Here is a 48,535-nt window from a genome sequence, read left to right on the forward strand (position 1 = left end):
AAGGGCACCTGCTGCCGATGCTCGCAGTGCTCGGCGGGGCGATCAGCTACGCCGTCTCCTCGATCCTGGCGCGGCTTCGCCCGGCGAGCGACGCGCTTTTCAGCGCGGCGTCCACCATCTCGCTGGCATCGCTGATGATGGTGCCGATCCTTTTCATGACCGGGGATGTCGCCGGGCGTGGCGGATTACAGATCGTCCCGGACACACCGCACCTGATCGCCGTCGCGCTCCTCGGCATCTTTGCGACCGCAATCGCGACCATCGTCTATTTCAGACTGGTGAAGTCCGCCGGACCGTCGTTCGTCTCTCAGCTGAACTACCTGATCCCGTTGTGGGCGGTCGGCGTCGGGATGCTCTTCCTCGGCGAGGAGCCCGAGCCGAACCACCTCTACGCGCTCGGTCTCATCCTCTGCGGCATCCTGGTCACCCAGCTGGAGCGCCGCGGTACCCCGCACGCTCGAATCACGGCCCCGCGTAGGTCGCGGTAGTTCGGGTTAGCGCCCGTAACCCGACATTCGACCTCGCGCCGAACCGCCGAGGTGGGTTACGGCGCGAAAGACCTTTGAATCTAAAGGGAGTCTTAAAGGGGGTCTAAAGTCCGGGTCTTGCCGCGCGCCTCTTCCGACCTACGCCAGGCTCACTCGAACAGGTCGCGGAATGCCTTGGAGAAGCGCTTGTAAGCATCCCATCCGTCCTTGTCCATGACCTGATCGATCACCCAGCGGTTCTCCTCGCTCGGGCCCATCAGGGATTGGATCTCGAAGCCGAGATGGCGCAGGAACGCGTAGCTCGGACCCTCGCCGTCGAATTGGTAGTCGGCATACTCGCCCGAGCGCGCGTTGAGCCGGGCGATGAAGGGTCCGCCGTAGTCGCCCGGTCCGAGCAGATCCTGCGTATTGTCCTGCACATGCTCGAAGACCTTCTTCGCGAAGGCGGTGATCAGCGTGCGGCGTTCCTCGTCCTTCAAGACGCCGTGCGACATGCGATCCGCGATCTGGATCAGAAAGACCAGGTACTCCTCGATCACATCCAGGCGCTGACGATCGCTCTCGTAGACAAAGCGCTCACAGTGCAGATTGATCGCCTTGTCCAGGGCGATGCGCCAGGCGATGAAGGCCAGCGCGCTCGCGATCTCCGGGAGCGAGCGCTCCTGATCGTCGTTCCACCAATGACTTTTGATACGTAATGCCACGTTCGACTCCTGTTTCGCGACTTGTTTGGACCGACACCGCCCCGAGATTGGCAGGGCGGAGCGAAGCTGTTAGCTTGATGTCCTATTATTCTACTCAGAAAAAAGACCCTTCCGGCTCGAGGTGTACAGATGCCGAATCCTGCAATCAGCGTGCTGGCCAAGGCCGTGCAGTACAACTGTCACGTCTCGGATGCACGCCACGGCGCCGATGACTCGCTCTGCATCTACCTAATGAAGATGCGGGAATACTTTCGCTGGGAAAAGCACCTCCCTTATGGTGCGTCCTTGGAGCGCGAGCAAGTCGGCGAATGGCTCCAAGCGCGCGAGCAGCTCTGGGAGGAGCTCGAAGAGGCGCAGTTGCGGCCCATCGAGATCGACGGCCAGCGCTACGACCCCTTCGACGCGGAGGCGATCAACAGCCGACTCGCCCCGCTCGGTCTGGTCTACAGCGGCGGGCTCGGCAACCGGGCCAAGCCGCACTTCGTCCTCGGTGCACTCGAGCAACGCCGCTCGAGCGAAGGCTATTCGGTCTTCGTGGTCGCCGACGAGTATGCCCGTGATCTGACCGCGCCGCCGGCGATGATCCTGGGTCGAACCATCTTCGTACGGCGCGAGTCTCTGCGACGCTACCTCTGGGAAAAGCTCGAAGGCTGGCGCTGGCATCGCCCGGACAACGCGCTCGGACGCGCCTTCGCCTGCTACGACTTCGAGGGTGCACTCGAACCGTCACTCGACGCCATGACCGAGCGCGAGATCAAGGTGCTGCTGCTGCACGAGCAAGGCGAGTACGAGGCCGGAGAACGGCTTGGAGAGGATTGGAACGCAATGTTGTCGTCGCTCGCCAATACGCCGGCCGAGCTGATGGCCCGTGCGGTGCGCGATCACCTCGCCGATTGTCTCGTGACCCTTCCGGCGCTGGCCGAGGCGGGCGAGCCGGCCTCGCTCCACTTCTACATCGGCACCTTGACCGGCATGCGTCTGCATCTCTTCCCGGCGCTGAACGGAGCCTATGCGACGTGGTTGGAGACCGACGCGACAGACGCATTCGCGCGAATTGCGGTTCAAGGCCGCGCCCATTGGGAGCGAGTCGCCGAGGCGATGCTCACGCTCTACCGACGACACGGCGCCGAGACCGCTCACGAGATCCGCGATGCGAGCCCTGGTGCAAGCCCTGGTGGGAGCCGGGCCGAGAGACCCGATGGTGTCCCGGATGCGATCAGGCATCTGGTCGAAGCCAATCGACTCTAACACCCGCGCAAGGAACCCATGGGACAGGAACCCGCAGTGATCGATGTCCATTGCCACATCCTCCCCGGCCTCGACGACGGGGCCCACACCTTCGAGACCGCGATCGACATGGCCAGGGCAGCCGTCGTCGGTGGAGCCAGCGGCATCGTTTGCACCCCTCATCACCTGAACGGGGTCTACAAGAATCCCGGCAGCCTTGTCCTGCACGCCTTGGCTGACCTGAGGCAACGCCTGGCCGACGCGGACATCCCGCTTGGTCTTTTTCCGGGCGCGGAGATACATCTCGTCCCGGAGTTGCCGAGTCGCGTGCTCGACGGCAGTGCCCTGACCTACAACGATCGTGGCAAGGCCGCACTCGTCGAACTTCCGAAGAACACTGTTCCGCGGGGTTCCGAAGTCATCCTCGGGCAACTCCTGAGGCACGGCATCACACCTGTCATCGCCCACCCCGAGCGTAATCTCGTGCTCGCGCGACACCCGAATCGTCTGGCTGAATGGATTGATTGGGGCTGCAAGATCCAGCTCACCGCGCAAAGCTGCAGCGGTGATTTCGGCGAGCGCCTGCAACGTCTCAGTCGGCGCTGGCTGGAGCTGGGATGGGTGCATCTGGTTGCCTCGGACGCCCATCGCCCGACGGGGCGCAGTCCGGATACGCTATCCGTGGCCCGTGCCTGCGTCGCAGAGTGGCTGGGAGAGGACGCGGCGACCCTATTGACACTGGACAATCCGCGACGCCTGCTCGAAGGCACGGATCTGCTGGCGCTGCCGCCGTGCATGCGCGCCGACACGACGCCGCTCGGAGGCGACTGGCTGCGCTTTTTGCCCTGGCAGCGTCGAGCGCGGTGAGCTTGCGCTGCGCAACGGTCGTCCACGCAAGCGCAGCCGACGCACCGACTCGCCCGGCCGCAGGGGTCTTCCGGGACACCGGGACTGCGCCCGGGCGGTTGTGGAATTCCGACCTAGCGTATATGGTTGCTCGCCGGCCTCGGCCTGCGACCGATAACGAGCGGATTTCGACAAGATCCGCGAAGCGATCGCGCGACCTGCGCGTTCGGATTCTTCCAGGGAACCCCTTCGTTTCTATGTTAGAGGTGACACAGCTCGAATGCCGGCGGGGCGACCGCATGCTGTTCTCCGGCTTGGACTTCGCCGTTGCGGGGGGGACACTTCTGCACGTGCGAGGCGCGAACGGCAGCGGCAAAACGACGCTCCTGCGCTCCCTGTGTGGGCTGTTCACGCCGGACTCCGGCGAGATCCGCTGGAACGGCGAGTCGACACGTCGGCTCGGCGAGGATTATCGGCGCGATCTGCTCTACTTCGGCCATTTGAACGGCATCAAGGCCGACCTGACGGGTATCGAGAATCTCCGTGTGGCCGCAACCTTGGACGGTGATCGCGTGGACGAGTCCGCGATCTGGGCTGCGCTGGCACGGATCGGTCTTGTCGGTTTCGAGGATCTACCCACGCGCATGCTCTCGCAGGGGCAGAAGAAGCGCGTGGCCTTGGCGCGGCTGATCCTCAGCAACGCGCCGCTCTGGGTCCTCGACGAACCCTTCACCGCATTGGACGTCGGCGCCGTGGATCTGCTGGAGACCCTGATCGCCGAGCATGTGGCGCATGGGGGCATCGTCGTCCTGACGACTCACCAGGAGGTCGGCCTGACCTCCGGTCAGGTCGAACGCCTTCACCTCGGGAGCTGACCGGCCGTGCTGCGTGTCTTCTGGTGCGTTCTGCTGCGTGATCTCACGCTGGCCCTGCGGCGACGCACGGACGTCTTGACCACCCTCTTCTTCTTCATCATCGTGGTGAGCCTATTTCCCTTGGGTGTGGGCACCGAGCGCCAGATCCTGCAGATCCTCGGCCCCGGGGTGGTTTGGGTGGCGGCCCTGCTGGCCTCGATGTTGGCGTTGGAGCGCCTGTTCGCGGCAGACTACGAGGACGGCACGCTTGAGCAGATGGTCTTGACCGCGCAGCCCTTGTCGTTGCTGGTGTTGGCCAAGATCACGGCACATTGGTTGCTGACCGGGTTGCCGCTGGTCCTCATCGCCCCGCTGGTCGGCATGCAGTACCATCTCTCGGATGACGCGATCCTGATCATGATGGTCGCCCTCTTGCTCGGCACACCCGTGCTGAGTCTGATCGGGGCAATCGGTGCGGCTCTGACCCTGGGCCTGCGCGGCGGCGGGATTCTCTTATCCTTGTTGATCCTGCCGCTCTATATCCCGGTGTTGGTCTACGGGGCCGGGGCGGTGACCGCAAGCGGCATCGATATGGCGGACACGCGGCCCTATCTCGCCCTGCTCGGGGCGTTTTTAGTCGCCGCACTGACGTTCGCGCCGCTGGCATCGTCGGCAGCGCTTAAGATTTCAATCGAATAATCCGAGGGAAGACCCCTTCACCAATGGCTTCGAACTGGTTTAGATTTGCCGCTCCGGCCTCCTTCTATCCGCTTGCGGGACGACTGATTCCGGTATTTTGGATCCTGACCGGGGTCTGTTTGTTGGTCGGCCTCTACTGGGGGTTTTTCCAGACGCCCGACCAGCTCGGCGGAAGTAATGCGCAGAAGGAGTACTACCGCATCATCTTTATCCACGTCCCGGCCGCCTGGATGTCGATGTGGCTCTATGTCGTGATGGTGTGCTGGGCGGCGATCGGGTTGGTGTTCAACACGCGCCTGTCGTTCATGATGGCCAACGCCGTCGCACCGACGGGGGCCATCTTCACCTTCCTGGCGCTCTGGACCGGGGCCTTTTGGGGGCGTCCCAGCTGGGGCACCTACTGGGACTGGGATCCTCGCCTCACGACGGAGCTGATTCTCTTTTTTATGTATATCGGCTATATCGCGCTGCACTCGGCGATCGACGACACGCGCCGTGCCGACCGGGCTGCAGCCCTCCTGGCGATCGTCGGACTGGTGATGGTCCCGCTCATCTTCTGGTCCGTGAACTGTCCGGATCCGAACCAATGTGCCGCGCTCCATCAGAGATCCAACCTCACGCAGATCGAGGGCAACATCCTCTTTTCGATGCTGGCCGTAACCTTCGGGTTCTGGATGTACTCCTTCGCGACTACACTGATGCGCCTGCGCAGCATCATCCTGACCCGCGAGGCCGACAACACCTGGGTCCAGGAGCTTCTTGTCAAGGGCGGACGAGCATGAGCGAGTTCTTCTCTCAAGGCGGTTACGCCTTTTTCGTGTGGGGCGCCTACGGCATGGTGCTGGTGCTGCTCGTGGCGGAAATTCTTCAATTGCGCGCTCAACGGCGAACCATTTTGGCCCGTCTTGGTCGATTGATCCGGATGCGCGACTCTGGAGTGAATCAATGAAAGCAAGACAGAAACGTTTGGTGTTCGTCGGCCTCGCCATCGTCGGTGTCGGCGCGGCCTCCGCCTTGGCCTTGAGTGCACTCAACAGCAACATCTCGTACTTTTTCAGTCCGTCTCAGGTGATGGCCAGCGAGGCCCCGGCCGAACACGTCTTCCGGCTCGGGGGCTTGGTGACACCTGGAACCGTGGCACGCCAGGAAGACGGCTTGACGGTCAAATTCGACGTGACCGACAACGCCGAGACGGTGACGGTCGCCTACACCGGGATCCTTCCCGACCTCTTCAGCGAGGGCCAAGGGGTGGTGACCAAGGGTCGACTCGGTGCGGACGGCGTCTTTTACGCCGAAGAAGTCCTCGCCAAGCATGATGAGGAATACATGCCGCCCGAGGTCGCCGACACACTCCAAACCGCCCATGTAGAAGGCATCGTAGAGTCGATGGGCGCCCGCGGAGCCTCCAACTGATGGTCCCCGAGATCGGTCACTTCGCGCTTGTTCTCGCCCTCGTCATCACGATTGCGCAGGCATCCGTCCCGCTGCTCGGCAGCTTCGTCGGAAACCGCCGTTGGATGGAGATGGCTCGACCGCTCGCCCGCGGCCAGCTGACCTTCATCGCGATCGCCTTCGTCGCACTCCTGCATGCCTTTGTAACCGACGATTTCTCGGTCGAATATGTCGCGGGTCACTCCAACACCCTGATGCCGATCATCTACAAGGTCTCGGCGATCTGGGGCGGTCATGAAGGGTCCTTGCTGCTGTGGGCCCTGATGTTGGCCGGATGGGGCGCAGCGGTCGCGGCCTTCAGCAAGAATTTGCCTTTGCCGATGGTGGCTCGCGTCGTCTCGGTGCTCGGCATGGTGGCAATCGGCTTCCTGCTGTTCATGCTGCTGACATCAAATCCCTTCGACAGGCTCTTCCCGGCACCGCTCGAGGGCCGCGACCTGAATCCGCTGCTGCAGGACTTCGGTTTGGCGATCCATCCGCCGATGCTCTACATGGGCTATGTCGGCTTCTCGGTCGCCTTCGCCTTCGCAATCGCGGCACTGATCGGCGGCAAGCTGGACTCGGCCTGGGCGCGCTGGTCGCGGCCCTGGACTACTGCGGCATGGGGCTTTCTAACCATCGGTATCGCCTTGGGCTCCTGGTGGGCCTACTACGAGCTTGGCTGGGGCGGCTGGTGGTTCTGGGATCCGGTCGAGAACGCCTCTTTCATGCCCTGGCTGGTGGGTACGGCGCTGATCCATTCGCTTGCCGTGACCGAGAAACGCGCGGCCTTTAAGAGCTGGACCGTGCTGCTTGCCATCTCGGCCTTCTCCCTGTCTCTGCTCGGAACCTTCCTGGTGCGCTCGGGTGTCTTAACCTCGGTGCATGCCTTCGCGACCGACCCGGCCCGCGGCACTTTCATTCTGATCTTCCTCTGTGTCGTGATCGGCGGCTCGCTGGCGCTCTATGCCTGGCGTGCGCCGACCATCGCCGGCGGCGGTCGCTTTGACGTCCTCTCGCGCGAGAGCTTCCTGCTGGTCAACAACCTGCTCTTCGCGACACTCACCGTCCTGGTCTTGTTCGGCACCCTCGCCCCGCTGATCTACGAGGCCGCCGGCTGGGGCAAGATCTCGGTCGGCTTCCCTTGGTTCAACAAGATGTTCGTGTCGCTCTCGCCCTTCCTCATCGTGGCGATGGGCATCGGACCCCTAACCCGCTGGAAACACGACGATCCGATGCGTCTGGTGCGCTCGCTTTGGATCGCCCTTGCGCTCGGTATCGCTGTCTTCATCGTGGCCCTGCAGCCGATCTTCGAGGACGGCGGTCTCGCGATGGCCTTCGGTCTGAGCATGAGCGCTTGGCTGGTCGGCACGCACCTGATCTCACTCGCCGAGCGGTTGAAGAACAAAGGTGGTTTCCAGGGGTTGGCGGCCGATTTTAGCGCCCGCAACCTCAGCTACTACGGCATGTGGACGGCGCATGTCGGGATTGCGGTATTCATCGTCGGCGTCACGATGGTGTCGATCCACGGCTCCGAGACCGACGTGCGGATGTCGCCGGGCGACGTTCACGAGGACTCGGGCTATCGTTTCCAGTTCAACGGGGTACAGGCGGTCACCGGGCCAAACTACCTGGCGCAGCAGGGTGAATTCATCGTCTCCAAAGACGAACGACAGATCGCCGTGCTCTATCCGGAGAAGCGCTCGTACTTCTCGGGCGGCATGCCGATGACCGAAGCGGCCATCAACGCCGGCTTCCTGCGTGACCTCTACGTTTCGCTCGGCGAGCCCGTGGGAACGGACGGAGACTGGGCGCTGCGGGTCTACTACAAACCCTTCGTGCGCTGGATCTGGCTCGGCGCGATCCTGATGGCACTGGGTGGTCTCTTGGCGATGGCCGATCGGCGTTACCGCACGGTGCGGCAGACGGCGGATGTCCCGGCCGGTGCACTGGCGACACGCTCATGACGGCGACTACCCCCCCAGCGACAACGGCGGCGACCAAGGCGGCGACAAAGGCGAAGAGGCGCGCGCTTATCCCGCTCGTCATCTTTATGGCGCTGGCCGCGCTGCTGTTCTACGGCCTGCAGCTGGATCCCCGCAAGGTCCCCTCGCCGCTCGTGAACAAGCCTGCACCCGTGTTCGAGCTCGAGTCGCTGGAGGACCCGAGCCGAACGGTCACCAACGAGATCCTCATGGGGAAGGTCTCGTTGGTGAATGTCTGGGCCTCTTGGTGCCCGTCATGCCGTCAGGAGCATGGCGAGCTGATGCATATCGCGCGCAACAACGATGTCCAGGTCGTCGGATTCAACTGGAAGGACACGAGACCCGAGGCGCTCGAGATGCTCAGGCGTTACGGTAATCCCTACGTGGTCAGCGCCTACGATCCGGACAACCGCTACGGCCTGCACTGGGGCGTCTACGGCGCTCCCGAGACCTTCGTGGTCGACGGCGAGGGCATCATCCGTTACAAGCACATCGGGCCGGTCGACCGCAACGTCTGGGAAACCACGATCCGCCCGATCGTCGAGCAGTACAGACCTCAGTCATCATGATTCATCGCGTCCGCAAGCTGTCTTTAAGCCTCGCCCTGCTCGCCGGCACCCTGGCGTTCGGGAATCTATCCGCCTATACGCTCGAAGAGTTCAAGTTCGAGCAACCCGGCCAACACGAGGCGTTTCGCGACCTGATCGCCAAGCTGCGCTGCCTGGTCTGCCAAAACGAGTCGCTCGCCGGCTCGCAGGCCGGCGTTGCGCAGGACCTTCGCGAAGAGGTCTATCGCATGATGCTTGAAGGTCAAAGCGACGAGGAGATCGTGACCTTCCTTGTGGATCGCTACGGCGACTTCGTGCTCTACGAGCCTCCGATCAAGCCATCGACCTACATCCTCTGGTTCGGGCCCTTCATCTTCCTCGGCGTGGGCGGCTACCTGCTGTTCCGCACGCTCGGACGCAAGAAGGACGAACCCGAAGAGGACCTCACCGAGGCCGAACGCGCCCGTCTTCAACGACTGCTCGCCGCCGGCGGCGACAAACAAGAACACATCAAATGATCATCTTCTGGATTTTGACCGCCGGGCTCATGGGCCTGGCGTTGTTTTTTGTCGCCCTGCCGCTGCTGCAGCCCGAGAAAGCGACCGAGGCACCCGAGCAGGACGAGCTGAACCTCACGGTCTTCAAGCAGCGTCTACAAGAGCTGGATGCCGACCTTGCCGGTGGCTTTCTGGAACAAGACCAGTACACCGCGGCACGCCGCGATCTGGAACGCGATCTGCTGCGCGACATCCCGGGCGAGCTCGCGGCGTCCGAGCGTCGCGGCGCCTCCGGCGGCCGTTGGATGGCGATCGTGTTGGCGGTGGCGGTGCCGACAGCGGCGGTGCTGATCTACAACGAGATCGGCCATCGCGAGATCATCGACCGCATCGAAGGCGTCGCCCTGAGCGGCGAGACACAGCAGACGCTGGTCGGACCCGACGGAGAGGAGCTCCCGCCGCTCGAGGTCTTGGTCCAGCGTCTGGAGGAGAGGCTGGCCGAAGACCCGAACAACGTCGACGGATGGTTGATGATCGGTCGCACCTATTTCACCATGCGCCGCCCCGAACAGGCACTGGACGCCGTCTCGAAGGCCTATGCCTTGGCACCGGAGCGCCCGGATGTGATGCTGGCCTATGCGGAAGCCTTGGCCGCCAACAGCAACAACAGCCTGGAAGGGGAGCCGGCCGCCCTGATCGACCAGGTCCTGAACGCCGACCCGGACAACATGAGCGCCCGCTGGCTTGCCGGGATGCTCTACTACCAGCGCGGGCAGTACACTGCCGCGGCAACGGCTTGGCAGCGCATCCTCGACGAGATGGACCCCGCGTCTGACGACGCCGCAGACATGCGCGAGATGATCACGGAGGCGCAGACGCGTGCGGGCGCACCCTCGACTGCAGCAGTCGCCCCTCCCGCGCCCGCCGCCACAGAGCCTACCGAACCCGCCGCAGCACAGCAGGCGCAGGCCGAATCGCCCGCTGCGCCTGAGCCCGCCGCCGGGGCATCGGTCACCGCCGACGTCAGCCTCGATCAAGCCGTCTCGGCCGGTGCCGCTCCCGACGATATCGTGTTCGTCTTCGCACGCGCCGTCGCCGGCCCGCCCATGCCGCTCGCCGTTCAGCGCGTCCAGGTCAAGGACCTGCCGACCCGTGTCACGCTCGACGACAGTATGGCGATGATGCCCGAGATGAGGCTCTCCGCCTTTCCGCAGGTGATGATCGGCGCACGCGTGGCCAAGAGCGGCCAAGCGACACCGCAACCCGGCGACCTCGAAGGCGAAAGCGGGCCGATCGACAGCGCCGGAAAGACCCAAGTCGCCGTCGTCATCGACCGTATCAGGCCCTAAACCTAAACCGCGCCCGGCGCGACAAGCGCCGGTCGCGCATTGACTCGACGTCGTATCGACCCAAAGACATCTTAGCAGGCGCGGTTTAGAAAAATAAAAAATTCACTTAAACCGCGTCCGCTGCATCCCTTTGGTGTCGCCGCGACGCATCGCCGACCTGACACCCTCGCGTGTCCCTCCAAGACGCGGTTTAACGTTTAACGCTTCTCGTAGATGCCGACCAGCTCGGTACGGCCGAGGATATGGTCGTCCATGGCGAGCAGGAGCTCGTCCTTGGTCGGGGTCCCCAACTCGCTCGGCAGGCGGACGTCGAGCGCGTAAAGACAATGGAAATAGCGGTGACAGCCGATCGGCGGGCAAGGTCCGCCATAGCCGATCCGACCCCAACTGTTGATCCCTTCACCGGTCCCGGCGGGGAGACGACCGGAAGTCATTCCCTCGGCAAGCATCGCATCGGGCGGCAGGTTATAGAGGATCCAATGATCCCAGACCATCCGCGGAGCCGCGGGATCCGGGGCATCCGGATCATCGACGATCAAGACCAGGCTAGCGGTACCTTCGGGAAGACTCGCCCAAGACAGAGGCGGCGAGATGTCCTCGCCCTCGCAGGTGTAGCGCGCCGGGATGGGCGCTCCGTCGACAAAAGCGTCCGATTTCAGAACCATTGACATCTTTACGTCTCCACAGATGTGCTAACCTATGGGGCATCGACGCCCCGTCGTCTCGTTTCGACAGCGATTCGGGCCATGGCGTTTTAACCGAGCAGAAAGCGCTCGATGACGCAGGTCAACCCCACGCTCTCGGACCCCTTTTTTAGGATAGCGCGAATACAGACACTCGGGCCCAGAGATCGATTCGTCCGGACAAGCGGATACGGTCACCTCGAGATCGCTTTTCCTCCAATAGCTGTGCGTCCTTCGGCGGCCGAACGGCCGCCTTTTTTTGCCTGCGGATCCGGATTGCGAATCGCACCCGCACATCGGGCACGATATGGATCCGCTGGAGCCCCTTCGCCGCTCGCACATCGACCCGACACCACAGCTGCGAATTGATCCGCGACAGGCCGAGACGCGAATTCGGCCCGATCCCCAATCAGGGTGACACCCGAGTTACGGTATAATTTCGCCCCGTCAATACACCTCGACGGGAAGCCGAACAACGCCCCGCACCTCACCCAAACGCCACAACAGGATCACCGATGTCTGATTACAACGCCGAGGACGTCCGCAACATTGCCCTGGTCGGTCACGCCGGATCCGGCAAGACCACGCTGGTCGAAGCGCTGCTCGCCGCGACCGGAGTGATCTCGACACCCGGCAGCGTGACCAAGGGAACCACGGTTTGCGACTTCGATCCGATGGAAAAGGAGCTGCTCCACTCCCTGGACGCCTCTATCACCAGCTTCGACGCACACGATAAACACGTCAACCTCATCGACACCCCCGGTTATCCGGATTTCCTGGGACGCTCCATTTCGGTCCTGCCGGCCGTCGAGACCGCCGCGATCGTCATCAACGCGCAGTCCGGGATCGAGCCGATGACCCTGCGGATGATGAAGGCAGCCGATAACCGAAACCTCTGCCGGATGATCATCGTCAATCAGATCGACGCGCCCGAGGTCGATCTAGCCCAACTGACCGATCAAATCCGCGAGACCTTCGGCGCCGAATGCCTCCCGATCAACCTGCCTGCCGAAGGCGGCAAACGAGTTATCGACTGCTTCTTCCAGCCGAGCGGCGAGGGCGCCGACTTTTCATCCGTCGCCGAAGCCCATAGCCGGATCATCGACCAGGTGGTCGAGGTCGACGAAGCCCTGATGGAGATCTATCTCGAACAGGGTCAAGAGCTCAAGGCCGAGCAACTCCACGACCCTTTCGAGGCGGCGCTGCGCGAGGCCCACCTGATCCCGATCTGTTACGTGTCTGCGGAGACCGGGGCCGGCATCGCTGAACTGGTCGAGATCATCACGCGCCTCATGCCGAATCCCTCGGAAGGCAATCCCCCGCCCTTCCTCAAGGGCGAAGGTGCCGACATGAGTCCGGTCACCGTCGATCCCGATCCCGCCAAGCATGCCATTGCGCATGTCTTCAAGATCATCAACGATCCCTTCCGCGGCAAGCTCGGGATCTTCCGTATCCATCAGGGACGCATCACGGCGCAAAGCCAGCTCTTCATCGGCGACGCGCGCAAGCCGTTCAAGGTCAACCATCTGTATCGACTCCACGGCGCCGAGCAGATCGAGGTCCCCGAAGGTGTTCCCGGCGATATCCTGGCGGTATCGCGCATCGACGACATCCATTTCGACGCCGTGCTGCACGACTCGCACGAGGAAGACAATTTCCACCTCTCGAGCCTGGAGTGCCCGGTTCCGCTGTTCGGTCTCGCGATCCACCCGACCAAACGCGGCGATGAGCAGAAGCTGACCGACGCCCTGCACAAGCTCGAATCCGAAGACCCCTGCTTCCATGTCGAGCACAACGCCGCCGCGAACGAGACGGTCATGCGCGGACTTGGAGAGCTGCATCTGCGCGTGCTCTTGCGCCGGCTCTCGGAGCAGTATCACGTCGAGGTCGAGAGCCATCCGCCGAGCATCCCTTACCGCGAAACCATCACGGCCCCCGCCGAGGGACACCATCGCCACAAGAAACAAACCGGCGGTGCCGGACAGTTCGGCGAGGTCTATCTTCGCGTCGAGCCCATGGAGCGCGGCGCCGGCTTCGAGTTCGTCGATGCCGTCGTCGGCGGCGTGATCCCCAACAACTTCATCCCCTCGATCGAAAAAGGCGTGCGGCAGGTCCTCGAGGAAGGCGCGATTGCCGGATTTCCGATGCACGACATTCGCGTCACGGTCTACGACGGTAAGTTCCACCCCGTCGACTCCAAAGACATCGCCTTCTCGACGGCAGGGCGCAAGGCGTTCATCGAGGCGGTCGAGAAGGCCCGTCCGGCACTGCTTGAGCCCATCGTGAAGATCCGGATTACGGCCCAAGGCACCGCGATGGGCGACCTCGCAGGCGACCTCTCCAGCCGCCGCGGCCGGATCAACGGCAGCGACAGCAAGAGCCGCGGTCGGATCGTCATCGAGGGCGAGGTCCCGCTCGCGGAGCTCAACGGCTACGATGCACGCCTGAAGGCACTAACCGGCGGTGAAGGCACCTACAGCATCGAGCTGAGCCACTACGACACGGTGCCTGCCAACATCCAGAAACAGCTCGCCGACGCCTACCAGCGCGCGGAAGACTGACCCGCCCCGCACGGACCGGCGCTCGACGTCGGTCCGTGTTCCACTGCGAGAATCGAGACTCGGGACCTACCCGCAGTCTCGTCTTGCACTAGAACGACCGACCACTCCAACCTCGAGGAGCTCGTAAAACCCGCTCCGCGGTGTCACGCATGCTCCATGGCGCTCTGCGCCACGTACCACAGCACACGAGCGCCTGGCTGAAGGAGCAGCAATCCTCCTTGGCTCGGCTGGAGCGCGGAGAGATCAAACCGCGCCCAGTGCGGTATGCGACGTTTTTGGGTGGGATCGGCCCCGGCGGATTTCACGACCGCTGGAGCAGGCGCTGTTTAAGAGATTAAAAAATATACTATTTTAAATCGCGTCCCCGCTAAGGGCAGCGGATGCAACAATCGTCGAGCTCATTCGAAAGTGAGCATCTCGCTCTGGACGCGCATTAATCCGCATCTTGGACCTTTGGCGACATCATGGTGACATGGAGCCGACGCAATAAAAAAGGGCTTGCGGCGATTAACCGTAAGCCCTTTTCATTTGGTAGCGGGGGCAGGATTTGAACCTACGACCTTCGGGTTATGAGCCCGACGAGCTGCCTGACTGCTCCACCCCGCAACTGAGTCGACAAGATTACAGGAGAGGGGCTGAAAGCGCAAGCCCTTTTGATCGTCGATCCGAATCGAACCTCCACTATTTGCCCGCAACCCGCCGGCTCGATGAGTGAGCCGGCTGCGGCTCACTCGGCCGCGGGCGAGGCTACCGCTCGGCTCGGCTTGAAGCGTTGCATGTAGGGATTGTCGTGACGTCGCTCGACGATGAGATAGGGACGGTTGGCTTTCTCGTGGCACTGGTTGCAGGCACCGAGCAGCCGATTGTAATCGGCATCGACACGCAACTCGTCGCCTGACTCGAAGGACGCCTCAAGGCTCTCGACGGTCGGCTCGAGGATCTCTTTGACGAGCTCGCCGATCGGTACGCCGTCGGCTTCGTCGATGTCCTCGATCGCCTCGATGACCTCTTCCACCTCATGAATGTAGTAGGCGATAAGCGGCTTATTTCCGGCGTCGACGGAGAGGCCGAGCTTGTGCGTGTAATACTGGAGGCGCCCCATCCACGTCACCAGTCCGAGATCATGCTCGTCGTCGCCGGCAAGGACCGGCAGCGGGCCGGTCAGGAGGGCGGCAACCAAGATCACGGGGACGCTTGTCGTTCGAATCATCTGCGTTGTCCTCTTTCTATTGTGGTGAAAGTGTTCCGATGGGCTAAACCGCATCCAGAGCGAGATGCTCGTTTTCGAGTGCGCTCGACGTTTGGTGCATCCACGACCCTTAGCGGAGACGCAGTTTAAAATAATATATTTTCTAATATCTTAAACCGCGCCGACTCCAACGGTCGTCAAGTCTGCCGGGACCGATCCCACCCAAAAACATCCCATACAGCGCGGGGCGCGGTTTAAAGGGTCTTGAGATACTCGAGCAGGGCCAGACGCTCGGGGTCGGTCAGATCGTCGCCGAAGGTGTGGCCCTGATTGCCGTAGCCGGGAAGACTGGTGTCGTAGATGTGGTTGCGCTCATCCCAACTCATGGCACCGGCTTTGCCGCTGTCCAACGCCCGATAGGTCCAGCCGAGGGCGAGTTCATCATATACGGGCCGGTCATCCCCTTCCCTCTCAAACCGCCAGAAGGTCGGGCGCGATCGGCTGTCAAGCAGGGCTGCAATCGTCGGCACCGAACCGTTGTGCAGGTATGGCGCGGTCGCCCAGACCCCGTCAAGCGGCGGCGCGACATAGCCCAGCGCCGGTGCGGCCTGAGACAGTTCGCCGTAGAAGGACCGTCCGAACCACTTCAGGAAGCGGTCCGCATCGCTGAAACCCTTGCGCGCGAGCTCGGGGTCGGTCTCGACCTTGCCGAGCGCGATGACGCGATTCGGATAGGTCGGTGTCTCGCCGTAGGTCCCGTGACACTCCTTGCAGGTCTTCTCGAAGACCGCCCCACCGCGTTCGGCGAGCGCCCGATCAACCGCGAAGGGGTACTCGGGGGGCTGCAGGCTTGCCAGAAAGGCACGCACATCGACGAACCAGGCATCGATCTCCGCGGCCTCCTCGACCGAATCAGTGCAGGTGGTCGAGGCGAGGATCATGTAGCGGACATGGTCGCCGCGTCCTTCGCCGTTGTAGAACATCGCGTGCTTTTTGCCCATGTTCCACCAAGGCGGAACACTCACCGGGAGCGGTGTCTGCGGCGGCGGCTCGATCAGAGGCGAGTCGGACCATGCAAGCGTCTCCGGGTCGCGGTGGGCCATTAAGGCCAGGGTCAGGTTATTCGCGGAATTCACGCCGACAGTGTCCGTCATCATGTAGTCGGCGATCGCACCGATCCGATCGGCCCAGCGCCGCCACTCCGTCGCCTCGGGTCCATCCTCGACCAGCGCGGCGGCAGCCTCGATCCCAATCAAGGGATCGACGGTCAGATCGAGAAATGCGTTCCCCAGGCCCATGACCAACTCGCCGTTGAAGGTCGACGCATGGCAAGCCAGACAATTCGAAGTCACGATCTCGACACCGGAAGCCGCCACATAAGAGGTCAACATGTAGGGTAGCTCGGCGTTGCGTCCCGTGCGGCCCGGGAACTGCGGACCCGCATCCTGTGCGGCACCTCGGGTCTTGAGATAGGCACCGTAAGGTAGACCGCAGGTGACGACCGAGCGGTTGAGGAGCGCGTCGTAACCCGTGTCGGGATCACCCGGACGCTGGGGCGATGCCGGGATCTCCCCGACCTCGGCCTTGAAGACGCCGTCTTTCCCGGTCGGATCTCGATCGCAGCCGAACAAGACCAGCGTCGGCAGGATCAGAAGGGCGTGAAACAACGGATAACGGATGTCGAATACCATAATGACCCGGTTGGGATGACCCGCCTGTGAAGATCGGGTTGGTTTGAAAGGGCGACGCGCTCAGATCCCGGACGGCGCAGCCAACTCGGCCGTGGTCTCGATCCGCCCGTTTCCGGCGATAGCCTCTCCGCCTAGACGACCCTTGGCGTGAACCGCGCCGCTCCAGAGTCGGACCGCGTCGTCGGCCTCTTGATCCCGCGCCAGCGGCACGATCTCCAGCTCGAGCTCCAAGAACGGGATGCTCAACCGCCAGGCCACCGGGTAACGTACCCCGGTGCGGGGGCTGAGCCAGCGCTCGAACGGCTCGAGCCGGATCTCGCGGCGCCGGAAGCTCTCCACGCGCCCGTCGGCAAGGATCAAGGCGCAGGCGGGGATGGGCGTCCCCGTGCCGTCTTCGCGACGCAGTTGCAGACACACCAGCTCGCGGTCCCGGTCGAGCTGGATGGCGAATCGGTTCAAACCGATCTGCCCCCCTCCGGTCGGAAGCGTACCCCAAGCATGATCGAGCCAGACCTGACCCTCCACAGACCGGGTCTCGCCGTCCAGTGTCAGGGTGCCGGCGGCCGCCATGCGCGGGAGTAGATACGCCTGAAACCCCGGCCCGCCGACATCCCCGCCCAGGAGCCCCAAATCGGAAAATGGGATGGGTGGCTTGCCCGCATCCAGATCCAAGGCGAGCGCCGGCCCGTCGCCGCCCGCGACCAGACGCATTCGCGGCCGTTCCGGCACGCCGTCGGGGTTCGACAGAGACCAATCCTCGATCCAAACCGATATGGGCTGCGAGCCGGATCCGGCGAGGCCCAGCGCAGCACGCGTCAACCGCTCGGCCGATCGCACCCCGGTCTCGCCCGACCGGATGAGTGTGAGTCGGCCGCGGTAGATCGCGTTGGCCGCCCACTCGGACGCACGGCTGGACGGATTCGCAGCCAGCGCCACGCGTGTCAGGCTGAATTGGAAGTCATAACGTCCGCCCTGCGCGTCGTTGAGCTGCCCGAACAGATTCCAAAGCTCCCCGCGATACTCCGGATGGGCGCCATGATCCGCCGGGAAGCGCACTGGCCTGTCCGCGGCAACTTCGGTAAAGCCCTCTGCGCCGAAATCGAGATCGAGCAGGGCGTCCACCGAAGGCCCCGGAATCGCGTCGGGCGCCCGCGAGCCGAGGGTCCACAGGGAGACCAGACCCGCGAGCAGAACCAACAGACTGACGAGGATCAGAAGCGGCTTCATGACCGCATCAACGCCGTGCCGCTTCATATTCGGCGATCGCCTGCGGGAGGAACCGCTGGATCTGTGCGATTCGGGCATCGTCGAGCGGATGCGTGCTCAGAAACTCCGGGTTACGGGTTCCGGTGCCCCGATTCTCGGCCTGAAAGCGCTCCCAGAATCCGACCGCTTCGGTCGGGTCGAAACCGGCTCGCGCCATATAGAGCAGCCCGACACGGTCGGCCTCGAGCTCCTGGGTGCGTGAATAGGGAAGCATGACGCCAACCTCCGTGCCGATACCGTAGGCCTGCATGGCCAGATCTCGGGTGACCGACGACTGGCTGCCGAGCGCCGCGGTCAGTGCGGTTCCACCCACCTGCACGAGCATGTCCTGGGACATCCGTTCCGCCCCGTGGCGGGCGGTCACATGGGCGATCTCGTGTGCGATGACGGTGGCGAGTCCGGCCTCCGTCTGGGTGATCGCCAGGATGCCGGTGTTGACGCCGATCTTGCCGCCGGGCAGCGCGAAGGCGTTGGGCTCGTCCGACTCGAACAGGACGAACTCCCAGTCGGCATGCGGGATGTTCACGACGCTCGCGATGCGCCTGCCGACGGATTGGAGCTGGGCATTGGCTTGGCGGTCTCGCGACACGGGCGTGTCCCGCTTGATCTTTTGAAACGATTGAAGACCCAGTTGGGCCTCTTGAGCGCTGTCGATCAGCAGGACTTGGCGTCGGCCGGTCTCGGGTGCCGTGGCGCAACCTGCAACCGTCAAGAGAACGCCGGACACGGCCAGCAGGCGCCGCCACCGCGACGTCTCGCGCGGCGGTGCCACCGCGAGCGCAGATGCACGGGGGCTCCGGCGAGGTCTCGGGCAAACAAACCAACCGAGGATCGAGCAGGGTTGATGATAGGCTTGGGTACGGCTTTGTCTTTGCATGACGGCGAACGTGGGGGCATGCCGCTCGGCACACCAGAGGCTTCGACCGAACTAAACCGCGTCCGGAGCGAGATGCGTCGTTTTCATTTTGCGTTTGGCTTCGGAGATGTCCTCGACCCCGGTGAGACGCGGTTTAGAATTTAATATTTTTTAAGACTTTAAACCGCGCCAGCTCCGACAGTCGTCGAGGCTGGCGCGGCCAAGCCATTCCACCAAATGACGCATATCGCACCGGGCGCGGTTTAGGTGCTTGTACCGGCGCCCCGTCAGGTCTCGGGCGCGTCGTAGTAGCTCAGGTCGAGCCAGCCGGCGGCATCGCCGCGGTTCCCGACATTCCAGCGGTTGATCCAATCGTAGAAGGGCCAGAAACGCGCGCTGTCGCGCAGGATCCCATAGCGCGCGGCGAACCGATTCCAGTCGTCTTTGCTCTGAACGGCGCGCAGATCCGTCAGAAAACGGCTCGCATCAGCAATATCCAGATCAATGAAGAGGTTCGGGAAGCCGTTGACCAGGGTCGGATAGACACTCAGGGTGTCCTCGTCCGGGAGCGCCTGTCCGTTCTGGAACATCAGAGTGTACTGGGACTTGTAAACCCGGTTCGCCACCAACGAATAGACCCGATGGCGATCCTGCGGCGGACCCTCTGCGCGATTCAATCTGAGCACCAAGACGCTCGGCATCTCCCTCACGAAGCCCTGCCCCTGAATGGCTGTCAGCGTGGAGACGGCCACTTCCCAGTCATCGAAGTCCCTGATGGGGGCATCGGCAGCGAGCTCGGGCTTGACGCGCGGATTCAGCCGATCCGGAAGACCGCTGATGCGCGGCCCGAGGCGTTGCGCGATCTGCTCGACCAAGTCGAGGAGCGGATCCGGCCCGCGGACATCGACCCGCGTGGGCTGGTCCGCAGTCTCGAACGGGATCAGGCTCAGGGCGACGGAGCCGATGCCGCGCGTCCATTGGTGGCGGATCCGCTCGCGCTCATCGCGCGGCAGCAGCCCGAGGAACCCGTCCTCGAATTCTTGGCGCAGCATGTTGAAGAACAGCAGCGTCTCGAGCTTCGGTCCGTCGCCGGCCCAATATTCGAAGCTGGCCACGGTGTCGTAGTAGAGACGCTCCATCCCGCTGTAGCCCATCAACCAGAAGGTCTGCGGCATGCCGCCCTGCGCACCCTGGAGTACCGAGACATTGGTCTCGTGGCGCAGCACGGTCAACCAGGCGTTGCGGTTCTCGCCCTCGCCGTCCCAGATCGCGTCGAGAGACCAGCCGTCCGGATCGAGCCGTGCCCGGGTCTTGGCGTAGGCATCCAGATATTCGGCGTTTCCGACGAGCGAACGGTCCATGAAGAGATCCCAACCGTCGAGACCCAGGCTCGGATCCCGCACCGAGATGTCGTAAGCCGGATCCAGGAAGAAGACCCAGAACTGATCCTTGACCGCGTAGGTTGCGATCTGACCGTTGCAGACCGGCCCGTAGGTGATCCCGCCAACGATGACCTCGGAGTTCTCGAGCAAGAAGCGATAGCGGGATTCGGCCGGAATCGCCGCAAAGACGCGAAAGGGATTGCCGATGTCCCAAGGTGGATCGAGATCTCCATCCGAGGCCCAATCCGGCGCCAGAAAGAGCGTGCTCAGATGCGCGATGTCGGTCGGGGCGAGGCGCCAGACGAAGAGGCTCTTCTGCACCGGCGCCGCGGTCAGCTTCTCCAGCCTGTACCAGAAGCGCTCGACGCCGGGATCGCCGTACGGGAGTGCCGTGGAGATGAGATCGATCGGCGTGATCTCCACCCGGCGACCGCCTTGAGCGTCGTCCAAAACCCCTGCGGGCGGGGTGCGGGAGCGCACCAAGCGGAAGCGATCCCCCGGACTGTCCTCGAGAACGATGGTGGCCAGAAAGACATGCTCGAAGATGAAGCGACTGACCAGCGCTTGGCGGGGATCCGAGCCGTTGAAGAAGGACTCCCACGCGGCGACGGCCGTCGGGTTGGCGACCTTTTTCGCTTGCGCCTCCTCCGTCTCGGTCGGACCGGGCGAGCCCCGTGCGATCCAGTCTCGCAAGATCGCAAAGTCATCCTCCGCGAGCGCCGGCAGGCCGAAGGGCATCCCCAGACCGGGGTGCTCCTGCAGCCTGGCCGCGAGCGACTCGGCCGTCGACGGACAGGTCGCCGCGAAACGTTGCAGCCGAAACGGATCCACGGACTCCCGCGAGAAGCCGGGGCCGTTGTGCCTCCTGCCGGCGTCGATCATCCGGTAGAGGATGGAGTCGTCGAGATTGTCCTGCACCGACTCGGTGCGCGCCAGGATGGGGTAGAAGCCGCGATCCCGCCATTCTGCCGTGGAATCGGCGGCGTCCATATCGGTGCGCGGATCCGCGCTCAGGCGCGTCGAGTAGGGGTTTCGGCCGAAACCGCCGCGGTCGACCCCGCGGAAGGAATCCAGCTTGACGTTGCAGGGCGAGCCCAGACAGCCATGACAGGCGATGCAACGTCGGTCGAGAATGGGTTGGACTTGCCTGCTGTAGTGCGGCGTCTCGGAGCCGACGGATTCCAACGAAGCATCGGCATTCGGCGCGTGGGCGGTTGCCTGCGGGTCCGCGGCATGCAGCGGCACGGCAAGGACGATCGCTGCGAGGCCGACGGTGACGACACCCGAACAACGTTGTATGAAGGCGCGGATTCCTAGGTCGAAATGCATCCGACATGCCTCCGAAGCGAAATGACTTAGAGCTCCCGCAGCCCGAGGACATCCTGCATGTCGAACAGCCCGGGCCCACGCCCGCCGATCCAGCTTGAGGCCCGAACGGCCCCCCGCGCGAAGTTCATCCGGCTCGATGCCTTGTGGGCGATCTCGACCCGCTCGCCGTCGGCGACGAACCAAACACTGTGCTCGCCGACGATGTCCCCGGCCCGAACGGTCTCGAATCCGATGGTGCGGCGCTCGCGCGGCCCGGTTTGCCCTTCACGCCCGTAAACGGCGACCTCGTCGAGATCCCGACCCAAGGCCGTGGCGATGACCTCGCCCATGCGCAATGCAGTCCCGGAGGGCGCGTCGACCTTGTGACGGTGGTGCGCCTCGATGATCTCGATGTCGACCTCGTCACCCAGAACACGTGCGGCGATGTCCAGCAGCTTGAAGCAAAGATTCACGCCGACGCTCATGTTGGGCGCGAAGACGATGCCGATCTCCCGAGCAGCCGCGGCGATCATGTCGCGCTGCGCTTGGTCGAGCCCGGTCGTTCCGATCACCATGCATTTGCCGGCGGCGCGGCAGATCTCAAGATGCGCGAGCGTCGCCGCAGGCGAGGTAAAGTCGATCAGGACATCGAAGTCGTCCAAGCACCCCGCCAAATCAGGCGCAACCGACACGTCCAGACGCCCGACCCCCGCAAGCTCGCCGGCATCCGCCCCGAGCAACGAGCTACCCGGCCGCTCGGTTGCAGCGCCCAAAACAAGTCCCTCGGTCTCGTTCACCGCCTGCACCAGGGTGCGGCCCATTCGCCCACCCGCACCGGCCACGGCGATCCTGATGAGTTGCATCATGTCTCCTGAAGTGTTCGTCACCGATCGCGGAAACGGCGATCAATCAGAATGAGTGCCCGCTCGCCGCAGCGCCTTCTCAGCTCGGACCAACGAGCGCATCGCAGCGCAATTCCCGAGGCCATTCGCGCTTGTATCAACGGCGGACTGAAGTCCGCCTCCCCGGATGCCGACTGAAGTCGGCGTACCCGGGAGGCGGCATCGAGACTTCCGCGGTGCTGCACTAGACGCGCGGACCCCGAGGAGTTTCGGCAAATAGCCCCGAAAAAAAATTCCTGAACCGCGTCGACTGGAACGCCGATCGATGCGAAAACGACCGACACGAGACTCGACTCGACCAAGGAAGCTCCGGACGCGGTTCAGAGCCCGATCTTGTCGATAAAGCTCTTCACGCTATCGAGCCAAGAATGCGACTGAGGACTGTGCCGCGATCCGCCCTCCTGCATGCTCGCCTCGAACTCGCGCAGCAGCTCCTTCTGGCGCTCGGTGAGATTCACCGGCGTCTCGACCGTCACGCGACAAATGAGATCGCCGATCACGCCGCCGCGGACCGGCTTGACGCCCTTGCCGCGCACGCGAAACATCTTGCCGGTCTGCGTACCGGCCGGGATCTTGAGCATCACCTTACCGTCGAGCGTCGGGACCTCGAGCTCGCCGCCGAGCGCTGCAGTCACGAAGCCGATCGGCACCTCGCAGTGCAGGTGACTGTCCTCGCGGGTGAAGATCGGGTGCGCCTTGACCTGAATCTGCACATACAGATCGCCGGGCGGTCCCCCGTGCTCGCCGCGCTCGCCTTCGCCGGCAAGACGAATCCGGTCGCCGGTGTCCACGCCCGCAGGCACTCGCACCGAGAGGGTCTTCTCCTCTTGGATCCGGCCCCGACCCCGGCAATGGCTGCAGGCCTCTTCAATGACGCTGCCCGTCCCGCGACAGGTCGGACAGGTCTGCTGGATGGAGAAGAAGCCCTGCTGCATCCGCACCTGGCCGCTGCCCCCGCAGGTCGAGCAGGTCTTGGGCTTGGTGCCCGGCTTGGCGCCGGTCCCTCCGCAGAACTGACAGTCCACCTGAACCGGGATGCGGAACTTAACCTCTTTGCCGCTGACCGCGTCCTCGAGACTGAGTGACAGGTCATAGCGCAGATCGACACCGCGCTGCGTGCGTCGAGCGCCCGCGCGCCCGCCGAAGATGTCCCCGAAGACGTCCCCGAAAATGTCGGAGAAGGCCCCGCCGTCCCCGCCGGGACCGCCGAACCCGCCCGCGCCGGCATCCACGCCGGCATGGCCGAACTGGTCGTAGGCCGAGCGCTTCTTCGGATCGCTCAGGACGTCGTACGCCAGCTTGGCCTCTTTGAATTTAGCCTCGGTATCCGCATCCCCGCTGTTGCGATCCGGGTGATACTTCATCGCCAGACGGCGGAAAGCCTTCTTGAGGTCGGCCTCGCTCGCGTTGCGCGAGACGCCCAAGACCTCGTAATAATCGCGTTTTGCCATTGAATCCTAAACCGCGTCCAGAGTCATAACCGCGAGAGTCATAACCGATGGTGTTCCAGGAACGGCCTCTCCCGGCGGAAGAGGTCGTGATGCATGGCGCGGCATGGATCGGAATCACATCCGGATCTCAGACCACGCCATCGCTAAACCGCGTCCAGAGCCAGATGCTCGGTTGCGAGTGAGCCCAACCCCGAGGGCAACCCCGCTCATCGGCGGCGACGCGGTTTAGATACCGGCCGATTCATGCAAAGCCGAGCCGACTCGCAAACAGCGTTTGCACCCTCGACACGGCGATACCGCATCGAGGGCGCTGCAGCCTGACCGGTGACAGAGCCGAACATCGTCTCGAAACCACCGAGCGCCGATCGAGCCGAGCGCGTATCGAGGGAGGTTTCGAGCCGTCGGCCGCTTGACTTACTTCTTGTCGTCTTTGACCTCTTCGAACTCCGCGTCGACGACATCGTCGCGCGCCGGTCCCGCCGAATCCTCGGGCTCGCCGCCGGCCGCCGGGCCTGCACCCGGACCGCCGCTGTTCTGTGCGTAGAGCCGCTCCGCCATCTTCGCCGAGGCGTCGCCGAGTGACTTGGTCAGGGCCTCGATGCGGTCTTTGTCCTCGCCCTTCATGACCTCCTCGAGCTCCTTGATCGCAGCCTCGATCGAGTCCTTCTCGCCCGACTCCATCTTGTCGCCGAGCTGCTCCATCGACTTGCGCGTCGCGTGGATCATGGTGTCGGCGTGGTTGCGCGCGGCAACCAAGGCGTGGAACTGGCGGTCTTCCTCGGCATGAGCCTCGGCATCCTTGACCATCTGCGCGATCTCGGCATCCGACAGACCCGAAGACGCCTTGATGATGATCGACTGCTCCTTGCCGGTCGCTTTGTCTTTGGCCGAAACGTTGAGGATGCCGTTGGCGTCGATGTCGAACTTGACCTCGATCTGCGGCACGCCGCGCGGTGCCAACGGGATATCGCTGAGGTCGAAGCGCCCGAGCGATTTGTTGTGGATCGCCCGCTCGCGCTCGCCCTGCAGGACATGCACGGTCACCGCAGTCTGGTTGTCGTCGGCCGTCGAGAAGACCTGCTGCGCCGAGGTCGGGATGGTGGTGTTTTTCTCGATCAGCTTGGTCATGACGCCGCCGAGGGTCTCGATACCGAGCGAGAGCGGGGTGACATCGAGCAGCAGCACATCCTTGACCTCGCCGCCGAGCACACCGCCCTGTATGGCGGCGCCGATCGCGACCGCCTCGTCGGGGTTCACGTCGCGACGCGGGCTCTTGCCGAAGAACTCTTCGACCTTGGCCTGAACCTTCGGCATGCGGGTCTGACCGCCGACGAGAATGACCTCGTCGACCTCGCCCGCCGTGAGCCCCGCATCCTTCAACGCGATCCGGCACGGCTCGATCGTGCGGTCCACGAGATCCTCGACCAAGGATTCGAGCTTCGCCCGTGTCAGCTTGACGTTGAGATGCTTAGGACCGGTCTGATCCGCCGTGATGTAGGGCAGATTGATGTCGGTCTGCTGGCTCGTGGACAGCTCGATCTTGGCCTTCTCGGCGGCCTCCTTCAAGCGCTGCAGGGCCAGCGGATCGTTGCGAAGATCCACCGCCTGACTCTTTTTGAACTCGGCCACCAGGAAGTCGATGACGCGCATGTCGAAGTCTTCACCGCCGAGGAACGTGTCCCCGTTGGTGGAGAGGACCTCGAATTGGTGCTCGCCCTCGATCTCGGCGATCTCGATGATGGAGACGTCGAAGGTGCCGCCGCCGAGGTCGTAGACCGCGATCTTCTGGTCACCGCGCTTCTTGTCCATCCCGTAGGCGAGTGCCGCCGCGGTCGGCTCGTTGATGATGCGCTTGACCTCGAGACCGGCGATCCGGCCCGCATCCTTGGTGGCTTGCCGCTGCGAGTCGTTGAAGTAGGCCGGGACCGTGATGACCGCCTCGGTGACCGTGTGGCCCAGATAGTCCTCGGCGGTCTTCTTCATCTTCTGAAGGACCTTCGCCGAGATTTCCGGCGGCGCCATCTTCTTGCCGTTGACCTCGACCCAGGCGTCGCCGTTGTCGGCCTTCACGATCTTGTAGGCGACCATGTCCTTGTCTTTGCTGACGACACTGTCCTCGTAACGGCGCCCGATCAGGCGTTTGATCGCGAACAGTGTATGCGCCGGGTTGGTCACCGACTGACGCTTGGCGGACTGTCCGACCAGCACCTCCCCGTCACCCGTGTAGGCCACGATGGACGGTGTGGTGCGATCGCCTTCGGCGTTCTCGATGACCTTGACGTTGTCGCCTTCCATCACGGCGACACACGAGTTGGTTGTCCCGAGGTCGATACCGATGATTTTTCCCATGAGCGTATTCTCCAAAAAGGTGTCTTGTGTCGCTGAACGGCCCCGAAGCTGCCTCTGAGGTTGGGGGAAACCCCTATCCGTTCAAGCCGATATCAGGAGGCCTCCTGAGAGACCATAACCAGTGCCGGACGCACCAAGCGCCCGTTGAGCGTGTAGCCTTTCTGCATGACGGCCACGACGGTGTTCGGCGGCAGATCCGAGCGCGGCTGCATCGTCATCGCTTGATGAAACTCCGGATCGAAGGGTTGCTCGACGGGATCCACCGGGGTGACGCCGAAGCGATCCATCACGTCACCCATCAGCTTCAATGTCAGCTCCATGCCTTCGCGAAGCTTGCCGATATCCGCCCCCTCCGCCAGGGCTGCATCGTGACCGAGCTCCAGGCTGTCGCGCACCTGCAGGAGCTCGCGGACAAAGCTATCCAGCGCGTACTTGTGGGCCTTCTCCAACTCGGCGGCATGGCGGCGCCGAAGGTTCTCCATCTCGGCACGAACCCGCAGTGCCTGGTCGCGAAGCGATTCGGCATCCGCGCGCGCGGATGCCAGTTGCGCCTGGAGCTCCTCGGACGTCGGCGCCGCCGCAGCGCGCGCACGATCGCCTTCGGCGTCACCCGCACGGGATGCCGAGGCGTCCTCGAGAAGGGCCTCTTCCTCTGCCGTCGACGACGCGTTCGATTCGGTCTGTTTCTCTGATTCCGTACTCATTAACTACGATCTCCCGTATCCGGTCCGTCGCCCCGCCGCGCCACGATTCGGCGTCGCGGCCGCACGACCGATCCCAAGCCTGAAACTATTGTCTGAGCGCCGCCGCCAGCAGTCGAGCGGTGACGTCCACGATCGGGATGACACGCTGATAGTCCATGCGTGTCGGGCCGATCACGCCCAGCACCCCGACGACCTCGTCGTCCACCCGGTAGGTCTGGGTCACCACGCTGCAGTCGTCGAGGAGGGAATAACCCGACTCCTCGCCGATGAAGATCTGGACCCCGTCCGCGGCGATACAACGATCGAGGATGTGTAAAATCTCGCGCTTTTCGTTGAAGGCATCGAAAAGCTGCCTGAGCCGCTCCATGCTGGCCAGCTCGCCGAACTCCATCAAATTGGTCTGACCCGCGATGAAGCAGTCATCCTTGCGCTCGGCCGACTCGACGACCTCATGGGCCAGCATCACCGCGCGCATCATGAGCCGATCCATATTGCGATGGGTGCTCTTGAGATCTTCGACGAGGCGCTTGCGCACGTCCTTGATGTCTTGGCCGGTAAAGATCTCGTTCAGGTAGTTCGACGCCTGCTCCAACTGCGAGGCGTTGAAACGGCGCTCGGTCGCAATGATGCGGTTATGGACCTCGCCTTCGCTGGTCACGAGGATGGCCAGCACCCGTGTCCCCGACAAGGGTAACAGCTCGATTTGGCGAAACACATTGCGCTCGTGACGCGGCAGCATCACAACTCCGGCCAGGTGCGTAATGCCCGACAGCAGCGTCGAGGCCGTCTCGACAAGCGATTTGGCGTCGGACCGAGTATCGAACCGGGTGCGCAGACTCGCGATATCGTCCTCGGACGGCGGACGCACGGTCAGCAGCGTATCGACAAACAAACGATACCCTGCAACCGTCGGAACCCGTCCCGCGGAGGTATGCGGCGAGACCACGAGACCCAGATCCTCGAGATCCGCCATGACATTGCGCACCGTGGCCGGACTCAGATCCAACCCGGTGTCTTTCGCCAAGGTCCGCGAGCCGACGGGCTGACCTTCCCGAATGTAACGCTCCACGAGCGCCTTCAGGAAATGGAGCGCACGTTCGCTGACCTGACCCTCGGTATTACGTGTCTCGCTTGACAAGGTGCGTCTGCCATAAAACCGGCGATAAAAAGGATCCCGACCACGGCGAGCGACGTCGTTGGGGCACGCTCGGATGGACCGGAGGTGTCTGCTTCCGCAGAACACGCGCTCGACGGGTCTGCTCGCGATCTCGTCGTCGCTTGGGTCCGCAGTCGAAAGCGACACTCGAAAACGCGTCGCATCCGAACGCTCTCCGCCCCACGGTTCGGCGCCGTTAAGCTCCGAGCAGACCCCGCGTCGCCTGTGGCGTTTTTTTAGCACTCACCTCAACAGAGTGCTAACACCGCAATTTAGGGACTCGGGCCAAGCCTGTCAAGGCTGCTCCGCGTGCCGGCCCGCCTATTGGCGCCATCCCTCGCCCATGCTAGCTTTAGTCGTCGCACGCCCTTCCGGATCCCAGCCTCTGACAGACCTCATGCCGCAATTCAACACGGTCGGCATCATCGCGAAACAAGGCGACCCGGAAAAGGTGGTCGGGACGCTGCGTCATCTCGGCGCCTATTTGCGTTCTCGACAGCTCCACGTCCTGCTCGACGCCGAGAGTGCCCATCTCCTCGGTGCGGAGGTCGGGGCAGCGACCCCGGTCGCGGAGCTGGGCGCGGGATGCGATCTGGTCATCGTGGTCGGCGGAGACGGCACCCTGCTCCACGCCGCGCGTATGATGGCGGCATACGGGGTCCCGCTGGTCGGGATCAACCTCGGACGTCTCGGTTTCTTGGTCGATGTCTCGCCGCAGGACATCGAGTCCGCGCTCGACCCGATCCTCGCCGGCGAATACCAATCCGACCGCCGCGCCATGTTGTCGGTGCGCGTGATTGCCGACGACGGGCTCGAGCGCAGCTACTCGGCCCTGAACGACGTCGTCGTCCACAAATGGAACACGGCCCGTATGATCGAGCTCGAGATGGACATCGATGGCGTTTTCGTCTCTGCTCAGCGCTCGGACGGCCTGATCATCGCCACGCCGACCGGATCGACGGCCTATGCGCTCTCCGGCGGCGGCCCACTGGTCGACCCGGCCCTGGATGCGCTCTTGTTGGTGCCCATCTGCCCGCACGATCTCAGCAACCGGCCGCTCGTGGTGCCGGGTGATCGGCGGATCGAGGTGAGGGTGCGCGGACTCGATCAGGGTCATGTGCAGGTGACCTGCGATGGACAGGCGGACTTGCAGCTGCCGCCGCGCGCGCTGATTCAGGTCGAGCGACATCGGCATTCCGCCCATCTGCTTCATCCACGAGGCCATGATCACTACCAGATCCTGCGGGCGAAACTCGGCTGGGGCGGGCACATGCCCCCCATCGTGACTTGAGGTGCCGGCGGACGTTTCTCGATGCTGACTCACATCCTTGTCAAAGACCTGGCCATCGTCAGCTCGCTCGAGCTCGAGTGCGCCTCGGGCATGACGGCGCTCACCGGCGAAACCGGCGCGGGCAAGTCGATCATGATCGATGCCTTGGGTCTTGCTCTCGGCGATAAGGCGGACGCCGCCATGATCCGCGCCGGTTGCGAGCGCGCCGAGATCGTGGCCGGGTTCGACCTTGCGGCGGTTCCCGGTGCGCGCGCTTGGCTCGCCGATCAGGATCTCGACGACGACGGCGACTGTCTGGTACGCCGCCTGATCGTGCGCGACGGACGCTCGCGCGCCTACGTCAACGGCCGACCCGCCACCGGCACCCAATTGCGTGACCTCGGCGACCTCCTGGTCGACATCCACGGCCAGCACGCCCATCAATCGCTCCTGCGAGCCAATGCGCAGCGCGATCTTTTGGACGCCTACGGGGGCCATGCGGTCCTCGCGGGAGCGGTCGCCGCGGCCTTTCGGGAGTACCGTGCGCTCGATCAACAGCTCGGGGCACTGGAGTCGGCGCGACAAGAACGGGCCCAGCGGCTCGATCTGCTGCGCTTTCAGGTTGAAGAGCTGTCGGCACTGGGGCTGAGCGCCGCGGAGATCGAGAATCTCGACTTGGAACAGCGACGCCTGAGCCATCTGGGGCGCCTGCAGGAGACCGCCGCGCGCGTTCTCGATATGTTGTCCGAGGCCGAGCCGGCGATCTCGGATCAGCTGCGTTCGGCCGGCTCCGATCTGGCCGACCTGGCCGCGATCGATCCCGCCCTGGACGAGCCTCGCGACCTGCTGGAAACAGCGGCCATCCATGCCGGCGAGGCCGCTGCGAGTCTGCGCCATTACCTCGACGCTCTGGAGGTCGATCCCGCCGCCCTCGAAGCGGTCGAAACCCGGATCGCACAGATTCACGACCTGGCGCGGAAATTCCGCGTCCTGCCGGTCGAGCTGCCGGAGGCCTTGACCGCGCGCCAGGCCGAGCTGGAAACGCTCGAGCAGGCCGATCTGCGCCTCGGCGATCTGCGCGAGTCACGCGACGCCGCGCTGCACGCCTTTGTCGATCAAGCGCGCGCGCTCGGGGACGCACGGGCGAAGGCCGCCGAGCGACTGAACCGAACAGTGACGGAGGCCATGCAGCAGCTCGGCATGGCGGGCGGGCGTTTCGCGGTGGAGATCGAGGCGCTGCCGCCCGAGCGCGCGGGCACGGGCGGGCTCGAGCGCATCGCCTTTCTGGTCAGCGCCAATCCCGGCCAACCGCTGCAACCGCTCGCGAAGGTCGCCTCGGGCGGCGAGCTCTCGCGCATCAGCCTCGGCATTCAGGTCGCCACCGCCGAGTGCGGAAGCGTCCCGACCCTGGTGTTCGACGAGGTCGATGTCGGCATCGGAGGCGGGATCGCGGAGATCGTCGGGCGTCTGCTGCGCCGACTCGGCGACTCGCGCCAGGTGCTCTGCGTGACCCATCTCCCCCAGGTCGCAGCCCAAGCCCACCAACAGCTCCGGGTCCGCAAAGAGACCCGCGACGGCCAGACCTACACCCGCATCGAGACACTCGACCCGGATGCGCGCGTCGACGAGATCGCGCGCATGCTCGGCGGCACCAAGATCACCGCACGCACCCGCGACCATGCCTGCGAGATGCTCGGCTGGGCCGGGTGACGCTCGACACGCCGGATGACGCTCAACACAACGGAGTAGACGCATGAAAGTCATGGTGACCGGCAGCGCCGGTTTTATCGGCTCGGCCCTGTCCTTACGCCTGCTCGCCCGTGGCGACGAGGTGATCGGAATCGACAATCTGAACGACTACTACGATGTTGCGCTCAAAGAGGCGCGACTTGCCCGCACGCTCCCATTCGAAGGCTTCCGCGACGAGCGCGTCGACATCGAGGACGGTGCGCGCATGCGCGAGCTCTTCGCCCTGCACCGTCCGGACCGGGTCGTCCACCTCGCCGCTCAGGCCGGCGTGCGCTACTCCATCGAAAACCCGATGGCCTACGTCAACACCAACCTGGTCGGCTTCGCGCACATCCTGGAAGGCTGCCGGGATGTCGAGGTCGAGCACCTGGTCTATGCCTCGAGCAGCTCGGTCTACGGCGCCAACACCGCCATGCCCTTCTCGATCCATCACAACGTCGATCATCCCTTGAGCCTCTACGCCGCCAGCAAGAAGGCCAACGAGCTGATGGCCCACACCTACAGCCACTTGTATCGCATCCCGACCACCGGCCTGCGCTTCTTCACCGTCTACGGTCCCTGGGGGCGGCCCGACATGGCGCTCTTCAAGTTCACCCGCGCCATCCTCGCCGGCAAGCCGATCGACGTCTTCAATTACGGCAAACACCGCCGCGACTTCACCTTCGTCGACGACATCGTGGAAGGCGTCATCCGCGTCCTGGACCGGGTGCCGAGCGGCGATCCGAGCTGGTCCGGCGCACAGCCCGATCCCGCGACCAGTCAGGGGCCCTATCGCATCTACAACATCGGCAACAACAAGCCGGTCGAGCTGATGGAATACATCCGCTTCCTGGAAGAGGCCCTGGGTCGCAAGGCGCAGATGAACCTGCTGCCCCTGCAGCCCGGCGATGTCCCGGACACCTACGCGGACGTCACCGACCTGGTGCGCGACACCGGCTATTGCCCGGATACCCCGGTGGACGAAGGCGTCGCCCGGTTCGTCGAGTGGTATCGAGGCTTCTACCGGGTCTAAACCGCGTCTTGAGCCACATGCATTGTTCGAACAGGTGCTCCGGCTTGCGACGACTCGCGAGCCCGGGAGTCGTCGCGGTTTAGGTGATTTCTTGTTTGTTCAGGCACGGCGCTGGGATGAGGGGATCGACGCAGGATCACCTTGAGCCATTCCTTGCAATCATCGCCGAAGACGTGCCTGCCGAACTCGCACGCGAGACCATCGCCTCGGTCCATGTGCTCGGCGCCCTCCAAGCCGGTCCCGCGGTGAAGGCCGCGTTGCGCGACCGCATCCGATGAGGGCGAAACCACGACGCGGTACAGCAGCAGGGCACGCCCGCGCCGATACTCTCGATTCGAGGACCCGACACTCATGACCTCTTTGCTCAAGATCGACATGGCCGAAGTGACCCGCCTGACCCGCGAAGGTCGCCTCCAGGAGGCCATGGCCATGCTGCGCGGCGCTAAGGTCGATGCGCCTGCGGCGCCCGGCTCGGCACGCGAGGCGAACCCGACACCGTCGGCGGACACCTCGAGCGTGCTCGACATGCAGCCGCCTTCCCCGCACACCGGAGGCGCCTGGACTGCGCCTGAATCCGGTGGCGATTCGGCCCCCGAAGATCACGCCTCGGGGCATCGAAGCGGCGTCGTAGAGCCGAAGATCCCGGAAACCCTGCGCGGCGTACTCGGCCGGATGAAACAACGGCTCGCCGGACGCATGCCCGGTCGAAGCTCCGGATTCCCGATCGACCGCGCGCCGGTCGCGCTCCCGGACGGGGCGCGGTTCGAGGAATATCGCCATACCGCTTCTGCGGGCACCCTCGCCTACAAACTCTACATCCCGAGCGGCTACCGCGGGCAGCCGCTGCCACTGGTGGTGATGCTGCACGGATGCACCCAGTCACCCGACGACTTTGCGGCCGGTACCCGCATGAACAGCCTGGCCGAACAGGAGCTGTTCCTGGTCGCCTACCCGGCGCAGTCCCTGTCGACCAGCGCCACCAAATGCTGGAGCTGGTTCAGCCCCGATGACCAGCAGCGCGGTCGCGGCGAGCCCGCGCTGATCGCCGGCATCACCCGCGAGATCATCCGCGATTACGCGGTGGATCCCGATCGTGTCTACATTGCGGGACTCTCCGCCGGCGGGGCCGCCGCGGCGATCATGGGGGCTACCTACCCGGACCTCTACGCCGCGATCGGAGTACACTCCGGGCTGGCGTACGGGGCCGCCGTCGACATGCCGTCGGCACTTGCGGCGATGCGTCAGGGCGGATCATCTCAGTTCGCCTCGGGCCACCGGCGCCAAGGGTCGGACGGCAAGGCACCATTGGTTCCGACCATCGTCTTTCACGGTGATCGCGATACCACGGTCAACCCGGTCAACGCCGATCAGCTGATCGCCGGGACACCGGGGGTCGCGCGTTTACGCAAGACGCTCATCCAGGGTGAATCGACCGGGGGAATCCGCTACACCCGCAGCCTCTATGCCGACGAGAACGGACGAGCACCGCTGGAGCAGTGGATCCTACACGGCGCCGGCCATGCGTGGTCCGGCGGCAGCTCCGACGGCTCCTACACCGAGCCGCGCGGACCCGACGCCAGCCGCGAAATGCTGCGGTTCTTCATGCAGCACGCCCGCAGCGCCGCAGCCTGAGCGCGGGTGCGCTCAGGCTGCGGCGCTGCGGCATATTCGGATGTGGCTTTTTCGGCATGAGCCGGAGGAGCTTATGCCGCCTGTGATCAGCTGTCAGAAGGCAGGGGCGAATTGATTCGCCCATACAGTATTGTGGCTGGCGGTCGGAGGCTGGAGGCAATTCCCAACCGCCGGCGGATCAATCTCACTTCACTCGACCCACGGCGGCGGCTCCGCTGACGAAGGCGCGACCTTCGCGGGCGCGGATGCGGATGCGGGTTCGGCCTGCGGCAACGGCGCCGGTGTGCCGACTGCATCCTCGTCGCCGACGAGGCCGAAGATCGCGTCCAACCGGGCGATCAGCTCGCGCAGTTGCAGTGCGAGGATCGCAAGCTCGGCGTCCATGCGCGCTGCGGGCTCGAGATCGCCGTCGTCCAGCTCGTTGAGCAGGGCATCTCCGACGCGCAGGCGTTTCAGCGACATGTCCTCGGCAAGGACGAAATCGAGCCTCTCGTCCCAGCTCAGAGCCAACTTCAAAACCTGCTTGCCGACGCGCAGATGGGCGAGGATCTCCTCGCTGGAGAGGTCCTGACCGCGACAGCGGATCAGGCTTGCGGTGTCGCTGACATCGCGCAGCTCGCAGGCATCGCCGATCTGCAAATCGCTCGGCGCATCGCCGTTCAACAGCCAGCCGGTCATCACCTTCGGCGGCTCCATGCGCGGCGCGGGGGGGCGCGCCGGCAAGGTCTCGATGCTTTCGCGCAGCAGCGAGATCACGTCCTCGGCCTGCCGATCGCTCCCGGAGTCCACCACCAGCCAACCCGCCTCGGTGTCCACGTAGAGAAGCGTGCGACGCGATCGGGTAAAGGCCCGCGGGAGCATCTCGGCCATGATCTGCTCGCGCAGTCGGCGCCGTTCGGCGCGGCCCACGTCGCGGGCCTCCGCCGACTCCAGATCGTTCACGCGCTCCTCGAGCGCCTCGGCGACCGCGGCCGAGGGAAGCAGGCGCTCCTGCTTGCGCGCACAGATCAGAAAACACCCCGAGACGGCATGAACCAAGGCGGTCGAGCCATCGCCGAGCGGCGCAGACCAGCCCATCGTCGCGGTCTCGAGCGGGCCGCAGGGCCGAAAACGACGCTCGTCGAGACGGGCCTCGAGTGCGTCGGCATCCAGACCGAACGGGCGTCCCAGTCGATAGAGTCGTACATTCTTGAACATTCTCAGCCCCGGTCAAAAAGGCCGGGATTATGACCGAGCCTCGTCGAACTGCAAGCGCCGGGTCGCGCTGAGGCGGAATCACGGGGTCGCGATGCGCCCGGCATCCCGGTCGAAGCCGGTATACTGTATCCCAGATCGACCCATCGCCAAGCTCGGAATCCAAGGTGGATGAACTCTCGCTACCCGGCCTTTTTCTCGCGTTAGCCCTTTTGCTCACGCTCTCGGCCTTTTTCTCCGGATCGGAGACGGCCCTGCTCACCATCAACCGCTACAAGCTCAAGCACCTCGCGGACGGTGGCCACCGCGGCGCCCGTATGGCCCGCGCACTGCTGGAACGACCCGACCGCTTAATCGGGCTCATCCTGCTCGGAAACAACTTCGTCAACATCATGGCCTCGTCCTTGGCGACCATCATCGCCTTGCGCCTCGGCGGCGAAGCGGCGATCGGAATCGCTGCCGGGCTCCTGACCCTGGTGATCCTGATCTTCGCCGAGGTCGCGCCCAAGACCTATGCCACGCTGCATCCGGAGCGCCTCGCCTTTCCGGCGGCCTACGTCTACAAGCCGCTGCTCAAGCTGCTTTATCCGATCGTCTGGTTCGTCAATCTCTTCACCAACGGGCTACTCCGCCTGATGGGGATTACGACGGACAGCGCACAGGGCACGGCGCTGAGCCGCGAGGAGCTGCGTACCGTGGTCAGCGAGGCCGGCGCCATGATCCCGGAGCGTAGCCGCTCCATGCTGCTCGGCATCCTGGATCTGGAGCGCGCCACGGTCGAAGACATCATGATCCCGCGCAACGAGGTGGACGGGATCGACATCCAGGACAGCGACGACGAGATCCTGCAGGCGATCCGCAACTCCAGCTATACACGCATGCCGCTGTTCGACGGCGGCATCGACAACGTCATCGGTGTCTTCCATGCAAAGCACGCCCTGCATGCAATGCTGGAGCAGGGTCTGGACAAGGAGCATCTGCGCGCCATCGCCCGCGAGCCCTACTATGTCCCCGAAGGCACGCCGCTCTACCAGCAGCTGCTCAATTTCCAGCGAGGCAAGCGGCGCGTCGCTCTGGTGGTCGACGAATACGGCGACTTTCTCGGTCTCCTCACCCTGACCGATCTGCTCGAAGAGATTGTCGGGGAGTTCACGACCGACCCGGCCGACAGCATCCCGGAGATCCATCGCGGCGAAGACGGCAGCCTCTTGATCGACGGCAGCATCGGCGTGCGTGATCTGAACCGGGCGTTGCGCTGGACGCTTCCCACCGATGGACCCCGGACCCTGAACGGCCTGATCCTGGAATACCTCGAGACCATCCCGGAGCCCGGCACCAGTCTCAAGCTCCACGACCATGCGATCGAGATCCTGCAGACGGCCGACAACGGGGTCAAGACGGTCAAGGTCGTGGTGGCACGCCCGTCACGAAAGGCGCGGGCGCTCGTTTAAACCGCGTCCAGAGCGACATGCGTCATTTTCATGTTGCGCTTGGCTTTGGCGTTGTCCTCGATCTCGGCGAGACGCGGTTTAAAATTTCATGTTCTTAATACTTTAAACCGCGCCGGCTCCAGCGGTCGCCAAATCCGCCGGGGCCCACCCCGTCCAAAAACATCGCATATCGCACTGGGCGCGGTTTAATCCCCTCAGACGCCGTCGAGGGCCTCCGCGAGGGTCTTCACGGCAGTGATCTCCAACCCCTCGACCCCTTCTTTGGGGACATTTCCGACCGGCACGATCGCCCGGCGGACACCGTGCTTGGCCGCCTCGCGCAGCCGATCCGGACCATTGGGGACCGGACGAACCTCCCCCGACAGGCCGACCTCGCCGAAGACCGCGAGATCCAGGGGAAGCGGTCGGTCGCGATAGCTCGACAGCACCGCCATGACGAGCGGCAGGTCGACGGCGGTCTCGGTGATCCGCACCCCGCCGACCACGTTGACGAAGACATCTTGGTTGAACATGGCGACACCGCCGTGACGATGCAGCACCGCCAGCAGCATGGACAGGCGGTTGCCGTCGAGCCCCAAGGCCACCCGACGCGGATTGGCGAGCGGACTCTCGTCCACCAGCGCCTGCACCTCGACCAAGAGGGGTCGCGTCCCCTCGCGGGTCACCATAACCAGGCTGCCCGGGACCGCCTCGTCGTGGCGGGAGAGAAAGATCGCCGAGGGGTTCTTCACCTCGCGCAGACCGCGGTCGCCCATCGCGAAGACGCCGAGCTCATGCACCGCACCGAAGCGATTCTTGACCGAACGCACCAAGCGGAAGGCACCGCCCGGCTCCCCTTCGAAGTACAGCACGGTGTCGACCATGTGCTCGAGTACCCGCGGACCGGCCAGTGTTCCGTCCTTGGTCACATGGCCGACGAGGAAGACGACCGTATCCTGTTGCTTGGCGAAGCGGACCAATTGCGCCGCCGCCTCGCGCACCTGAGAGACCGAGCCGGGGGCCGATTGAAGCGTGTCGGTGTAAAGGGTCTGGATGGAGTCGACGACCATCACCCGCGGCCGCTCCTGCGACGCGGCCGCGAGGATCGCCTCGACATTGGTCTCGGCGAGCAGACGGATGCCCTCGCCGGCCAATCCGAGCCGGTGGGCGCGTAAACCGATCTGCTGGGGCGACTCTTCGCCGCTGACGTAGAGCACCGGCAGGCTGCGCGCCAGCGAGGCGCTCGCCTGCAGCAAGAGCGTCGACTTGCCGATCCCCGGATCTCCGCCGATCAACACCACCGAGCCCGTCACCAGACCGCCCCCCAGCACGCGATCCAGCTCGCCGATCCCGCTCTGGATGCGCACCCGATCTTCGGGGCTGACCTCGGCCAAGCTCTCCACGCGCGGGGACTCGGCCGCGCCTGCGTAACCGCCGCGCACGACGGGGCGCGCGATCTGCGCGGTCTCCACCATGCTGTTCCAGGCCCCGCAATCCGGGCACTGACCCGCCCATTTCGGCTGACGCGCACCACAGGCGTTGCAGACATAGCTGCTGCGGGTCTTTCGGTTGCTCATCGGGCAGGTCCGCTTCGTTTACTGAACGGGCGCTATTGTAAGGCCGATTCGGCGCGCTCGATCCGACACCGATCCGGAGCAGGTTGGCGGCGCCGGCGGGCCTCCCCCGGGGTCTCGACCTTGACTGAAGCGACCCCGGACACTACTTTGTTCCACGTAAAGACTTTGAATTCACTGTTCTTTGAGACGTCGGAGGCAAGACCAACGAACCGCGAGGACCTGCGACATGAAGTCTGACAAGAACCCACTGTCGAACGGAGCCGCATCGGTCGATCGGGGCGCATGGACAGACAGCGATACTGTATGGCCGATCGAGACTTGGCTGTTCAACCGATTCATGCAGCTTATCGGGGAACCGGCCATCAGCGTCGTCTTCTGGGACGACCGGGAGCATTACCGGTGCCCACACGCCCAACCTGTCGCACGCATGCGGTTCGCCGATCGATCCGCCCTTTGGCGACTCTTCGCCAATCCAAACTTGGAATTCGGCGACGGCTACAGCTCCGGGCGCATCCGCATCGAGGGAGACCTGGTCGCCTTCATCGAAGCGCTCTACGAGGCCAAGATCAAGCGGACCCGGCCCGGGATGATCCAGCAGTTCGTCAAGCGCGGTTTCGCCCGACCGCGACGCAACAGCCTCACGGGCTCGCGAGACAACATCCAACATCACTACGACCTGGGGAACGACTTCTATCGGCTCTGGCTCGACGAGGAGATGGCCTACACTTGCGCCTATTTCACCAACCCCAGCGTCACGCTCGAGCAGGCCCAAGCCGCGAAGCTCGACCATATCGCACGCAAGCTGCAGCTGCGACCCGGCGAGGAAGTGGTCGAGGCCGGCTGCGGGTGGGGCGGGCTGGCACGGCACTTTGCGCGTCGTTACGGCGTGAAGGTCCGGGCCTACAACATCTCGCCGTCGCAGATCGCCTATGCGCGCGAGCGGGCGAAGGCCGAGGGGCTGGCCGATCGGATCGACTACATCGAGGACGACTACCGCAACATCCAAGGAACCTACGATGCATTCGTATCGGTCGGAATGCTCGAGCATGTCGGTGCCGAGCACTATGCGACCTTCGGGCAGGTCGTCGATCGTGTCCTCAAGGACGACGGACGTGGCCTGATCCACTCGATCGGTCAGGTCCGCCCCGAGCCGCCCAGTTCCTGGAACGAGCGACGCATCTTCCCCGGGGCCAACCCCCCGACGCTGCGCCGGATGATGGACATCTTCGAGGGTCCGGGTCTCTCGGTGATCGACGTGGAGAACATCCGCCGCCACTACGCCAAAACGATCGAGCACTGGCTGGCGCGCTACGATGCGCATGAATCGGAGGTCCGCGAGATGTTCGACGACTTCTTCGTGCGGGCCTGGCGGCTCTATCTCGCGGCATCGATCGCCAGCTTCCGCGCCGGGGCCTTGGAGGTCTATCAAGTCGTGTTCGCGCGCCCGGGCAAGAACGACATGGCCTGGACGCGTGCGCACCTCTACCGGGATTAAACCGCGCCTCCAGCAGACCCGAGGAAATCTGCAAGGCCAAACACGGAATGAGAATGACGCATTTCACCCTGGACGCGGTTTAAGCGTCGGCGCATCCGGCGAGCGGTGACCGACCCGACAGACGAGATCCTCGCGAGGACGGCTCATGATCAAGACGAATGTCATCATCGTCGGAGGCGGGCCCGCAGGGGCGTCCTGCGCATGGCAGCTGCGCCGACGCGGGGTCGATTGTCTGATCCTGGACAAGGCGGTCTTCCCGCGGCCCAAGCTGTGCGGAGGCTGGATCACCCCCGAGCTCGTAGCGGATCTGGAGATGGACATCGCGGCCTATCCGCATCGCTTCCTGACCTTCGAGGTCACCCGGGCGCATCTGTTCGGAATCGGTCTGACGATGCGCTCGCCGCAGCATTCCATTCGCCGTGTCGAGTTCGACGACTGGCTGCTCAAACGCTCGGGGGCCGAGGTAGTGACTCACCAGGTCAAGCGGATCGAGCGCACCGCGCAAGGCTACCGCATCGACGACGGCTTCGCGTGCGATGCCTTGGTCGGAGCCGGCGGCACGGCATGCCCGGTGTATCGTTCGCTGTTTCGAGAGATCAACCCGCGCGCGCGATGGCTTCAGGTCGCCGCGCTGGAACAGGAGCTGCCGTATCACTGGGAGGATCCGGACTGCCACCTCTGGTTCTTCGAGAAGGGACTTCCCGGCTACAGTTGGTACGTGCCCAAACAAGACGGCTATCTGAATCTCGGCGTCGGCGCCATGTCTGCGCAGCTCCAGGATAAGAACGGGAGCATTCACCGGCATTGGGAGCATCTCGTCGCCAGCCTGCGTCGCCGTCGGCTCGTCGACGACAGCGTCGTGCTCGAGCCTCAGGGCTATTCCTACTACTTGCGGGACGGCGTGCAAACCATCCGAGAGGAAAACGCCTACCTGGTCGGCGATGCCGCCGGACTCGCCACCCGGGACCTGGCCGAAGGTATCGGACCCGCGGTCCGCAGCGGTATCCTCGCCGCCGATGCCATCGCCGACGGCGGCGAATACAGCCTCGACTCGGTGTCCCGCTATAGCTTGAGCGCCGGTTTGCCGCGTCGTGCGTTGGATTTGATGCTGTCGCGGCGCGGCTCCGTGACCTCGGCCGCTCGTCATCGCCAGATGCGCTCGGTATAGAATCCGCGTACCTCAACCCAAGCGACGACATCCCATGGCCGGGGCCAGCCTGCTTACCCTGCTCGACGATATCGCAACCGTCCTCGACGACATCTCGGTGATGACCAAGGTCGCCGCGCGCAAGACCGCGGGCGTGCTCGGGGACGATCTGGCGTTGAACGCCCAGCAGGTCCTCGGGATACGCGCCGAACGCGAGCTACCGGTGGTTTGGGCGGTCGCCCTCGGGTCGCTCAGAAACAAGCTGATCCTGATTCCGGCAGCGCTCCTCATCAGCGCCGTTGCGCCCTGGGCCATTACGCCGCTGCTGATGCTCGGGGGGGCCTTTCTCTGCTACGAGGGCTTCGAAAAGTTGGCCCACAAATTTCTCCATGACGAGGAGGAGGGTGAGCGCCATGCGGAGCTGACCCGTACCCTTCTCGACCCGAATGTCGACATGGTCGCGTTCGAGAAGGAGCGCATCCGGGGGGCGATCCGCACCGACTTCGTCCTCTCGGCCGAGATCATCGTCATCACGCTCGGGATCGTCGCCGGCGCGTCCTTCGGCGTGCAGGTGGCGGTCCTGACGGGCGTGGGTCTCTTGATGACCGTCGGTGTTTACGGACTGGTGGCGGGAATCGTCAAGATGGACGACGCCGGTTTCTATCTGCAGCAACGCACGGGCGAAGACCTCGGCACCCGATTCGCGCGACAGCTCGGCGCCCTGCTGCTCGCCGCCGCACCGCGTTTGATGCGCATCCTTGCGGTGGTCGGTACAGCCGCCATGTTCCTGGTCGGCGGCGGGATTCTGGTCCACGGAACTCCGGGGACGCACGACATCCTCCATCTCCTGACCCATGGTGCCGCCGTGGTTCCGACGATCGGACCGATTCTGGAAGCCCTGACCACGCCGCTGTTCAACGCCCTGGCCGGCGTGCTCGCGGGCGCCATCATCCTCGGTGTCGTCACCGCGGGCGCACGCGTCGCCGCTGTCTTCCGAACCTAAACCGCGCCCGGCCCGGTATGCGATGTTTTTGGACGGGACCGTCTCCGGCAGACTTAACGAACGTTGGAGCTGGCGCGGTTTAGGATATGAAAATTCACCGAAGTCCGGCTCGGTCGACCGTCGACCGAAAGGCGAAAGCCCGACGAACCCGGAGAAAAACAGTCGATGCGCCCGACACCCCCGATACGATCATGGTTCGTCGGCAGCAGCAGTCTCTGCCTCCGGTATTCGATTCTCTGCACGATTCTCTGGGTGATCCTTTGCACCGGGTCGATCGCAGCGCAGGAGATGGACGCGGATCTCGCCGCACGGATGCAGAACGGCGGTGCGGTTCTCCTCCTGCGCCATGCCTACGCACCGGGAACGGGCGATCCTGAGGGATTTCGTTTGGATGACTGCGCGACCCAGCGCAACCTCAGCGATGCCGGGCGCGAGCAGGCGCGATCCATCGGGGCTTGGCTGCGGGCGCGCGGGGTCGAGTATGCGCGGGTCTACTCGAGCGAATGGTGCCGTTGCTTGGAGACTGCCGAGCTGCTGGGGCTCGGGCCGGTCACGCCGCTGCCGGCCCTCAACTCATTCTTCGAGCGCCGAGGGGATCGCGGACCGAATCTTGCCGCGCTCGAAGCGTTCCTCAAAGACCAACCTCCCAATGGCGAGCCCATCGTGCTGGTGACGCATCAGGTGACGGTCACGGCGCTCAGCGGCATCTATCCCGCCTCCGGAGAAGCGGTGTTGATGCGACTTTCGGATCAGGACAGGGGCACGCTCGAGCCGGTCGGGCGGATGGACTTCGGTCCCTGAACGTCAGACCCGAACCCTGCGATGCGGCGGTTTGGAGGATGGGTTTCGCTATCGCTCTACCCATCCCACGGCCGCGCCCCGGGCGTCAGGCCGCGGCAGCCAGCCCGTCCGGCCCCAACCGCGCCTTCAACTCCTTGATCCGCCTCGGGACCGACTCGGGATGACTCTGCGCGCCCTTGAGCTGCTCGGCGAAGAGCTCGGTCTCGGCCCGGCCGACCTGCGTGAGCAGACGACCGAAAATCACGTTGACCTCGCCGGCCTCCAGCTCATTCGTGACCTTGAATGCCTCTTCCAGGCTCATCTCGGGGACGCGATGCTCGACCTCGCGCAGCGCGTTGAGTGATTCTCGCATCTCTTGGTCGCGCACGCTGGGCACGAACTCCACCGCGCGGTTGACGGCGACCTGGTACAGACAGGCCAACATCAGCCGCCCATGCTCCAGCTCCTCATCGCGCAGATCCAGGAAGAAACGGTGCACGTCGGGATTGGATTTGAAGCGCTCGGCCATAGCCGCGTAGATATGTGCCACGCGGAACTCGAAAAGGGCCGAGAGCTTGTAGGCATTGCCGACGGCTCCGGGCATAGGCACACGCCGTGCTTGATACTTCTCGGCGATGCGCTGGAGCAGGGTTTTGTCCTTGCTCAGCAGCATCCCGATGAAGACGTCGAGCCCGAACAGTTGAATGATCTTCACAGGGTTCTTGAGGCAGAAGCCTCGGTCGATCACGGCTTGCATCTGGGATCTCCGCTCTTCGGTTCCGATTCGCCCGCTCGGCGTGCTCTGTCCGGGTGCATCCACGCGCAGACAGCCGTCCGGGTCGGACTGGGTTTTCCTCGGATCAGGATAGCCGATTCGGGCCCGGCGCATGTGCCGAATCAACCGCTCCCGTCGGCACGCGCTGTATCGAGCCGCAGAGGCGCAGGCAGGCCCTCCGCCCGCCAACGTCGGTAGTCCGCCAGCACCAACGCATGGTCGAACGCCAGCACCGGCGGCAGCGCATCCGGCGGAAAGACCTGCAGGGCGCGCGCATCGTCCATCGCCCGCGGCTCGCCGCGCGCCTCGGCCACATAGACCGCGGTGACGGTATGGCCGCGCGGATCGCGCCCCGGATCCGAATAGACGCCGAGCAGGGTGCGCAGCGTCACCGCGAGCCCGGTCTCTTCGGCGGCCTCGCGGATCGCCGCCGCCTCCATGCGCTCGCCGACATCCACGAAACCGCCCGGGATGGCCCATCCATGAGGAGGATTGAGACGCTCGATCAACACGACGGGACGGCCGGGTCGGTCGACCAGCTCGATGATGGCGTCGGCGGCGAGTAAGGGTGTGACTGGTGCAGGCATCGGGGCTTTCCTGGCAATCAGGGGAATCGGGGTGCGGTCACTGTAACGCTCGCGGCGGTATCGACCAACGACGGGCCAGTGGGCCGGGGCGTGTCCGGGCCGCGTCTCGAGCAAATGGCCAACGCCTCCACACCGGTCAAAATTCGACCAGAGCCGAATTCGACTCCACCCGCCCGCGGCTTAACCGATGCCCGCACAGCTTATCCACACGGGCAAACACAGGCCCCGGGGACAATCAAAACCCGAAACTGATAAGGTCTCGATCGCCCTGCTCCTGCTCACAACTGACGCGGATCAATGCCGCAAGCCCGCGCAACAGCTAGGGTCCGATCCCCGACACTTCGCGGAGATCCCGGTGAGCAACCCCTTCGACCTCGACGACGACAACGCCTATCAACGCTGGAAAGAGCGCAAGCTCGCGGCGGCCCCGACCGCACTGACGGACCTCGTCGTCGAGATCGGCGATCCACGCTCGCTGAGCGACGCCGAGCACGCGGCCATCCTCGAGCGCTGCCGCCGGGCCAACATGGCCATCTATATCGGAACGAGCGGCGACGACCCGGACAAGGCGATTCCGGTCACCCTCGGCGCACGTTTCGGCCTGCACCGACTCGACCACAACCGCGGCGCCGACGAGGATGCCGTGACCTCGCTCACCGTGCAGACCGACGCCGCACACCGCAACTACATCCCCTACTCAGATCGCCCCATCGCCTGGCACACCGACGGCTACTACAACACCTCGGAGCAGCAGATCCACGCTCTGCTCCTGCATTGTGTCCAACCCGCCGAGTCGGGCGGCGAGAACGCGCTGCTCGATCACGAGATCGCCTATATCCTCGTGCGCGATTGCGATCCGGAGCATATCCGTACCCTGATGCATCCGGCCTGCATGACGATCCCCGCCAATGTGGTCGACGGCAGCGAGCTCCGCGGGGAACAAACAGGCCCAGTCTTCTCGATCCGCCCGGACGGGCGCTTGCACATGCGCTATACGGACCGCAGCCGCAACATCTTCTGGCGCGACGATCCCTCCACCACCGCCGCCGTGGCCCGCCTCAAGGAAATCCTACGCGCGCCGTCACCGTGGCATTTCTCGGGCCGCCTCGAGTCCGGATGGGGACTGATCTCGAACAACGTGCTTCACACCCGCACCGGCTTTACCGATGGCCCGAAACCACGCTTATTGTACCGCGCGCGCTATTACGACCGAGTCAGCGGGACCTGACGGTCGACGCAGGAACCCCCCGCCGCGTCGGAGCCCGTATCCATCGCGATTCGGAGTAGTCAAAGGGGGGCGTCTGGTGCAAACTCGACCCGCCATGAACAACAATGACCCATGTCGGTGCACCGGCGTTCATTGACGATTGTCGATGGTGTTCTTAACGAGACCTGCCGGCATCGATCAGCGGCGGGATACCGATACCTATAAGCAAGCTCCAATCACCGAATCGAGGATTCGCACCATGATGAGATCAGGTTCCCTATTGATCGGACTCCTGTGTGTCCTGTCTTTCGCGGTCGTCCAGGCCGACGAGCCCATCGTCATCAAATTCAGCCACGTCGTCGCCGCGGACACCCCCAAGGGCAAGGCCGCCGAGCGTTTCGCCGAGCTGGCCAAGGAGAAGACCGACGGCCGTGTCGAGGTCACCGTCTATCCCAACAGCACCCTCTACAAGGACAAAGAGGAGGTCGAGGCCCTTCAGCTCGGCGCGGTCCAGATGCTCGCCCCCTCCCTCGCCAAGTTCGGCCCGCTGGGCGTCAAGGAGTTCGAGGTCTTCGACCTTCCCTTCATCTTCGATGGCTACGACCAGCTTCACACCGTGACGGAGGGGCCGATCGGCGACGAGCTTCTCGGCATGCTGAGCGATAAGGGCGTGTTGGGACTCGCCTTCTGGGACAATGGCTTCAAGGTCATGAGCGCCAACAAGCCGCTGCAGGAGCCCAAGGACTTCCGCGGCCAGAAGATGCGCATCCAATCCTCCAAGGTGCTCGACGAGCAGATGCGCGCCCTCGGCGCCAGCCCCCAGGTCATGGCGTTCTCCGAGGTCTACCAAGCACTTCAGACCGGTGTGGTGGACGGCACCGAGAATCCTCCCTCGAACCTCTACACCCAGAAGATGCACGAGGTCCAGAAGTACGTGACCAAATCCGATCACGGCTACCTGGGTTATGCAGTCATCGTGAACAAGGCCTTCTGGGATGGATTGCCGCCGGATATCCGTACCGCCTTGGAAGAGGCCATGGCGGAGGCGACGGTCTACGCCAACGAGATCGCCAAACAGGACAACGAGGATGCCCTCGCCGCCGTGAAGGAGAGCGGCAAGAGCGAGATCATCGAGCTGACTCCGGAGCAGAAGGCCGAGTGGATGAAACGCCTTGCGAAGGTGCACCGCGAGATGGAGGACCGGGTGGGCAAGGAGCTGATCCAATCCATCTATCAAGCGACCGGGAACGACATGGGCAAGCTCTGATCGAGAAGGGTCCGATCGGATCAAGGCCGGGGCCGGGGCAAGCACGCCCCTGGCCCCGGCCTTCTCCATTGACATCCGGGGTACGACCCCGGCCCCACCGCAGAGGTCGCCACGATGAAAGTCCTGGACCGCCTGGAGGAATGGCTGATCACCTTCCTGATCGGCGCTGCTACCCTGTTGATTTTCGTAGCGGTGGTGCATCGCTACAGTCTGGACATGTCGGCCGAGTGGGGCTGGGACGTCATCTACGACTGGCTCTTCGAAATCAATCTGAGCTGGACCCAGGAGTTGTGCATCTACATGTTCGTGTGGATGGCCAAATTCGGGGCGGCTTACGGCGTACGCACCGGCATCCATGTCGGCGTGGACGTCCTGATCATCAACCTCCCGGAGTGGGCGCGCTCCAAATTCGTCATCTTCGGGCTCCTGGCCGGGGCACTCTTCACCGGACTGGTGGGCAGCTTCGGGGCCAACTTCGTCTGGCACCTCGCGCACACGGATCAGATCACCCCGGATTTGGAGATGCCCGTGTGGATCGTTTACCTGGCGATCCCGCTCGGCTCTTTCCTGATGTGTTTCCGATTCCTTCAGGTCGCTTGGTCATTCATTCGGACCGGTGAGCTTCCGCGCCACGAGCATGCGCACGTGGAAGGATTGGACGAGGAGGTGGAGCGAGCCCAAGCCACGGGCCAGCCCGAGCCTGTCTTCCTGGGCGAGGCGGTCAGACTCGCCGAGGAGCGCGAGCACATCCATGGAGGTCACCGGGAGGAGCCGGAGCAAACGCCCCCCAAAGGGCCTGAATCCAACGGCCGCGGGGAGAACCGTCCATGACCGCACTCATCATCTTCGGTCTCCTGCTGGGCCTGATGCTCACCGGCATGCCCGTGTCCATCGCCTTGGGCCTCACTGTTCTGACCTATCTCTTCACCATGACCTCGGTGCCGATCGAGTCGGTGGCCTTGAAGCTCTTCACCGGGATCGAGAAGTTCGAGATCATGGCGATCCCCTTCTTCATCCTCGCCGGGAACTTCCTCACCCACGGCGGCGTGGCGCGTCGCATGATCGACTTCGCCACCAGCATGGTGGGTCATTATCACGGGGGACTCGGGCTCTCGGCGGTGTTTGCCTGCGCCCTGTTCGCGGCGGTCTCGGGGTCTTCGCCGGCAACCGTCGTGGCGGTCGGTGCCATCTTGCTCCCGGCCATGGTCAAGCAGGGGTTTCCCGTCCGGTTCGGCACCGGCGTCATCGCCTCGTCCGGCGGCCTGGGCATTCTGATCCCCCCGTCCATCGTGATGGTGATGTACGCCGTCTCCACCAACAGCTCGGTGGGTGCGCTCTTTATGGCCGGCGTCATCCCGGGCATCGTACTTGGGTTCATGCTGGGTATCACGACCTGGTGGATCGCACGGCGCAACAACTATCCCCGCCTGCCGCGTGCGAGCTGGGCGACCCGCTTTCGCTACTGGCGTAAATCGGTGTGGGGTCTGCTGCTGATCATCCTGGTGATGGGCGGGATCTACTCGGGGATCTTCACGCCCACCGAGGCCGCCGCCATGAGCGCGGTCTATGCCTTCGTGATTGCGGTCTTCGTCTATAAGGACATGCCCTTGAGCCGGGTGCCCAAGGTGTTGCTGGACTCGGCCAACATGTCGGCGATGTTGCTCTACATCATCACCAATGCGGTGCTCTTCTCCTTCCTGCTGACCTACGAGAACATTCCCCAAGAGCTCGCGCAATGGATGGTGGACACCGGGCTCGGACCGATCGGCTTCCTGTTGGCGGTGAACGTGCTTCTGCTCATGGCCGGCAACATCATGGAGCCGACCTCCGTCATTTTGATCACGGCACCGGTGCTGTTCCCGGTGGCGATGGCGCTCGGAATCGATCCCATCCACTTCGGCGTCATGATCGTGGTCAACATGGAGATCGGTATGATCACCCCGCCGGTGGGGCTGAATCTCTATGTGGCGAGCGGAATATCGCGACTGGGCATGACCGAGACCACCATCGCCTGCTTCCCTTGGCTGCTCACCATGTTGGTGTTCCTGATGATGATTACCTATTGGCCGCCCCTCTCGCTGTGGCTGCCGAAGACCCTTGGCATGATGTAACGAGCGCGCTCATCCGGCGAGGGGACAATTGCCGCCCTCGCCGGGGTAAAGTCGGGGTTTCCCCAAAACCTTGTTAAGTGTATGGTTACGCTGCCTGACGACGTCACGGCGCTCTCGTGTCGACTCGACCCGCAAGCGGTCACGCACCCGGTGTTCGGATCGGCATCGAATCC

General features: G+C 64.1%; 43 protein-coding genes and 1 tRNA gene. 27 read left to right on the forward strand and 17 right to left on the reverse strand.

What is annotated here, in order from left to right:
- A partial coding sequence (locus tag GPT33_RS01720) for a DMT family transporter (protein WP_296805307.1) occupies nt 1-488 on the forward strand: 488 nt, incomplete at its 5' end.
- A gap of 149 nt (nt 489-637) precedes the next feature.
- Here the strand turns inward: GPT33_RS01720 and GPT33_RS01725 are convergent.
- Nucleotides 638-1,192, reverse strand: a complete 555-nt coding sequence (locus tag GPT33_RS01725; RefSeq protein WP_296805309.1) for a hypothetical protein — start codon at nt 1,190-1,192, stop codon at nt 638-640.
- Nucleotides 1,193-1,321: 129 nt separating this feature from the next.
- On the opposite strand from GPT33_RS01725, the gene GPT33_RS01730 reads away from it, so the two are divergent.
- The 11 genes from GPT33_RS01730 (at nt 1,322) to ccmI (ending at nt 10,628) form a co-directional block, all read left to right on the forward strand.
- Nucleotides 1,322-2,440, forward strand: a complete 1,119-nt coding sequence (locus tag GPT33_RS01730; protein ID WP_296805311.1) for an Sfum_1244 family protein — start codon at nt 1,322-1,324, stop codon at nt 2,438-2,440.
- Nucleotides 2,441-2,458: 18 nt separating this feature from the next.
- A complete protein-coding gene (locus GPT33_RS01735) occupies nt 2,459-3,286 on the forward strand; it encodes a CpsB/CapC family capsule biosynthesis tyrosine phosphatase (protein WP_296805313.1) in 828 nt (275 codons plus the stop codon).
- A 236-nt stretch (nt 3,287-3,522) separates the two neighbouring features.
- A complete protein-coding gene (gene ccmA, locus GPT33_RS01740; RefSeq protein ID WP_296805315.1) occupies nt 3,523-4,140 on the forward strand; it encodes a cytochrome c biogenesis heme-transporting ATPase CcmA in 618 nt (205 codons plus the stop codon).
- A gap of 6 nt (nt 4,141-4,146) precedes the next feature.
- Nucleotides 4,147-4,818 (forward strand): heme exporter protein CcmB, encoded by a 672-nt coding sequence (gene ccmB / locus GPT33_RS01745; RefSeq protein ID WP_093028831.1) that lies wholly within the window; start codon nt 4,147-4,149, stop codon nt 4,816-4,818.
- Between the two features lie 23 nt (nt 4,819-4,841).
- On the forward strand, nt 4,842-5,600 hold the full coding sequence (gene ccsA, locus GPT33_RS01750; RefSeq protein ID WP_296805318.1) for a cytochrome c biogenesis protein CcsA: 759 nt from the start codon (nt 4,842-4,844) through the stop codon (nt 5,598-5,600).
- Entirely contained in the window at nt 5,597-5,767 is a 171-nt protein-coding gene (gene ccmD, locus GPT33_RS01755; RefSeq protein ID WP_093028827.1) for a heme exporter protein CcmD, read from the forward strand. The genes ccsA and ccmD overlap by 4 nt, the downstream gene beginning before the upstream one ends.
- Nucleotides 5,764-6,231 (forward strand): cytochrome c maturation protein CcmE, encoded by a 468-nt coding sequence (ccmE, locus tag GPT33_RS01760; protein ID WP_296805320.1) that lies wholly within the window; start codon nt 5,764-5,766, stop codon nt 6,229-6,231. The genes ccmD and ccmE overlap by 4 nt, the downstream gene beginning before the upstream one ends.
- Nucleotides 6,231-8,216, forward strand: coding sequence for a heme lyase CcmF/NrfE family subunit (locus tag GPT33_RS01765; protein WP_296805322.1), 1,986 nt, complete (start codon nt 6,231-6,233; stop codon nt 8,214-8,216). Before ccmE ends, GPT33_RS01765 begins: the two co-directional genes overlap by 1 nt.
- The gene (locus GPT33_RS01770) at nt 8,213-8,803 is read left to right on the forward strand and encodes a DsbE family thiol:disulfide interchange protein (RefSeq protein WP_296805324.1); all 591 of its coding nucleotides are present in this window, start codon (nt 8,213-8,215) and stop codon (nt 8,801-8,803) included. The genes GPT33_RS01765 and GPT33_RS01770 overlap by 4 nt, the downstream gene beginning before the upstream one ends.
- On the forward strand, nt 8,800-9,300 hold the full coding sequence (locus tag GPT33_RS01775; RefSeq protein ID WP_296805326.1) for a cytochrome c-type biogenesis protein: 501 nt from the start codon (nt 8,800-8,802) through the stop codon (nt 9,298-9,300). Before GPT33_RS01770 ends, GPT33_RS01775 begins: the two co-directional genes overlap by 4 nt.
- The gene (gene ccmI, locus GPT33_RS01780; RefSeq protein WP_296805328.1) at nt 9,297-10,628 is read left to right on the forward strand and encodes a c-type cytochrome biogenesis protein CcmI; all 1,332 of its coding nucleotides are present in this window, start codon (nt 9,297-9,299) and stop codon (nt 10,626-10,628) included. Before GPT33_RS01775 ends, ccmI begins: the two co-directional genes overlap by 4 nt.
- 197 nt (nt 10,629-10,825) lie before the next feature.
- Here ccmI and GPT33_RS01785 read toward each other — a convergent pair whose 3' ends face one another.
- Complete coding sequence (locus tag GPT33_RS01785) at nt 10,826-11,299, reverse strand: YbhB/YbcL family Raf kinase inhibitor-like protein (RefSeq protein ID WP_296805330.1); 474 nt, start codon at nt 11,297-11,299, stop codon at nt 10,826-10,828.
- A gap of 527 nt (nt 11,300-11,826) precedes the next feature.
- Between GPT33_RS01785 and fusA the strand changes: the two genes are divergently transcribed.
- Complete coding sequence (gene fusA / locus GPT33_RS01790) at nt 11,827-13,872, forward strand: elongation factor G (RefSeq protein ID WP_296805332.1); 2,046 nt, start codon at nt 11,827-11,829, stop codon at nt 13,870-13,872.
- A 529-nt stretch (nt 13,873-14,401) separates the two neighbouring features.
- On the opposite strand, the gene GPT33_RS01795 is transcribed toward fusA, so the two are convergent.
- The 11 genes from GPT33_RS01795 to hrcA all read right to left on the reverse strand — a co-directional run bounded on the left by GPT33_RS01795 (nt 14,402) and on the right by hrcA (nt 28,108).
- Nucleotides 14,402-14,478 (reverse strand) — tRNA-Met (locus GPT33_RS01795).
- Nucleotides 14,479-14,599: 121 nt separating this feature from the next.
- Nucleotides 14,600-15,082 (reverse strand): hypothetical protein, encoded by a 483-nt coding sequence (locus GPT33_RS01800; RefSeq protein WP_296805334.1) that lies wholly within the window; start codon nt 15,080-15,082, stop codon nt 14,600-14,602.
- 233 nt (nt 15,083-15,315) lie between these two features.
- Nucleotides 15,316-16,752 (reverse strand): hypothetical protein, encoded by a 1,437-nt coding sequence (locus GPT33_RS01805; RefSeq protein ID WP_296805336.1) that lies wholly within the window; start codon nt 16,750-16,752, stop codon nt 15,316-15,318.
- Between the two features lie 60 nt (nt 16,753-16,812).
- Nucleotides 16,813-17,979 (reverse strand): lipocalin-like domain-containing protein, encoded by a 1,167-nt coding sequence (locus tag GPT33_RS01810; RefSeq protein ID WP_296805338.1) that lies wholly within the window; start codon nt 17,977-17,979, stop codon nt 16,813-16,815.
- A 7-nt stretch (nt 17,980-17,986) separates the two neighbouring features.
- Nucleotides 17,987-18,745: a M48 family metallopeptidase gene (locus GPT33_RS01815; protein WP_296805340.1), complete on the reverse strand. Its 759-nt coding sequence runs from the start codon at nt 18,743-18,745 to the stop codon at nt 17,987-17,989.
- A 416-nt stretch (nt 18,746-19,161) separates the two neighbouring features.
- Nucleotides 19,162-21,585, reverse strand: a complete 2,424-nt coding sequence (locus tag GPT33_RS01820) for a fatty acid cis/trans isomerase (protein ID WP_296805342.1) — start codon at nt 21,583-21,585, stop codon at nt 19,162-19,164.
- Nucleotides 21,586-21,611: 26 nt separating this feature from the next.
- Nucleotides 21,612-22,427, reverse strand: a complete 816-nt coding sequence (gene dapB / locus GPT33_RS01825) for a 4-hydroxy-tetrahydrodipicolinate reductase (protein WP_296805344.1) — start codon at nt 22,425-22,427, stop codon at nt 21,612-21,614.
- A gap of 359 nt (nt 22,428-22,786) precedes the next feature.
- Nucleotides 22,787-23,917: a molecular chaperone DnaJ gene (gene dnaJ, locus GPT33_RS01830; RefSeq protein WP_296805346.1), complete on the reverse strand. Its 1,131-nt coding sequence runs from the start codon at nt 23,915-23,917 to the stop codon at nt 22,787-22,789.
- A 414-nt stretch (nt 23,918-24,331) separates the two neighbouring features.
- Nucleotides 24,332-26,266 carry a molecular chaperone DnaK gene (dnaK, locus tag GPT33_RS01835; RefSeq protein ID WP_296805349.1) on the reverse strand — a complete coding sequence of 645 codons (1,935 nt, stop codon included), beginning with the start codon at nt 26,264-26,266 and terminating at the stop codon, nt 24,332-24,334.
- A 92-nt stretch (nt 26,267-26,358) separates the two neighbouring features.
- Complete coding sequence (grpE, locus tag GPT33_RS01840; RefSeq protein WP_296805351.1) at nt 26,359-26,970, reverse strand: nucleotide exchange factor GrpE; 612 nt, start codon at nt 26,968-26,970, stop codon at nt 26,359-26,361.
- Nucleotides 26,971-27,055: 85 nt separating this feature from the next.
- A complete protein-coding gene (gene hrcA, locus GPT33_RS01845; protein WP_296805353.1) occupies nt 27,056-28,108 on the reverse strand; it encodes a heat-inducible transcriptional repressor HrcA in 1,053 nt (350 codons plus the stop codon).
- Between the two features lie 415 nt (nt 28,109-28,523).
- Between hrcA and GPT33_RS01850 the strand changes: the two genes are divergently transcribed.
- From GPT33_RS01850 to GPT33_RS01870, 5 genes are all read left to right on the forward strand, one after another.
- Nucleotides 28,524-29,417, forward strand: a complete 894-nt coding sequence (locus GPT33_RS01850) for an NAD(+) kinase (protein WP_296805354.1) — start codon at nt 28,524-28,526, stop codon at nt 29,415-29,417.
- A gap of 21 nt (nt 29,418-29,438) precedes the next feature.
- Entirely contained in the window at nt 29,439-31,106 is a 1,668-nt protein-coding gene (gene recN, locus GPT33_RS01855) for a DNA repair protein RecN (RefSeq protein ID WP_296805356.1), read from the forward strand.
- 43 nt (nt 31,107-31,149) lie between these two features.
- Complete coding sequence (locus GPT33_RS01860; protein ID WP_296805358.1) at nt 31,150-32,157, forward strand: NAD-dependent epimerase; 1,008 nt, start codon at nt 31,150-31,152, stop codon at nt 32,155-32,157.
- 116 nt (nt 32,158-32,273) lie between these two features.
- Nucleotides 32,274-32,435 (forward strand): hypothetical protein, encoded by a 162-nt coding sequence (locus tag GPT33_RS01865; RefSeq protein WP_296805360.1) that lies wholly within the window; start codon nt 32,274-32,276, stop codon nt 32,433-32,435.
- A gap of 73 nt (nt 32,436-32,508) precedes the next feature.
- Nucleotides 32,509-33,789, forward strand: a complete 1,281-nt coding sequence (locus GPT33_RS01870; protein WP_296805362.1) for a PHB depolymerase family esterase — start codon at nt 32,509-32,511, stop codon at nt 33,787-33,789.
- Nucleotides 33,790-33,978: 189 nt separating this feature from the next.
- Here the strand turns inward: GPT33_RS01870 and GPT33_RS01875 are convergent, their stop codons facing one another.
- Nucleotides 33,979-34,986: a recombination-associated protein RdgC gene (locus tag GPT33_RS01875; RefSeq protein WP_296805363.1), complete on the reverse strand. Its 1,008-nt coding sequence runs from the start codon at nt 34,984-34,986 to the stop codon at nt 33,979-33,981.
- Nucleotides 34,987-35,150: 164 nt separating this feature from the next.
- On the opposite strand from GPT33_RS01875, the gene GPT33_RS01880 reads away from it, so the two are divergent.
- The gene (locus GPT33_RS01880) at nt 35,151-36,434 is read left to right on the forward strand and encodes an HlyC/CorC family transporter (protein WP_296805365.1); all 1,284 of its coding nucleotides are present in this window, start codon (nt 35,151-35,153) and stop codon (nt 36,432-36,434) included.
- 194 nt (nt 36,435-36,628) lie between these two features.
- On the opposite strand, the gene radA is transcribed toward GPT33_RS01880, so the two are convergent.
- Nucleotides 36,629-37,990: a DNA repair protein RadA gene (radA, locus tag GPT33_RS01885; protein ID WP_296805367.1), complete on the reverse strand. Its 1,362-nt coding sequence runs from the start codon at nt 37,988-37,990 to the stop codon at nt 36,629-36,631.
- Nucleotides 37,991-38,216: 226 nt separating this feature from the next.
- Here radA and GPT33_RS01890 point away from each other — a divergent pair, with 226 nt between their 5' ends.
- The 4 genes from GPT33_RS01890 (at nt 38,217) to GPT33_RS01905 (ending at nt 42,436) form a co-directional block, all read left to right on the forward strand.
- Nucleotides 38,217-39,485 carry a cyclopropane-fatty-acyl-phospholipid synthase family protein gene (locus GPT33_RS01890; RefSeq protein ID WP_296805369.1) on the forward strand — a complete coding sequence of 423 codons (1,269 nt, stop codon included), beginning with the start codon at nt 38,217-38,219 and terminating at the stop codon, nt 39,483-39,485.
- A gap of 145 nt (nt 39,486-39,630) precedes the next feature.
- Nucleotides 39,631-40,653 carry an NAD(P)/FAD-dependent oxidoreductase gene (locus tag GPT33_RS01895; RefSeq protein WP_296805371.1) on the forward strand — a complete coding sequence of 341 codons (1,023 nt, stop codon included), beginning with the start codon at nt 39,631-39,633 and terminating at the stop codon, nt 40,651-40,653.
- A 34-nt stretch (nt 40,654-40,687) separates the two neighbouring features.
- Nucleotides 40,688-41,635 (forward strand): DUF808 domain-containing protein, encoded by a 948-nt coding sequence (locus tag GPT33_RS01900; protein WP_296805373.1) that lies wholly within the window; start codon nt 40,688-40,690, stop codon nt 41,633-41,635.
- A 252-nt stretch (nt 41,636-41,887) separates the two neighbouring features.
- Nucleotides 41,888-42,436 (forward strand): histidine phosphatase family protein, encoded by a 549-nt coding sequence (locus tag GPT33_RS01905; protein WP_296805375.1) that lies wholly within the window; start codon nt 41,888-41,890, stop codon nt 42,434-42,436.
- A gap of 85 nt (nt 42,437-42,521) precedes the next feature.
- On the opposite strand, the gene GPT33_RS01910 is transcribed toward GPT33_RS01905, so the two are convergent.
- Nucleotides 42,522-43,172 carry a hypothetical protein gene (locus GPT33_RS01910; RefSeq protein WP_296805377.1) on the reverse strand — a complete coding sequence of 217 codons (651 nt, stop codon included), beginning with the start codon at nt 43,170-43,172 and terminating at the stop codon, nt 42,522-42,524.
- A gap of 140 nt (nt 43,173-43,312) precedes the next feature.
- A complete protein-coding gene (locus tag GPT33_RS01915) occupies nt 43,313-43,777 on the reverse strand; it encodes an NUDIX hydrolase (RefSeq protein ID WP_296805378.1) in 465 nt (154 codons plus the stop codon).
- Nucleotides 43,778-44,132: 355 nt separating this feature from the next.
- On the opposite strand from GPT33_RS01915, the gene GPT33_RS01920 reads away from it, so the two are divergent.
- From GPT33_RS01920 to GPT33_RS01935, 4 genes are all read left to right on the forward strand, one after another.
- A complete protein-coding gene (locus GPT33_RS01920) occupies nt 44,133-45,005 on the forward strand; it encodes a TauD/TfdA family dioxygenase (RefSeq protein WP_296805380.1) in 873 nt (290 codons plus the stop codon).
- A gap of 238 nt (nt 45,006-45,243) precedes the next feature.
- Nucleotides 45,244-46,251, forward strand: a complete 1,008-nt coding sequence (locus tag GPT33_RS01925; RefSeq protein WP_296805382.1) for a TRAP transporter substrate-binding protein — start codon at nt 45,244-45,246, stop codon at nt 46,249-46,251.
- A gap of 114 nt (nt 46,252-46,365) precedes the next feature.
- Complete coding sequence (locus GPT33_RS01930) at nt 46,366-47,082, forward strand: TRAP transporter small permease (RefSeq protein WP_296805384.1); 717 nt, start codon at nt 46,366-46,368, stop codon at nt 47,080-47,082.
- Complete coding sequence (locus GPT33_RS01935; protein ID WP_296805386.1) at nt 47,079-48,362, forward strand: TRAP transporter large permease subunit; 1,284 nt, start codon at nt 47,079-47,081, stop codon at nt 48,360-48,362. The genes GPT33_RS01930 and GPT33_RS01935 overlap by 4 nt, the downstream gene beginning before the upstream one ends.
- Nucleotides 48,363-48,535 lie beyond the last annotated feature (173 nt).

Origin of the sequence: Thiocapsa sp. (genome assembly GCF_011390875.1) — a bacterium.
GTDB lineage: Bacteria > Pseudomonadota > Gammaproteobacteria > Chromatiales > Chromatiaceae > Thiocapsa.

What these genes read in the sequence shown, in the direction of transcription:
- GPT33_RS01730 (WP_296805311.1), top strand. Translation starts at nt 1,322, where the DNA reads ATGCCGAATCCTGCAATCAGCGTGCTGGCCAAGGCCGTGCAGTACAAC.
- GPT33_RS01735 (WP_296805313.1), top strand. Translation starts at nt 2,459, where the DNA reads ATGGGACAGGAACCCGCAGTGATCGATGTCCATTGCCACATCCTCCCC.
- ccmA (WP_296805315.1), top strand. Translation starts at nt 3,523, where the DNA reads ATGTTAGAGGTGACACAGCTCGAATGCCGGCGGGGCGACCGCATGCTG.
- ccsA (WP_296805318.1), top strand. Translation starts at nt 4,842, where the DNA reads ATGGCTTCGAACTGGTTTAGATTTGCCGCTCCGGCCTCCTTCTATCCG.
- ccmD (WP_093028827.1), top strand. Translation starts at nt 5,597, where the DNA reads ATGAGCGAGTTCTTCTCTCAAGGCGGTTACGCCTTTTTCGTGTGGGGC.
- ccmE (WP_296805320.1), top strand. Translation starts at nt 5,764, where the DNA reads ATGAAAGCAAGACAGAAACGTTTGGTGTTCGTCGGCCTCGCCATCGTC.
- GPT33_RS01765 (WP_296805322.1), top strand. Translation starts at nt 6,231, where the DNA reads ATGGTCCCCGAGATCGGTCACTTCGCGCTTGTTCTCGCCCTCGTCATC.
- GPT33_RS01770 (WP_296805324.1), top strand. Translation starts at nt 8,213, where the DNA reads ATGACGGCGACTACCCCCCCAGCGACAACGGCGGCGACCAAGGCGGCG.
- GPT33_RS01775 (WP_296805326.1), top strand. Translation starts at nt 8,800, where the DNA reads ATGATTCATCGCGTCCGCAAGCTGTCTTTAAGCCTCGCCCTGCTCGCC.
- ccmI (WP_296805328.1), top strand. Translation starts at nt 9,297, where the DNA reads ATGATCATCTTCTGGATTTTGACCGCCGGGCTCATGGGCCTGGCGTTG.
- GPT33_RS01785 (WP_296805330.1), bottom strand. Translation starts at nt 11,299, where the DNA reads ATGTCAATGGTTCTGAAATCGGACGCTTTTGTCGACGGAGCGCCCATC.
- fusA (WP_296805332.1), top strand. Translation starts at nt 11,827, where the DNA reads ATGTCTGATTACAACGCCGAGGACGTCCGCAACATTGCCCTGGTCGGT.
- GPT33_RS01800 (WP_296805334.1), bottom strand. Translation starts at nt 15,082, where the DNA reads ATGATTCGAACGACAAGCGTCCCCGTGATCTTGGTTGCCGCCCTCCTG.
- GPT33_RS01805 (WP_296805336.1), bottom strand. Translation starts at nt 16,752, where the DNA reads ATGGTATTCGACATCCGTTATCCGTTGTTTCACGCCCTTCTGATCCTG.
- GPT33_RS01810 (WP_296805338.1), bottom strand. Translation starts at nt 17,979, where the DNA reads ATGAAGCCGCTTCTGATCCTCGTCAGTCTGTTGGTTCTGCTCGCGGGT.
- GPT33_RS01820 (WP_296805342.1), bottom strand. Translation starts at nt 21,585, where the DNA reads ATGCATTTCGACCTAGGAATCCGCGCCTTCATACAACGTTGTTCGGGT.
- dapB (WP_296805344.1), bottom strand. Translation starts at nt 22,427, where the DNA reads ATGCAACTCATCAGGATCGCCGTGGCCGGTGCGGGTGGGCGAATGGGC.
- dnaJ (WP_296805346.1), bottom strand. Translation starts at nt 23,917, where the DNA reads ATGGCAAAACGCGATTATTACGAGGTCTTGGGCGTCTCGCGCAACGCG.
- dnaK (WP_296805349.1), bottom strand. Translation starts at nt 26,266, where the DNA reads ATGGGAAAAATCATCGGTATCGACCTCGGGACAACCAACTCGTGTGTC.
- grpE (WP_296805351.1), bottom strand. Translation starts at nt 26,970, where the DNA reads ATGAGTACGGAATCAGAGAAACAGACCGAATCGAACGCGTCGTCGACG.
- GPT33_RS01850 (WP_296805354.1), top strand. Translation starts at nt 28,524, where the DNA reads ATGCCGCAATTCAACACGGTCGGCATCATCGCGAAACAAGGCGACCCG.
- recN (WP_296805356.1), top strand. Translation starts at nt 29,439, where the DNA reads ATGCTGACTCACATCCTTGTCAAAGACCTGGCCATCGTCAGCTCGCTC.
- GPT33_RS01860 (WP_296805358.1), top strand. Translation starts at nt 31,150, where the DNA reads ATGAAAGTCATGGTGACCGGCAGCGCCGGTTTTATCGGCTCGGCCCTG.
- GPT33_RS01865 (WP_296805360.1), top strand. Translation starts at nt 32,274, where the DNA reads ATGAGGGGATCGACGCAGGATCACCTTGAGCCATTCCTTGCAATCATC.
- GPT33_RS01870 (WP_296805362.1), top strand. Translation starts at nt 32,509, where the DNA reads ATGACCTCTTTGCTCAAGATCGACATGGCCGAAGTGACCCGCCTGACC.
- GPT33_RS01875 (WP_296805363.1), bottom strand. Translation starts at nt 34,986, where the DNA reads ATGTTCAAGAATGTACGACTCTATCGACTGGGACGCCCGTTCGGTCTG.
- radA (WP_296805367.1), bottom strand. Translation starts at nt 37,990, where the DNA reads ATGAGCAACCGAAAGACCCGCAGCAGCTATGTCTGCAACGCCTGTGGT.
- GPT33_RS01890 (WP_296805369.1), top strand. Translation starts at nt 38,217, where the DNA reads ATGAAGTCTGACAAGAACCCACTGTCGAACGGAGCCGCATCGGTCGAT.
- GPT33_RS01895 (WP_296805371.1), top strand. Translation starts at nt 39,631, where the DNA reads ATGATCAAGACGAATGTCATCATCGTCGGAGGCGGGCCCGCAGGGGCG.
- GPT33_RS01900 (WP_296805373.1), top strand. Translation starts at nt 40,688, where the DNA reads ATGGCCGGGGCCAGCCTGCTTACCCTGCTCGACGATATCGCAACCGTC.
- GPT33_RS01910 (WP_296805377.1), bottom strand. Translation starts at nt 43,172, where the DNA reads ATGCAAGCCGTGATCGACCGAGGCTTCTGCCTCAAGAACCCTGTGAAG.
- GPT33_RS01915 (WP_296805378.1), bottom strand. Translation starts at nt 43,777, where the DNA reads ATGCCTGCACCAGTCACACCCTTACTCGCCGCCGACGCCATCATCGAG.
- GPT33_RS01925 (WP_296805382.1), top strand. Translation starts at nt 45,244, where the DNA reads ATGATGAGATCAGGTTCCCTATTGATCGGACTCCTGTGTGTCCTGTCT.
- GPT33_RS01930 (WP_296805384.1), top strand. Translation starts at nt 46,366, where the DNA reads ATGAAAGTCCTGGACCGCCTGGAGGAATGGCTGATCACCTTCCTGATC.
- GPT33_RS01935 (WP_296805386.1), top strand. Translation starts at nt 47,079, where the DNA reads ATGACCGCACTCATCATCTTCGGTCTCCTGCTGGGCCTGATGCTCACC.